This is a genomic window from Lysobacter arseniciresistens ZS79, assembly GCF_000768335.1.
In the GTDB taxonomy this organism is placed as follows: Bacteria; Pseudomonadota; Gammaproteobacteria; order Xanthomonadales; family Xanthomonadaceae; genus Novilysobacter; species Novilysobacter arseniciresistens.
Map to the genome: position 1 here is coordinate 1 of NZ_AVPT01000011.1, position 57,671 is coordinate 57,671.

General features: G+C 70.4%; 47 protein-coding genes and 1 riboswitch (1 of these 48 running past the window's edge). Of the genes, 34 read left to right on the forward strand and 13 right to left on the reverse strand.

The window, feature by feature from the left end; all coding sequences use genetic code 11:
• Positions 1 to 97: 97 nt before the first annotated feature.
• From N799_RS07370 to lpxC, 11 genes are all read left to right on the forward strand, one after another.
• On the forward strand, positions 98 to 1,585 hold the full coding sequence (locus N799_RS07370; RefSeq protein WP_036210190.1) for a UDP-N-acetylmuramoyl-L-alanyl-D-glutamate--2,6-diaminopimelate ligase: 1,488 nt from the start codon (positions 98 to 100) through the stop codon (positions 1,583 to 1,585).
• On the forward strand, positions 1,582 to 2,973 hold the full coding sequence (locus N799_RS07375) for a UDP-N-acetylmuramoyl-tripeptide--D-alanyl-D-alanine ligase (RefSeq protein WP_052101343.1): 1,392 nt from the start codon (positions 1,582 to 1,584) through the stop codon (positions 2,971 to 2,973). Before N799_RS07370 ends, N799_RS07375 begins: the two co-directional genes overlap by 4 nt.
• On the forward strand, positions 2,963 to 4,048 hold the full coding sequence (gene mraY, locus N799_RS07380) for a phospho-N-acetylmuramoyl-pentapeptide-transferase (protein ID WP_036210193.1): 1,086 nt from the start codon (positions 2,963 to 2,965) through the stop codon (positions 4,046 to 4,048). The genes N799_RS07375 and mraY overlap by 11 nt, the downstream gene beginning before the upstream one ends.
• Complete coding sequence (ftsW, locus tag N799_RS07385; RefSeq protein ID WP_036210196.1) at positions 4,048 to 5,385, forward strand: putative lipid II flippase FtsW; 1,338 nt, start codon at positions 4,048 to 4,050, stop codon at positions 5,383 to 5,385. The genes mraY and ftsW overlap by 1 nt, the downstream gene beginning before the upstream one ends.
• Positions 5,382 to 6,488 carry an undecaprenyldiphospho-muramoylpentapeptide beta-N-acetylglucosaminyltransferase gene (gene murG, locus N799_RS07390; protein WP_052101344.1) on the forward strand — a complete coding sequence of 369 codons (1,107 nt, stop codon included), beginning with the start codon at positions 5,382 to 5,384 and terminating at the stop codon, positions 6,486 to 6,488. Before ftsW ends, murG begins: the two co-directional genes overlap by 4 nt.
• Entirely contained in the window at positions 6,485 to 7,951 is a 1,467-nt protein-coding gene (gene murC, locus N799_RS07395) for a UDP-N-acetylmuramate--L-alanine ligase (RefSeq protein ID WP_036210201.1), read from the forward strand. Before murG ends, murC begins: the two co-directional genes overlap by 4 nt.
• On the forward strand, positions 7,948 to 8,937 hold the full coding sequence (locus N799_RS07400; protein WP_036210204.1) for a D-alanine--D-alanine ligase: 990 nt from the start codon (positions 7,948 to 7,950) through the stop codon (positions 8,935 to 8,937). The genes murC and N799_RS07400 overlap by 4 nt, the downstream gene beginning before the upstream one ends.
• On the forward strand, positions 8,934 to 9,668 hold the full coding sequence (locus N799_RS07405) for a cell division protein FtsQ/DivIB (protein WP_036210207.1): 735 nt from the start codon (positions 8,934 to 8,936) through the stop codon (positions 9,666 to 9,668). The genes N799_RS07400 and N799_RS07405 overlap by 4 nt, the downstream gene beginning before the upstream one ends.
• Positions 9,665 to 10,900, forward strand: coding sequence for a cell division protein FtsA (gene ftsA / locus N799_RS07410; RefSeq protein ID WP_036210209.1), 1,236 nt, complete (start codon positions 9,665 to 9,667; stop codon positions 10,898 to 10,900). Before N799_RS07405 ends, ftsA begins: the two co-directional genes overlap by 4 nt.
• A 122-nt stretch (positions 10,901 to 11,022) precedes the next feature.
• On the forward strand, positions 11,023 to 12,237 hold the full coding sequence (ftsZ, locus tag N799_RS07415) for a cell division protein FtsZ (protein ID WP_036210212.1): 1,215 nt from the start codon (positions 11,023 to 11,025) through the stop codon (positions 12,235 to 12,237).
• A gap of 305 nt (positions 12,238 to 12,542) precedes the next feature.
• Positions 12,543 to 13,454: a UDP-3-O-acyl-N-acetylglucosamine deacetylase gene (gene lpxC, locus N799_RS07420; protein WP_036210215.1), complete on the forward strand. Its 912-nt coding sequence runs from the start codon at positions 12,543 to 12,545 to the stop codon at positions 13,452 to 13,454.
• Between the two features lie 223 nt (positions 13,455 to 13,677).
• On the opposite strand, the gene N799_RS07425 is transcribed toward lpxC, so the two are convergent.
• Positions 13,678 to 14,124 (reverse strand): DciA family protein, encoded by a 447-nt coding sequence (locus N799_RS07425; protein WP_036210218.1) that lies wholly within the window; start codon positions 14,122 to 14,124, stop codon positions 13,678 to 13,680.
• A 7-nt stretch (positions 14,125 to 14,131) separates the two neighbouring features.
• On the opposite strand from N799_RS07425, the gene N799_RS07430 reads away from it, so the two are divergent.
• The 3 genes from N799_RS07430 to N799_RS07440 all read left to right on the forward strand — a co-directional run bounded on the left by N799_RS07430 (position 14,132) and on the right by N799_RS07440 (position 19,017).
• Positions 14,132 to 15,040, forward strand: a complete 909-nt coding sequence (locus tag N799_RS07430) for a M23 family metallopeptidase (protein WP_036210221.1) — start codon at positions 14,132 to 14,134, stop codon at positions 15,038 to 15,040.
• Positions 15,041 to 15,225: 185 nt separating this feature from the next.
• Positions 15,226 to 17,970, forward strand: coding sequence for a preprotein translocase subunit SecA (gene secA, locus N799_RS07435; protein WP_036210224.1), 2,745 nt, complete (start codon positions 15,226 to 15,228; stop codon positions 17,968 to 17,970).
• Between the two features lie 48 nt (positions 17,971 to 18,018).
• Entirely contained in the window at positions 18,019 to 19,017 is a 999-nt protein-coding gene (locus N799_RS07440) for a Nudix family hydrolase (protein ID WP_081974799.1), read from the forward strand.
• A gap of 224 nt (positions 19,018 to 19,241) precedes the next feature.
• Here the strand turns inward: N799_RS07440 and coaE are convergent, their stop codons facing one another.
• The 5 genes from coaE to N799_RS07465 form a co-directional block, all read right to left on the reverse strand.
• The gene (gene coaE / locus N799_RS07445) at positions 19,242 to 19,871 is read right to left on the reverse strand and encodes a dephospho-CoA kinase (RefSeq protein ID WP_036210227.1); all 630 of its coding nucleotides are present in this window, start codon (positions 19,869 to 19,871) and stop codon (positions 19,242 to 19,244) included.
• A gap of 236 nt (positions 19,872 to 20,107) precedes the next feature.
• The gene (locus tag N799_RS07450; protein ID WP_036210230.1) at positions 20,108 to 20,971 is read right to left on the reverse strand and encodes a prepilin peptidase; all 864 of its coding nucleotides are present in this window, start codon (positions 20,969 to 20,971) and stop codon (positions 20,108 to 20,110) included.
• 9 nt (positions 20,972 to 20,980) lie between these two features.
• Complete coding sequence (locus N799_RS07455; protein ID WP_036210233.1) at positions 20,981 to 22,240, reverse strand: type II secretion system F family protein; 1,260 nt, start codon at positions 22,238 to 22,240, stop codon at positions 20,981 to 20,983.
• Positions 22,241 to 22,430: 190 nt separating this feature from the next.
• Positions 22,431 to 24,161, reverse strand: a complete 1,731-nt coding sequence (gene pilB / locus N799_RS07460) for a type IV-A pilus assembly ATPase PilB (RefSeq protein WP_036210235.1) — start codon at positions 24,159 to 24,161, stop codon at positions 22,431 to 22,433.
• Between the two features lie 108 nt (positions 24,162 to 24,269).
• Entirely contained in the window at positions 24,270 to 24,686 is a 417-nt protein-coding gene (locus N799_RS07465; protein ID WP_036210238.1) for a pilin, read from the reverse strand.
• A gap of 360 nt (positions 24,687 to 25,046) precedes the next feature.
• Here N799_RS07465 and N799_RS07470 point away from each other — a divergent pair, with 360 nt between their 5' ends.
• Complete coding sequence (locus N799_RS07470) at positions 25,047 to 25,328, forward strand: CopG family ribbon-helix-helix protein (protein ID WP_036210241.1); 282 nt, start codon at positions 25,047 to 25,049, stop codon at positions 25,326 to 25,328.
• Positions 25,316 to 25,606 carry a type II toxin-antitoxin system RelE/ParE family toxin gene (locus N799_RS07475; RefSeq protein ID WP_036210244.1) on the forward strand — a complete coding sequence of 97 codons (291 nt, stop codon included), beginning with the start codon at positions 25,316 to 25,318 and terminating at the stop codon, positions 25,604 to 25,606. The genes N799_RS07470 and N799_RS07475 overlap by 13 nt, the downstream gene beginning before the upstream one ends.
• Before the next feature lie 24 nt (positions 25,607 to 25,630).
• Here the strand turns inward: N799_RS07475 and N799_RS07480 are convergent, their stop codons facing one another.
• Both N799_RS07480 and N799_RS07485 read right to left on the reverse strand, forming a co-directional pair.
• Positions 25,631 to 26,461: an ATP-binding protein gene (locus N799_RS07480; protein ID WP_203225039.1), complete on the reverse strand. Its 831-nt coding sequence runs from the start codon at positions 26,459 to 26,461 to the stop codon at positions 25,631 to 25,633.
• Between the two features lie 143 nt (positions 26,462 to 26,604).
• Positions 26,605 to 28,008 (reverse strand): sigma-54-dependent transcriptional regulator, encoded by a 1,404-nt coding sequence (locus N799_RS07485; RefSeq protein ID WP_036210388.1) that lies wholly within the window; start codon positions 28,006 to 28,008, stop codon positions 26,605 to 26,607.
• 168 nt (positions 28,009 to 28,176) lie between these two features.
• Between N799_RS07485 and N799_RS07490 the strand changes: the two genes are divergently transcribed.
• The 4 genes from N799_RS07490 to N799_RS14375 are packed head-to-tail and all read left to right on the forward strand — an operon-like array spanning position 28,177 to position 34,136.
• Positions 28,177 to 31,020, forward strand: a complete 2,844-nt coding sequence (locus tag N799_RS07490) for a type VI secretion system Vgr family protein (protein WP_036210249.1) — start codon at positions 28,177 to 28,179, stop codon at positions 31,018 to 31,020.
• The gene (locus tag N799_RS07495; protein WP_036210252.1) at positions 31,013 to 31,891 is read left to right on the forward strand and encodes a DUF4123 domain-containing protein; all 879 of its coding nucleotides are present in this window, start codon (positions 31,013 to 31,015) and stop codon (positions 31,889 to 31,891) included. Before N799_RS07490 ends, N799_RS07495 begins: the two co-directional genes overlap by 8 nt.
• Positions 31,888 to 32,403 (forward strand): DUF3304 domain-containing protein, encoded by a 516-nt coding sequence (locus N799_RS14370; RefSeq protein ID WP_052101346.1) that lies wholly within the window; start codon positions 31,888 to 31,890, stop codon positions 32,401 to 32,403. Before N799_RS07495 ends, N799_RS14370 begins: the two co-directional genes overlap by 4 nt.
• A complete protein-coding gene (locus N799_RS14375; protein WP_052101347.1) occupies positions 32,400 to 34,136 on the forward strand; it encodes a phospholipase effector Tle1 domain-containing protein in 1,737 nt (578 codons plus the stop codon). Before N799_RS14370 ends, N799_RS14375 begins: the two co-directional genes overlap by 4 nt.
• Positions 34,137 to 34,191: 55 nt before the next feature.
• Here N799_RS14375 and N799_RS07510 read toward each other — a convergent pair whose 3' ends face one another.
• Positions 34,192 to 35,799, reverse strand: coding sequence for a sensor histidine kinase (locus N799_RS07510; RefSeq protein WP_036210256.1), 1,608 nt, complete (start codon positions 35,797 to 35,799; stop codon positions 34,192 to 34,194).
• A 190-nt stretch (positions 35,800 to 35,989) separates the two neighbouring features.
• Between N799_RS07510 and sucC the strand changes: the two genes are divergently transcribed.
• From sucC to N799_RS07525, 3 genes are all read left to right on the forward strand, one after another.
• On the forward strand, positions 35,990 to 37,156 hold the full coding sequence (sucC, locus tag N799_RS07515) for an ADP-forming succinate--CoA ligase subunit beta (RefSeq protein ID WP_036210259.1): 1,167 nt from the start codon (positions 35,990 to 35,992) through the stop codon (positions 37,154 to 37,156).
• Positions 37,157 to 37,168: 12 nt separating this feature from the next.
• Positions 37,169 to 38,044 (forward strand): succinate--CoA ligase subunit alpha, encoded by an 876-nt coding sequence (gene sucD / locus N799_RS07520; RefSeq protein WP_036210262.1) that lies wholly within the window; start codon positions 37,169 to 37,171, stop codon positions 38,042 to 38,044.
• A 128-nt stretch (positions 38,045 to 38,172) separates the two neighbouring features.
• Positions 38,173 to 39,807, forward strand: coding sequence for an NAD+ synthase (locus N799_RS07525; protein ID WP_036210265.1), 1,635 nt, complete (start codon positions 38,173 to 38,175; stop codon positions 39,805 to 39,807).
• A gap of 52 nt (positions 39,808 to 39,859) precedes the next feature.
• Here N799_RS07525 and N799_RS07530 read toward each other — a convergent pair whose 3' ends face one another.
• Positions 39,860 to 40,732: an outer membrane protein assembly factor BamD gene (locus N799_RS07530; RefSeq protein ID WP_036210268.1), complete on the reverse strand. Its 873-nt coding sequence runs from the start codon at positions 40,730 to 40,732 to the stop codon at positions 39,860 to 39,862.
• Positions 40,733 to 40,813: 81 nt separating this feature from the next.
• On the opposite strand from N799_RS07530, the gene rluD reads away from it, so the two are divergent.
• Positions 40,814 to 41,788: a 23S rRNA pseudouridine(1911/1915/1917) synthase RluD gene (gene rluD, locus N799_RS07535; protein WP_036210272.1), complete on the forward strand. Its 975-nt coding sequence runs from the start codon at positions 40,814 to 40,816 to the stop codon at positions 41,786 to 41,788.
• A 3-nt stretch (positions 41,789 to 41,791) separates the two neighbouring features.
• Complete coding sequence (pgeF, locus tag N799_RS07540; RefSeq protein ID WP_036210275.1) at positions 41,792 to 42,553, forward strand: peptidoglycan editing factor PgeF; 762 nt, start codon at positions 41,792 to 41,794, stop codon at positions 42,551 to 42,553.
• Between the two features lie 6 nt (positions 42,554 to 42,559).
• Here pgeF and otsA read toward each other — a convergent pair whose 3' ends face one another.
• From otsA to otsB, 3 genes are read right to left on the reverse strand one after another with little or no spacing between them, the layout of a single operon-like run.
• Positions 42,560 to 43,942 carry an alpha,alpha-trehalose-phosphate synthase (UDP-forming) gene (gene otsA / locus N799_RS07545; RefSeq protein ID WP_036210394.1) on the reverse strand — a complete coding sequence of 461 codons (1,383 nt, stop codon included), beginning with the start codon at positions 43,940 to 43,942 and terminating at the stop codon, positions 42,560 to 42,562.
• On the reverse strand, positions 43,939 to 45,720 hold the full coding sequence (locus N799_RS07550) for a glycoside hydrolase family 15 protein (protein ID WP_036210278.1): 1,782 nt from the start codon (positions 45,718 to 45,720) through the stop codon (positions 43,939 to 43,941). Before N799_RS07550 ends, otsA begins: the two co-directional genes overlap by 4 nt.
• Positions 45,717 to 46,484, reverse strand: a complete 768-nt coding sequence (gene otsB, locus N799_RS07555) for a trehalose-phosphatase (RefSeq protein ID WP_036210281.1) — start codon at positions 46,482 to 46,484, stop codon at positions 45,717 to 45,719. Before otsB ends, N799_RS07550 begins: the two co-directional genes overlap by 4 nt.
• A 134-nt stretch (positions 46,485 to 46,618) precedes the next feature.
• On the opposite strand from otsB, the gene clpB reads away from it, so the two are divergent.
• The 9 genes from clpB to cobU form a co-directional block, all read left to right on the forward strand.
• Positions 46,619 to 49,204: an ATP-dependent chaperone ClpB gene (clpB, locus tag N799_RS07560; protein WP_036210284.1), complete on the forward strand. Its 2,586-nt coding sequence runs from the start codon at positions 46,619 to 46,621 to the stop codon at positions 49,202 to 49,204.
• Between the two features lie 71 nt (positions 49,205 to 49,275).
• Positions 49,276 to 49,516: riboswitch (cobalamin riboswitch) on the forward strand.
• A 115-nt stretch (positions 49,517 to 49,631) separates the two neighbouring features.
• The gene (gene btuB, locus N799_RS07565) at positions 49,632 to 51,503 is read left to right on the forward strand and encodes a TonB-dependent vitamin B12 receptor (protein ID WP_036210287.1); all 1,872 of its coding nucleotides are present in this window, start codon (positions 49,632 to 49,634) and stop codon (positions 51,501 to 51,503) included.
• Positions 51,504 to 51,592: 89 nt separating this feature from the next.
• Positions 51,593 to 52,198 (forward strand): hypothetical protein, encoded by a 606-nt coding sequence (locus N799_RS07570; RefSeq protein ID WP_036210293.1) that lies wholly within the window; start codon positions 51,593 to 51,595, stop codon positions 52,196 to 52,198.
• 19 nt (positions 52,199 to 52,217) lie between these two features.
• Entirely contained in the window at positions 52,218 to 52,847 is a 630-nt protein-coding gene (cobO, locus tag N799_RS07575; RefSeq protein WP_036210296.1) for a cob(I)yrinic acid a,c-diamide adenosyltransferase, read from the forward strand.
• Entirely contained in the window at positions 52,844 to 54,157 is a 1,314-nt protein-coding gene (locus N799_RS07580; RefSeq protein ID WP_036210298.1) for a cobyrinic acid a,c-diamide synthase CobB, read from the forward strand. The genes cobO and N799_RS07580 overlap by 4 nt, the downstream gene beginning before the upstream one ends.
• 85 nt (positions 54,158 to 54,242) lie before the next feature.
• Positions 54,243 to 55,139, forward strand: a complete 897-nt coding sequence (gene cbiB, locus N799_RS07585) for an adenosylcobinamide-phosphate synthase CbiB (protein WP_052101349.1) — start codon at positions 54,243 to 54,245, stop codon at positions 55,137 to 55,139.
• Positions 55,132 to 56,115, forward strand: coding sequence for a threonine-phosphate decarboxylase CobD (cobD, locus tag N799_RS07590; protein WP_036210304.1), 984 nt, complete (start codon positions 55,132 to 55,134; stop codon positions 56,113 to 56,115). The genes cbiB and cobD overlap by 8 nt, the downstream gene beginning before the upstream one ends.
• Positions 56,112 to 57,608 carry a cobyric acid synthase gene (locus tag N799_RS07595; protein WP_036210307.1) on the forward strand — a complete coding sequence of 499 codons (1,497 nt, stop codon included), beginning with the start codon at positions 56,112 to 56,114 and terminating at the stop codon, positions 57,606 to 57,608. The genes cobD and N799_RS07595 overlap by 4 nt, the downstream gene beginning before the upstream one ends.
• On the forward strand, positions 57,596 to 57,671 hold the start of the coding sequence (gene cobU, locus N799_RS07600; RefSeq protein ID WP_036210309.1) for a bifunctional adenosylcobinamide kinase/adenosylcobinamide-phosphate guanylyltransferase. It continues 449 nt past the right edge of the window; the window shows 76 of its 525 coding nt (coding positions 1-76); its start codon is at positions 57,596 to 57,598; its stop codon lies off the right edge, out of view. The genes N799_RS07595 and cobU overlap by 13 nt, the downstream gene beginning before the upstream one ends.

The following is a 57,671-nucleotide window of genomic DNA, read 5'->3' on the forward strand; positions in this document are numbered from 1 at the left end:
CGCCGGTGCTGCCGGCCGCGGCCACCGCCGCCGCCGCCGCCGCGTCGGCGACCCTGCCGGCGGCGCTGCCCGAGCCGGTCACCGTCGGGGGTGCGCGATGAATCGCCGCATGCCGCTGGCCGAACTGCTGCCGGACGTCGCCGGCATCCCGGCCGACCTGGTCATCACCGGGCTGGTGCAGGACAGCCGCGCGCTGAAGCCGGGCGACGCCTTCGTCGCGATCGGCGGCTTCGGTACCCACGGGCTGAAGTTCGTCGAGCAGGCGCGTGCCGCCGGCGCGGTGGCGATCCTGTTCGAGCCGCCCGACAGCGAGGACATCCCGGCGCCGGCCGACGCGATCGCGGTGCCGCGCCTGCGCGCGCGCCTGGGCGAGCTGGCCGACCGCTTCCACGGCCGCGTCAGCGCCGGCATGCGGGTGGTCGGCGTCACCGGCACCAACGGCAAGACCTCGACCGTGCAGCTGATCGGCGAAGCGTGGCGGCTGCAGGGCGTCACCGGCGCGACCATCGGCACGCTCGGCGCCGGGCTGGCCGGCCAGGTCGTACCGACCGGCTTCACTACGCCACTGGTGCTGCAATTGCACGACCTGATCGACGCGCTGCACGGGCAGGGCGCCGACGCGCTGGCGATGGAAGTCAGCTCGCACGCGCTCGACCAGGGCCGCGTCGATGGCGTGCATTTCGACGTCGCGGTGTTCACCAACCTCAGCCGCGACCACCTCGATTACCACGGCGACATGGCCGGCTACGGTGCGGCCAAGGCGCGGCTGTTCGCGTGGCCGGGGCTGCAGGCGGCGGTGATCAACCTCGACGACGCCCACGGCCGCGCACTGCACGCCGCGCTGCCGGAGGGCGTGCGCGCGATCGGCGTCAGCTCGCGCGGCGCCGCCGGCGCGGTGCTGGTGGCCGAGTCGCTGCGCTTCGACAACGGCGGCATCGGCTTCGAACTGGTCGCCGGCGACGAACGCCACCCCGTCACCTCGCCGCTGCTGGGGCGCTTCAACGTCGACAACCTGCTGGCCGTGGCCGGTGCGCTGCACGCGCTCGGCGGGACGGCGGGCGACATCGCCGCGCTGCTGTCGCAACTGCAGCCGGTGCATGGCCGGATGAACCGCCTCGGCGGCGACACCGACAGCCGCGGGCGCCGTCGGCCGCTGGTGGTCGTCGACTACGCCCACACCCCCGACGCGCTGGAGCAGGCGCTGGTGTCGCTGCGCGCGCACGCCGCGGCGCAGCTGATCTGCGTGTTCGGCTGCGGCGGCGAGCGTGACCGCGGCAAGCGTCCGCAGATGGCCTCGATCGCGCAGACCCATGCCGACGTGGTCATCGTCACCGACGACAACCCGCGCGGCGAGGACGGCGACGCGATCGTGGCCGAGATCGTCGCCGGCTTCATCGACGCGAGCGAAGTGACGGTGGAGCGCGACCGCGGCGCCGCGATCCGCCGCGCGATCGGCATCGCCGGCCCGGACGACATCGTCCTCGTCGCCGGCAAGGGCCACGAGCCCTACCAGGAGATCAACGGCGTGCGCCATCCGTTCGACGACACCGGGGTCGCCCGCGCGGCACTGGAGGCACGCCCGTGAGGCCGCTGCAGCTGTCCGACCTCGCCCGCATGACCGGAGGCCGCCTGCATGGCGGGGACCGCCAGGTCGACGCGCTCACCACCGACACCCGCACCCTGCCGGCGACCGGCGCGCTGCTGTTCGTCGCGCTGAAGGGCGACAACTTCGACGGCCACGACCACGTTGATGCCGCGGCGGCCGGCGGAGTCGCCGCGCTGCTGGTGTCGCGGCCGGTGGAAACCGCGCTGCCGCGGGTGCAGGTGGCCGATACCCAGCGCGCGCTGGCCGACCTCGCCCGCGCGCTGCAGCGCACGCGCGCGACCCGCATCGCCGCGATCACCGGCAGCAACGGCAAGACCAGCGTCAAGACCCTGCTGCTGTCGATCCTGCAGGCGACCGACGATGCCGTGTACGGCAACCCCGGCAACCGCAACAACGAGATCGGCCTGCCGCTGGCGGTGATCGACGCACCCGACGACGCGCGGTTCGCCGTGTACGAGATGGGCGCCGGCCAGCCCGGCGACATCGCCTACCTCGCCGCCATCGCGCGGCCGGACGTGGCGCTGGTCAACAACGTCGCGCCGGCGCACCTGGAGCGCATGGGCAGCCTGCTCGGCGTGGCCGACACCAAGGCCGCGATCTACGAGGCGCTGCCGCCGCAGGGCGTGGCGGTGATCAACGCCGACGACGCGTTCGCTCCGTACTTCGCCGAGCGCGCGCACGGCCGGCGGCTGGTCCGGTTCGGGCTGGAGGCCAGCAGCGACGTCACCGCGCGCGACATCGCCGCGACCGCGACCGGTTCGCGCTTCGTGCTGGCGACGCCGGCCGGCGAGGCCACGGTCGAGCTCGCCATGCCCGGCCGCCACAACGTACGCAACGCGCTGGCCGCGGCGTCGATGGCGCTTGGCCTGGGGGTCGGCATCGAGGCGATCGGCCGCGGCCTGAACGCCGCGCGGGGCGTCGCCGGGCGGCTGGCCACGCACACGCTGCGCAACGGCGCGGTGCTGGTCGACGACAGTTACAACGCCAACCCCGGCTCGCTGGCCGCCGCCATCGACACCCTGGCCGAGGCGCCGGGGGAGGGCTGGCTGGTGCTCGGCGACATGCGCGAGCTGGGTGCCGACGCCGAGGCCATGCACGCCGAGGCCGGCCGCCGGGCGAAGGCCGCCGGCATCGCCCGGCTGTTCGCGCTCGGCCCGCTCAGCGCCGCCGCCGCGGAAGCGTTCGGCGACGGCGGCGAGGTATTCGACAGCCACGCCGCGGTGGTCGACGCGCTGCGCGCGCGGCTGGGGGCGGACGTCCGGGTGCTGGTGAAGGGTTCGCGCGGCAGCGCGATGGACAGGGTGGTCGCGGCGCTGCTGGCCGGCGACGCGGGCACGGACACGAAAGGGGGCAACGATGCTGCTTGAGCTGGCGCGCTGGCTGGAACAACTGCAGAGCAGCTTCGCGCTGTTCGGCTACCTCACCTTCCGCGGCATCCTCAGCGCGTTGACCGCACTGGCGCTGTCGCTGTGGTGGGGCCCGGCGGTGATCCGCAAGCTGGCCAGCTACAAGGGCGGCCAGCCGATCCGCACCGACGGCCCGCAGAGTCACTTCTCCAAGGCCGGCACGCCGACCATGGGCGGCGCGCTGATCCTGTTCACCGTGCTCGCCTCGGTGCTGTTGTGGGGCGACCTGCGCAACAAGTACGTGTGGCTGGTGCTGGCGGTGATGGTCGCGTTCGGCGCGATCGGCTGGTGGGACGACTGGATCAAGATCGTCCGCCGCGACCCCAACGGCATGAAGTCGCGCACCAAGTACGCGCTGCAGTCGCTGTTCGGGCTGGCCGCCGGCGTGTTCCTGTACATGAGCGCCGAGGTGCCGGCCGAGACCACGTTCTACATCCCGTTCTTCAAGGCGGTGGCGCTGCCGCTGGTGGCCTTCAGCTTCGTCGCGATCGCCTACTTCTGGATCGTCGGCTTCTCCAACGCGGTCAACCTGACCGACGGCCTCGACGGCCTGGCGATCATGCCGACCGTGCTGGTGGCCTGCGCGCTGGGCGTGTTCGCCTACGCATCGGGCAACGCGGTGTTCTCCGAGTACCTGCAGATCCCGCAGGTGCCGGGTGCCGGCGAGCTGGTGATCATCTGCGCGGCGATCGCCGGTGCCGGCCTCGGCTTCCTGTGGTTCAACACCTACCCGGCGATGGTGTTCATGGGCGACATCGGCGCGCTGGCGCTGGGCGCGGTGCTCGGCACGATGGCGGTGATCGTCCGGCAGGAGCTGGTGCTGGTGATCATGGGCGGCATCTTCGTGATCGAGACGCTGTCGGTGATGATCCAGGTGGCGTCGTTCAAGCTCACCGGCAAGCGCGTGTTCCGGATGGCGCCGATCCACCACCACTTCGAGCTCAAGGGCTGGCCGGAGCCGCGCGTGATCGTGCGCTTCTGGATCATCTCGGTGGTGCTGGTGCTGGTCGGCCTGGCGACATTGAAGGTGCGCTGATGACCGAATCCGCGCGCCAGGCCACCCGTCTCGACGCGATCAGCGGTCACTACGACCGCTGGCTGCTCGGCGTCGTGTGCGCGCTGGCGTGCCTGGGCGTGGTGATGGTCGGCTCCAGTTCGATCTCGATCGCGCTGGACTACGGCGTCGGGCCGTTCCACTACCTGGTCCGCCACGTCGCCTTCCTCGCGGTCGGCGTCGGCCTGGCCGCGTGGCTGATGCGCACCGAGCTCAAGACCGTCGAGCATTACAACCACTGGCTACTGCTGGCCTGCGTGGCGCTGCTGCTGGCGGTGTTCATCCCGGGACTCGGCACCGAGGTCAACGGCGCGCGGCGCTGGATCAACCTCGGGGTGTCGAGCTTCCAGGCGGTCGAGGCGGTCAAGCTGCTCTACATCATCTGGCTGGCCAGCTACCTCAAGCGCTACAGCGAGGAGGTCACCGCCACCTGGAAGGCGATGCTCAAGCCGCTTGGCGTGGCCCTGCTGCTGGTGGTGCTGCTGGTGCTGCAGCCGGACTTCGGTTCGCTGTCGCTGATCCTGGCGATCACCGGCGGCATGCTGGTGCTCGGCGGAGTCAACATGCCGCGGATGTTCGGGCCGGTGCTGGTCGGGCTGCCGCTGCTGGCGGTGGTCGCGATCGCCGAACCCTACCGCGTGCGCCGGCTGACCTCGTTCCTCGACCCGTGGGCGGACCCGTTCAACTCCGGCTACCAGCTGACCAACGCGCTGATGGCGGTCGGCCGCGGCGAGTGGTTCGGGGTCGGCCTCGGCGGCTCGGTGCAGAAGCTGTCCTACCTGCCGGAGGCGCATACCGACTTCATCCTCGCCGTGATCGCGGAGGAGCTCGGCTTCGTCGGCGTCTGCACCGTGATCGCGCTGTACGCGGTGCTGGTCGGGCGGGCGCTGTGGATCGGCCTGAAGTGCGTCGAGATGCGCCGCCACTTCGCCGGCTACTGCGCATTCGGCATCGCGCTGTGGATCGGCCTGCAGAGCTTCGTCTCGATCGGGGTCAACCTCGGCCTGCTGCCGACCAAGGGCCTGACGCTGCCGCTGATCTCCTCGGGCGGTTCCAGCGTGCTGATGACCTGTGCCGCGCTCGGCGTGCTGCTGCGGGTGTCGTACGAACTCGACCGCGCGCAGCGGCAGGTCGCGCGCCTGCGTGGCGAGGCGATGCAGCCGTCGGCCGGCGTGCCGGCGACCGCGCAGCCGCTGCCGGCGGTCGCGCGCGGTGGCAACGCCGCCAAGCCCGCGGCCACCGCGCCGGTGACCGCCGCGCGCGGCACCAGTCGCCTGCGCCAGCGCATCGAGCCCGTGATCGGGAGGACCGGCGCATGAACCGTCCGGTCACCATCCTCGCCGGCGGCACCGGCGGCCACATCTTCCCGGGGCTTGCGGTCGCGCGCGAGCTGCTCGACCGCGGCGTGCCGGTCACCTGGCTCGGTGCCGACGGCGCCATGGAAACCCGGCTGGTCCCGCCGCACGGGATCGAACTCGACACCATCGCGGTGCGGGGCCTGCGCGGCAAGGGCGTGACGACCCTGCTCGGCGCGCCGTTCAAGGTCGCCGGTGCGGTACGCGCGGCGCGTGCGGTGCTGCAGGCGCGCCGGCCGTCGGCGGTGGTCAGCTTCGGCGGCTACGCGGCCGGTCCGGGCGGGCTGGCCGCGCGGCTGGCCGGCATCCCGCTGGTGGTGCACGAGCAGAACCGCGCCGCCGGCATGACCAACCGGGTACTGGCACGCCTCGCCGACGCGGTGCTGACCGGCTTCCCCGGCACGTTCCCGGGCGAGCAGGCGGTCGGCAACCCGGTCCGCGCCGAGATCGCCGCGGTCGCGTCGCCCGAGCACCGCTTCGCCGGCCGGACCGGCGCGCTGCGGGTCCTCGTGCTCGGCGGCAGCCAGGGCGCGCGCGCGCTCAACACCGCGGTGCCGCTGGCGCTGGCCGGGCTACGCGGTCGCGTCGAGGCCTTCGAGGTCCGCCACCAGTGCGGCGAGAAGCAGGCCGACGACGCCCGCCGCGCCTACGCCGACGCCGGCGTCGAGGCATCGGTCGAACCGTTCATCGCCGACATGGCCGCCGCCTACGGCTGGGCCGACGTGGTGGTTTGCCGCGCCGGCGCGCTGACCCTGGCCGAACTGTGCGCGGTCGGCGTCGGCAGCGTGCTCGTGCCGTTCCCGCAGGCGGTCGACGACCACCAGACCCGCAACGCCGAGTTCCTCGTCGAGCGCGGCGCCGCCCACCTGCTGCCGCAGGGTGGCGACCCGGCCGACCTCGGCCGCCGCCTCTCGGCGATGCTGGAGATCCTCGCCCACCGGGCCGAGCTGCTGCAGCTGGCACAGGCCGCACGCGCACTGGCCCGGCCCGACGCCGCCGCGCGCGTGGCCGACATCGTGATCGCCCACGCCCGTCCCCCCCATTCCAACCCGGAGCAGGCTGCATGAGCAGTACCGTTCGCCGCCGCCTGCAACACGGTGGCGACCTCGCCAAGGCGTTCCCCCGCGTGCACTTCATCGGTGTCGGCGGCACCGGCATGAGCGGCATCGCCGAGGTGATGTGCACGCTCGGCTACCAGGTGTCCGGCTCGGACAAGGCCGACAACGCCGTCACCCGCCGGCTGGCGAAGCTCGGCATCACCGTCCACCGCGAACACGCCGCCGCGAATGTCCTTGGCACCGACTGCGTGGTGGTGTCCAGCGCGATCAAGCCCGACAACCCGGAGCTGCTGGAGGCGCGCGCGCAACGGATTCCGATCGTCCCGCGCGCGGAGATGCTCGCCGAGCTGATGCGTTTCCGACGCGGTATCGCGGTCGCCGGCACCCATGGCAAGACCACCACCACCTCGCTCACCGCCAGCGTGCTGGCCGAGGGCGGGATCGACCCGACCTTCGTGATCGGCGGCCAGCTGCTCGCCGCCGGCGCCAACGCGCGCCTCGGCGGCGGCGACTGGCTGGTGGCCGAGGCCGACGAGAGCGACGGCAGCTTCCTGCGCCTCAACCCGCAGATCGCGATCGTCACCAACATCGACGCCGACCACCTCGAGAACTACGAGGGCGACTTCGCCAAGGTGCAGGCGGCGTTCCTGGAGTTCATGCACCGGCTGCCGTTCTACGGGCTGGCGGTGCTGTGCATCGACGATCCGGAAGTGGCCGCGCTGGCCGAGCGCACGCCGCGCCACGTGATGACCTACGGCTTCTCCGGGGCGGCCGACGTGCGCGCCGAGGACGTGGTCCAGCAGGGTGCGCGGATGCGCTTCGTGCTGTGCCTGCCCGACGGCGCGCGCTGCCCGGTGACGCTGGCGATGCCGGGCCGCCACAACGTGCAGAACGCACTGGCGGCGGCGTCGGTGGCGTGGCAACTGGGCGTCGAATCGACCGCGATCGCGCGCGCGCTTGAAGGCTTCGCCGGTGTCGGCCGCCGTTTCAACCTGCTGTCGCAGACGCCGCTCGCGCCGAAGGAAGGGCGCGCTGGCGGGCTGGTCACGGTGGTCGACGACTACGGCCACCACCCGAAGGAGCTGGAGGCGGTGTTCGCCGCCGCGCGTGGCGGCTGGCCCGACCGGCGGCTGGTGGTCGCGTTCCAGCCGCATCGCTACAGCCGCACGCGCGACCTGTTCGACGACTTCGCCGCGGTGCTGTCGAGCGCCGACATGGTGGTGCTGACCGAGGTCTACGCCGCCGGCGAGGCGCCGGTCGCAGGTGCCGACGCGCGTGCGCTGGCCCGCGCCATCCGCACCCGTGGGCGGGTCGAACCGGTCGTGGTCGGCAGCGCCCGCGAACTGCCGTCCGTGCTGGGCGACGTACTCGAGGATGGCGACCTGCTGCTGATGATGGGCGCCGGCGACATCGGCCAGGCCGCGCAGTACATCGCCACGCATGGCTTCACCGCCGATGGGGAGGCCGCATGAGCGCCACGTTCGCCGCGCCGCGCTTCACCGACCCGGCCGTGTTCGGCCGCGTCGCCGTGCTGATGGGCGGCACCAGCTCCGAGCGCGAGGTCTCGCTCGACTCCGGCCGCAACGTGCTGGAGGCGCTGCAGTCGCGCGGCGTCGACGCGTTCGCGGTCGATGGGATCCCGGCGCTGGTCGATGCGATCCGCGCCGGCACGGTCGACCGCGTGTTCAACATCCTCCACGGCAACAAGGGCGGTGGCGAGGACGGCGTGCTGCAGGGCCTGTGCGAGGCGCTGGGCGTGCCGGTCACCGGCTCCGGCGTGCTCGGCTCGTCGCTGAGCATGGACAAGATCCGCACCAAGCAGGTGTGGCTGTCGCTCGGCCTGCCGACGCCGCGCTACGTCCGCCTCGCCAAGGGCGCGGACGTGCACGACGCCGCGCGCGGGATCGGTCTGCCGCTGATCATCAAGCCGTCCTGCGAGGGCTCCAGCGTCGGCGTCTCGCGCGTGCACGACGAAGCCGGCCTCGACGAGGCGGTCGCACTGGCCGCGCGCTACCCCGGCGAGATGCTGATGGAGCAACTGGTGGTTGGCGACGAGCTGACCGTCGCGGTCCTCGCCGACGGCGCCGGCCACCGCGCGCTGCCGTCGATCCGGATCGTGCCGAAGGGCGAGTGGTACGACTACAACGCCAAGTACGTCGCCGAGGACACCCAGTACCTCTGCCCGGGCCTGGACGGCGCGGCCGAGGACGAGATCCGCCGGATCGCGCTGGCCGCGTTCGAGGCCGCCGGCTGCAGCGGCTGGGGCCGGGTCGACGTGATGCGCGACCGCGCGACGGGCGACTTCTTCCTGCTGGAGGTCAACACCGCGCCGGGCATGACCAGCCACTCGCTGGTGCCCAAGGCCGCGCGCGAGGTCGGGATCGGCTTCGAGGAACTGTGCTGGCGCGTGCTGGAGGCCGGCATGGACCGCCCGGGCGATGGAGGTGCGCGGGCGTGAGCGTGCTGCTGCGGCTGCTCGGCTGGACCCTCGCGGTGGCGCTGATCGCGCTGCCGGTGGTCGCCGTGCTCAACGGCTGGGTCGGGCAGGACCGCTGGCCGCTGACGACGCTGCGCGCGACGGGCCAGTTCGACCGGGTCGACGAGGCGCGGCTGCGCGAGGCGCTGCTGCCGTACGCGCGGCAGGGCTTCTTCGCGGTCGATCTCGATGCCGCCCGGGCCGCGGTTGCGCAGCTGCCGTGGGTCGAGCGCGCCGAGGTCCGCAAGCGCTGGCCCGACGTGCTGGAGGTGCAGGTGGTCGAGCACGTGCCGTTCGCGCGCTGGGGTGAGGACCGGTTGCTGTCCGACCACGGCCGGCTGTTCCCGGCCGGCGATGTCGAGGTGCCGGCGGGCTTGCCGCAACTGGCCGGCCCGGACGGCCGCGTGCGCGACGTGGTCGAGTTCTACAACCAGTCGCGGCTGCTGCTGGCGCCGCTGGGACTGGACATCCGCTCGGTCCTGCTGGACCCGCGCGGCAGCTGGAGCATGCAGCTCGACAGCGGCGCGCAGGTGGTGGTGGGCCGAAGCGAGGCGCGCGCGCGGATCGCCCGGTTCTCGCGGCTGATGCCGCAACTGCTGGCGCAGCAGGCGCAGCGGCTGGTGCGCGCCGACCTCCGTTACACCAATGGTTTCGCCTTGAGCTGGGCGCCCGTCCCGAAGGCACCACCGACAGGCATGCAGGGAAATACATGAACCGCAAGGGCGACAAATCGTTGATCGTGGGCCTCGACATCGGCACCTCCAAAGTGGTGGCGCTGGTGGGCGAATACTCGCCGGGCAACCCGATCGAGGTGATCGGCATCGGCAGCCACGAGTCGCGCGGCCTGCGCCGCGGCGTGGTGGTCGACATCGAGTCGACCGTGCAGTCGATCCAGCGCGCGATCGAGGAAGCCGAGCTGATGGCCGGCTGCGAAATCCGCTCTGTCTACGCGTCGATTTCCGGCAGCCACATCCAGTGCCGCAACTCGCAGGGCATCGCGCCGATCCGCGACGGCGAGGTCTCGTTCGCTGACCTCGACCGCGTGCTGGAGGCGGCCAAGGCGGTGGCGATCCCGGCCGACCAGAAGATCCTGCACGCGATCCCGCGCGACTACGTGCTCGACGACTCGCAGGAAGGCATCCGCAACCCGGTCGGCATGACCGGCGTGCGGCTGGAGGTGCATGCGCACCTCGTGGTCTGCGCGCAGTCGGCCGCGGCCAACGTCAGCAAGTGCGTGCAGCGCTGCGGGCTGCAGGTGGACGACCTGATCCTCGGCGTGCTGGCCTCGGCCAACGCGGTGCTGACCAGCGACGAGCGCGAGCTGGGCGTGGTGCTGGTCGACATCGGCGCCGGCACCACCGACATCGCGGTGTTCGTCGGCGGGGCGATCGCGCATTCGGCCAGCCTCGGCATCGCCGGCGACAAGGTCACCGAGGACATCGCCCACATGCTGCGCACGCCCACCCCCGAGGCCGAGCAGATCAAGGTCCGCTACGCCTGCGCACTGGCGCAGATGGCGACCGCCGAGGAGTCGATCCAGGTGCCGAGCGTCGGTGACCGCCCGCCGCGGCGGATGCCGCGCGCCTCGCTCGCGCAGGCGGTGCAGGCGCGCTACGAGGAGATCTTCGAGATGGTCCAGGCCGAGCTGCGCCGCAGCGGTTTCGAGCAGCACGTACGCGCTGGCATGGTCCTGACCGGCGGCGCCGCGAAGATGGAAGGCGTGGTCGAGCTGGCCGAGGAGATGCTGCAGATGCCCGTGCGCGTCGGCATCCCGCAGCACGTGACCGGCCTGGGCGAAGTGGTCGGCAACCCGGTGCACGCCACCGGCGTCGGCCTGCTGCTGATGGGCAGCCAGATCGAGAACCCGCGCCGCCCGGTGATCAGCACCGGCCGCGCCGGGAACCTGCTCGGCAGGTTCAAGAACTGGTTCCGGGGGGAGTTCTGATGATCCCGGGCAACCACGCGGGGCGTCGACGATGTCCCGGCGACGACAGGGGTGGCAACGCGGCACGCAATACAGAAGCACCGGCAGCGACAACACATAACTAGACAGACGAGGACACGGACATGGCGCACTTTGAACTGGTAGAGAACATGGCCCCGAACGCGACCATCAAGGTGGTCGGCGTCGGCGGTGGCGGCGGCAACGCGGTCGCCCACATGGTCAGCAACAACGTGGATGGCGTGGAGTTCATCACCGCCAACACCGATTCGCAGGCGATCAAGAACTGCGGCGCCAAGCTGCAGTTGCAGCTCGGCAGCAACGTGACGAAGGGCCTGGGCGCGGGCGCGAACCCCGAGGTCGGCCGGCAGGCGGCGCTGGAGGACCGCGAACGCCTGATGGACGCGATGCAGGGCGCCGACATGGTGTTCATCACCGCCGGCATGGGCGGCGGCACCGGCACCGGCGCGGCGCCGGTGGTGGCGCAACTGGCCAAGGAGATGGGCATCCTGACCGTCGCCGTGGTCACCAAGCCGTTCCCGTTCGAGGGCCGCCGCCGCATGCAGGTCGCGCTGAAGGGCATCGAGGAGCTGAGCCACCACTGCGACTCGCTGATCACGATCCCGAACGAGAAGCTCATCACCGTGCTCGGTCGCAACGCGACCATGATCCAGGCCTTCCGCGCGGCCAACGACGTGCTGCTTGGCGCCGTGCAGGGCATCGCCGACCTGATCGTCCGCCCGGGCCTGATCAACGTCGACTTCGCCGACGTGCGCACCGTCATGTCCGAGATGGGCCTGGCAATGATGGGCAGCGGTTCGGCCCGCGGCGACGACCGCGCCCAGGCCGCGGCCGAGGCGGCGGTGCAGAACCCGCTGCTGGACGACGTCAACCTGTCCGGCGCCAACGGCATCCTGGTCAACATCACCGCCGGCCCGGACTTCACCATGGCCGAGTTCGACGAGGTCGGCCGTACCATCGAGGCGTTTGCTTCGGAAGATGCGACCGTGGTGCTGGGCACCGTGCTCGACCCGGACATGCAGGACGAGGTCAAGGTCACCGTGGTCGCCACCGGCCTCAACCGCGCCGTCGCCCGCCAGGGCCGGCCGAACGAGCAGGCCAGCCGCGCGCCCATCCAGCTGGTGCGCAACGCCACCACCGGCCAGCCGGAGTTCCCGATCGACGACGCCGTCGCCCCGGCCGCGGCCCCCAGTTTCACCAGCGGCCTGCGCAACAGCGGCCGGCAGGAAGCGGCGGCGGCCCCGGCTCCGGCCGCGGCCGACTTCGGCAGCGACAGCTACCTGGACATCCCGGCGTTCCTGCGCCGCCAGGCCGACTGACCCGCACGCCGTGTCCGTTTGACGGCATGCCGGCCCGGCGTGCCGCTTCCGCCCCGGGTCCCGGCCCGGGGCGGTTTGGGCCGGTCGCCCCGCTTCGACGGCAGGGCGGCCGGTCACTTTGCCGCGGCGCCACCTGTGACGACGCACCGGGTTTCACACCCGTTTTCCGTTCAGATTCAGCTGCCTGCGTGTTAATCTTGCGCGGTTTTCCGGATTGGTAATATTCCGGACATCTCCGCCTGACCGAGCCGTCCAGCGCGTCCGGCCGCGGCGTGCCCCCAGGCCACAGGAACTCCGCACCGCCCATGCTGCGCCAGCGCACCCTCAAGAACGTCATCCGCGCCACCGGCGTGGGCCTGCACAGCGGCGAAAAAGTGTTCCTCACCCTGCGCCCGGCGCCGGTGGACACCGGTATCGTGTTCCGCCGGGTCGACCTGGACCCCGTGCTCGAGCTGCCCGCCCGCGCCGACCTGGTCACAGAGACCGTGCTGTGCACCGGCCTCAGCCGCGACGGCGACAAGGTCATGACGGTCGAGCACCTGCTGTCGGCGCTGGCCGGGCTGGGCATCGACAACTGCTACATCGAGCTGTCCGCGGCCGAGGTGCCGATCATGGACGGCTCGGCCGGCCCGTTCGTGTTCCTGCTGCAGTCCGCCGGCGTCGCCGAGCAGGACGCGCCCAAGAAGTTCATCCGCATCACCCGCCCGGTCGAGGTGCGCGACGGCGACAAGGTCGCACGCTTCGAGCCCTACGACGGCTTCCGGCTCGGCTTCACCGTCGTGTTCAACCACCCGGCGATCCCGGCCGCGCAGTCGCGCGCGGAGGTCGAGTTCTCGACCGTCAACTACATCAAGGAAGTCAGTCGCGCCCGCACCTTCGGCTTCATGCGCGACCTGGAGTACATGCGCGAGCGCAACCTCGGTCTCGGCGGCTCGATGGACAACGCGATCGTGCTCGACGAGTTCCGCGTCCTCAACGAGGACGGCCTGCGTTACGCCGACGAGTTCGTTCGCCACAAGATCCTCGATGCGGTGGGCGACCTCTACCTCGCCGGCCACGCCATCCTCGGCGCCTACGAGGGCTACAAGTCCGGCCACGCGCTCAACAACCAGCTGGTGCGGGCGCTGATGGCCGAGCAGTCGGCGTGGGAAATCGCCACCTTCACCGACGAGCGTAGCCCGGTGCCGGCGTCGTACCAGCCCGTCGCGGCCCTCTGAGCCGCCTCACGGCAGCCCTGCGGGCCCACCGGCGGCCCGTATCCCCCGCTTGGTGCCCCCCGTCACGGATGTGAACACCCCGTGACGTGTTAACGCTGTTTTTGCGAAACTGTTCCGATTTTTTAACAAAATCGGCCATCGGCGGGCTTAGCATGCCCCGTCGGTGATCACTTGCTCTTCACGGCAGGAAGCGTGCCAAAGGGTCCGCAGCTGCCACAAGCGGTCACTCGGCGTCGCCGGCCCCGGGCTTTTCGGGGCGCAGCGACGCCAGCGCGGCCTGCAGGGCTTCCCTTGCGGCCGGCGACATGGTCACGGTGTTCCGCGGTGCTGCAGGGGGCGGTGCCACGGGAGCGAGGCTCGTCCTGATGACGAACTCCACCGCGTCCAACCCGAGGGACCGGGCGGCATCGAGCAGTTCCGGAGCGAGCAGGCGCAGTTTCGCCCGCCACACCGGGGCATCGACCACAAACACGAGCCTGCCGCGCTCGTAGTTCGCAAGCCGCGCATGCGCGGCGAGCGGGGGCGGCAGGAAGGGGCGTAACCGACGGTCCAGCCCGTCAAGCCAGAGGGCTCGACGGATCGGGTCGCCAGCGGGCTCCGCCAGCAGCGCATCAAGCGCGGCGACGGGGGCCGAGGGACGGCGCGGTGGGTTGGGTCGGGAATCAGACATCGGACATATGACCTATAACGACATCGTAAACAAATCGCGTGGCCTGCTGGCCTCGATGACCGGGCAGTTCGTCCGGTCCGTGGCCCGCCGGCCCGGCCCGGCCGCGGCGCTGCTGCTCGGCGGCGGCCTGATGATCGGCGCCGGTGGCGGCATCGCCGGCAACCTCGCCCTGCGGGCCGAGGTGGAGCAGCAGCAGGTCCGCATCGAATCGATCCAGGACGAGGCCCAGCGGGAGGTCAACGCGCTCGCCGCACGGCTTGGCGAGCTGCAGGCCGAGGCCAACCGGCTCAATGCCCTGGGCGAGCGGCTGACCCGCATCGGCCAGCTGCAGGACGGCGAGTTCGACTTCGACCGCCCGGTCGCGATCGGTGGCGACGGCGCCGTGGAGGACATGCCCAAGGCCGAGCTCGACACCGGCATGGCCCAGCTCGACGCGCAGTTCAAGGCGTCCGGCGAGCAGCTCTCGGTGCTGGAGTCGCTGCTGTTCAACCGCCAGCTCGAGATGAACTCGGTGCCGTCGCGCGAGCCGATCAACAGCTACATCACCTCCAACTTCGGTGGTCGCGCCGACCCGATCCGCGGTGGTCGCCAGTTCCACAAGGGCATCGACTTCGAGGCCGACGTGGGCGACCCGGTCAAGGCCGTCGCCGATGGCGTGGTGAGCTTCGCCGGCACCCGCTCGGGCTACGGCCACACCGTCGAGATCGACCACGGCAACGGCTACGTGACCCGCTACGCGCACAACTCGCGGCTGACCCAGAAGGTCGGCGCACTGGTCCGGGCCGGGCAGGAGATCGCCAAGGCCGGCTCCAGCGGCCGCTCGACCGGTGCCCACGTGCACTTCGAGGTCTGGCAGGACGGCCGGGTGGTCAACCCCAAGCAGTTCCTGCAGCAACGCTCGCCGCTGCGCGGCTGAGCCACGACGGCACGAAAGGCCCGCGGCGACGCGGGCCTTTTCCGTTCCGGCGCCCCGCCAGCCCCTTGATACGCGCCTCCGGCCCCCCCACGCTAGAATGAACGTTTCGCCACGACGGGGCGCCTCGCGCCCCGTTGCCGTTTCAGCGGCATTCCCGGCGATGAAATTCTGACTTCGGACAACCCATGCTCAACAACCTGCTTACCCGCGTCTTCGGCAGCCGCAACGACCGCCTGCTGCGCCAGCTGCAACGCTCGGTCTCCCGGATCAACGCGCTCGAGCCGGACCTCCAGAAGCTCAGCGACGCCGAGTTGCAGGCGAAGACGCCGGAGTTCCAGCAGCGCCTGAAGGACGGCGAGTCGATCGACAAGTTGTTGCCGGAGGCGTTCGCGGTCTGCCGCGAGGCCAGCCGCCGGGTGCTGGGCATGCGCCACTACGACGTCCAGCTGATCGGCGGCATGGTGCTGCACCTGGGCAAGATCGCCGAGATGCGCACCGGCGAGGGCAAGACCCTGGTCGCGACCCTTCCGGTCTACCTCAACGCGTTGACCGGCGACGGCGTCCACGTCGTCACCGTCAACGATTACCTGGCCCGGCGCGACTCGGCCTGGATGGGCAAGCTCTACAACTGGCTGGGCCTGTCGGTCGGCGTGGTCTACCCGGGCATGCCGCACGGCGACAAGGCCGCGGCCTACAACGCCGACATCACCTACGGCACCAACAACGAGTTCGGCTTCGACTACCTGCGCGACAACATGGCGCTGTCGAAGGGCGACCGCTTCCAGCGCGGCCTGAACTACGCGATCGTCGACGAGGTCGACTCGATCCTGATCGACGAGGCGCGCACCCCGCTGATCATCTCCGGCCCGGCCGACGAGTCGCCGGAGCTGTATATCAAGGTCAACCGGATCGTGCCGAAGCTGTCGCGGCAGGAGGTCGAGGACGGCATCGGCGACTACTGGGTCGACGAGAAGGGCAAGCAGGTGCACCTGTCCGAGGCCGGCCAGGAGCACGCCGAGGCGCTGCTGCGCGAAGCCGGCATCCTCAATGCCGACGACGAGGAGGACGGCCTCTACAGCCCGCAGAACCTCAGCGTCGTGCACCACCTCAACGCCGCCATGCGCGCCCACGCGATCTACCAGCGCGACGTCGACTACATCGTCCGCGACGGCGAGGTGGTGATCGTCGACGAGTTCACCGGCCGCACCCTGGCCGGGCGTCGCTGGTCCGACGGCCTGCACCAGGCGGTCGAGGCGAAGGAGGGCGTGCCGGTCCAGCGCGAGAACCAGACGCTGGCGAGCATCACCTTCCAGAACCTGTTCCGCATGTACAACAAGCTGTCGGGCATGACCGGCACCGCGGACACCGAGGCCTACGAGTTCCAGAGCATCTACGGGCTGGAGGTCATCGTCATCCCGACCAACAAGCCGGTGCAGCGCAAGGACCACCCGGACGCGGTGTTCCTCAACCGCGCCGGCAAGTACCGCGCGGTGCTGGCCGAGATCAAGGAAGCCAACGCCAACGGCCAGCCGGTGCTGGTCGGCACCACCTCGATCGAGGTGTCGGAGATGCTCAGCAACCAGCTGCGCGAGGCCGGCATCCACCACGAGGTGCTCAACGCCAAGCAGCACGAGCGCGAGGCGGTCATCGTCGCCCAGGCCGGCCGCCCGGGCGCAATCACCATCGCCACCAACATGGCCGGCCGCGGCACCGACATCGTGCTCGGCGGCTCCTGGGAGAACGAGGTCGAGCAGCTGGAGGCCGAGACCGGCGCGCCGGTCGACGACGCCACCCGCGAGCGCCTGAAGGCGGAATGGCGCGAGCGCCACGAGGCGGTCAAGGCGTCCGGCGGCCTGCACATCGTCGGCACCGAGCGCCATGAGTCCCGCCGTATCGACAACCAGCTGCGCGGCCGCGCCGGTCGCCAGGGCGACCCGGGCTCCTCGCGCTTCTACCTGTCGCTGGAAGACAACCTGATGCGCATCTTCGCCGCCGACTGGGTGCAGAAGGTGATGGCGCGGATGGGCCTGAAGGAAGACGACATCATCGAGTCGCCGCTGGTGTCCAAGCAGATCGCCAACGCGCAGCGCAAGGTCGAGGCCCACAACTTCGACATCCGCAAGAACCTGCTGGAGTTCGACGACGTCAACAACGACCAGCGCAAGGTGATCTATGGCCAGCGCGACGAGCTGCTGGACGCCGACGACGTCAGGGACAACATCGACGGCATCCGTGCCGACGTGGTGGCCGATGCGGTCGCCCGCTTCGTGCCGCCGGGCTCGGTCGACGAGCAGTGGGACCTGCCGGGGCTGGAGGCCGCGCTGCTGGAGGAGTTCAACCTGCAGCTCGACCTGCAGGGGCTGGTGGCCGGCCGCTCGGAGATCGACGACGAGGGCATCGCCGAACACGTCGAGGCCGAGGTGGCCCGCCACGTCGAGGCGCGCGAGCAGCAGCTCGGCGCCGAGACCATGCGGATGCTCGAGAAGCACATCATGCTCAACGTGCTCGACCAGAACTGGAAGGAGCACCTGGCGCGGATGGACTACCTGCGGCAGGGCATCCACCTGCGCGGCTACGCCCAGAAGCAGCCCAAGCAGGAGTACAAGAAGGAGGCCTTCGAGCTGTTCAGCGACATGCTGGAGAAGGTCAAGCGCGAGGTCGTGACCCTGCTGGCGCGCGTGCGCATCCGCAGCGAGGAGGAGATCGCCGCGCTGGAGGCGCAGGAGCGCGCCCAGGCCGAGGCGCGTGCCCGGCAGATGCAGTTCCAGCACGCCGACGCCGGTGGCCTCGCTGCCGACGAGGAAGCGCAGCAGGCGCAGGCGGCCGGGCAGGGCGGGGCCAACCAGGCCTTCGCCAACGTCGGTCGCAACGATCCGTGCCCCTGCGGCAGCGGCAAGAAGTACAAGCACTGCCATGGGCAGCTGGCCTGACAGGACTGTCCATGGCCGGCCGGTGCCGGTCGCCGGGCGTGGTCGTTGATGCCTGACGACCCTGCGCCATCGGCGGTGGTCGATGCGGCGGCCGGGACAGCGCCCGCGCCGGCACCGATCGAGGTCGTCGCCGGCGTCATCCACGACGCGCGCGGCCGGATACTGCTGACCCGACGCACCGCCGGTCGCGACCTGGCGGGGCTGTGGGAGTTCCCCGGTGGCAAGCGCGAGCCCGGCGAGTCGGCCGAGGCCGCGCTGGTGCGCGAGCTGCACGAGGAACTCGGCATCGAGGCCGAGGTCGGCGAGCCCGTCATCACCGTTCCCCAGACCTATCCGCACAAGCGCCTGCGACTCGACGTGCGACACCTGCGCGACTGGCGCGGCACCGCCCGCGGACGCGAGGGGCAGGCGCTGGCCTGGGTCCCGCCGCACAAGCTCGCCAGCTACGCGATGCCGCCGGCGGACCGCCCGGTGGTGGCCGCGCTCGGCGATCCATCGGACTACCTGGTCACGCCCGCGCCGGTCGATGGGCCGCGGTGGCTGGAAACGCTGGAACGGGCGTTGGCCGGCGGCGTCCGGCGGGTCCAGTTGCGTGGCGCGGATGCCGGCAGCGCGTACTGGCCGCGGCTGGTGGAGCAGGCGGTGCAGCTGTGCCGCAAGGCCGGCGCGGAGGTGCTGGTCAACGGCGACGTCGGGCTTGCCCGTCGACTCGGCATCGGCCTGCATCTGCCGGCCGCAGCCCTGCGCGAAGCGGGGGGTGCGCGTCCCGTATCGGCCGACGTGCCGCTGGCCGCCTCCTGCCACGACCTCGACGAGTTGAAGGCCGCCGAGGCGCTCGGCTGCGATTTCGCCGTGGTCGGCAATCTCCGCGAAACACCCAGCCACCCGGGCCGCGCCGGCATCGGCTGGGCCGGCTTCGCACGGCTGCGCGAGCACGTCGCCATCCCGCTCTACGCGATCGGTGGACTGGTCCCGGCCGACCTGGCCGAAGCCCGCATGCACGGTGCACAAGGCATTGCCGCGATCCGGGGGCTGTGGCCGTCGTAGTCTTCTGGCTGCGCCCCGCCGGCGTCCTCATGCAACGCACTCCCGCACCACGAGCGGTAGGAGCGACGTAAGTCGCGACCCACTGGCGATCGTCCATGCGACGTTCAACGCGCACGCCAATCAGGCGACCGCGCAAACACGGACCGCGCGTGGCGTGGCAGAACCGCAACGACGCGTTGAACGTCAACCACCGAATGGTCAGCGGGTCGCGACTTACGTCGCTCCTACATCGCGGCCCCCGCCATTCCGGCTGCCAGCGCCCGGTACAACCCGTCCAGTGCCGCGACATGGGCGTCCAGAGCGTCCAGCGGGCCATCGTTGACGATCACGTCGTCGGCGATCGCCAGCCGCTGCTCCCGGCTCGCCTGCACCGCGATCATCGACTCGGCCAGCGCGGCGTTGACCTGGTCGCGGCGCATTACGCGCTCGCGCTGCACCTCGACCGGCACATCGACCACCAGCACCCGGTCCAGCCACGGGTATGCCGCGCGGCCACCGCCCTCGGCCAGCAGCGGGATCGCCGCGAACGCGTAGGCGCCGGCGGCGGACTCGCACTGATCCCGCAGCATCCGCCGGACCCGCGGATGGATGATCGCCTCCAGCTGCAGTCGGGCCGCGTGGTCGGCGAAGACATGCCGGCGCATCGCCGCCCGGTCCAGCGAGCCGTCGGCGGCCAACACGTCGCGTCCGAACGCGGCCACCACTTCCGCCAGCCCCTCGGACCCGACCGCGACCGCCTCGCGCGCCGCCACGTCGGCGTCCGCCACGGCAACGCCCAGCGCCTCGAAACGCCGCGTGACCTCGCTCTTGCCCGACGCGACCCCGCCGGTTACGCCGATGATGAACTCGCTCATGCGGCGCAGGATGCCATGAGTCGGCCCGGCGCCCGCGGACTCCGCGTCCTGTAGGAGCGACGTAAGTCGCGACCCACTGGCCTCACGCCAGTGCTGTGTGGAACGCGAATGTGCCGATCGAGCGACCGGAGCCGCGCGTTGATCGAAGGGAAAATGTCCGGTCCGTGGGTCGCGACTTACGTCGCTCCTACAAACCCCGAGCGCCCGACCCGTTCCTGCGCCGTGCGGAGTGCGCCTCAGCCCAGCCCCGCGTAGCGCATGTACCCGTCCACCATCGCGTCGCCCCAGAAGAAGGCGATCCAGCCGGCGACGGCCAGGTACGGGCCGAACGGGATCGGCGTGGCGCGGTCGCGGCCCTTGGCGGCCAGCCAGATCGACCCGAGGATCGCGCCGACCAGCGACGACAGCAGGATGGTCGGCAGGATCCCGTTGAGCCCGGTCCAGGCACCGATGGCCGCCAGCAGCTTGAAGTCGCCGTGGCCCATGCCTTCCTTGCCGGTGAGCTGCTTGAACACCCACCACACCACCCACAGGCTCAGGTAGCCCACCACCGCGCCGATCAGTGCCGGCTTGGCCGGCATGTACAGGTTGTCGACCGCCGCGATCAGGCCCAGCCACATCAAGGGCAGGGTCAGCTGGTCGGGCAGCAGCTGGGTGCGCAGGTCGATGCCGGACAGCGCGATCAGGAACCCGGTGAACACCATCGCCCCGAAGCCCTGCCAGCCGAAGCCGAAGCGCCACACGCAGGCGACCATCAGCACCATCGTCAGCAGTTCGACCAACGGGTACTGCGCCGAGATCGGTGCCTTGCAGTTGCGGCACTTGCCGCGCAGCGCCAGCCAGCTGAACACCGGGATGTTCTCGTACCACGACAGCTGGTGCTTGCAGTGCGGGCAATGCGAGCGCTCAACCACGATGCCGGGGGGCGGCGGGTCGTAGGTGTCGGGCTCCTCGAGGACCTCGTGGGCGTCGCGCTTCCACTGCCATTCCAGCCGCCGCGGCAGGCGCAGGATGACGACGTTGAGGAAGCTGCCGAGCAGCAGGCCGAAACCGGCTGCCAGCGGGAAGCCGATCTCGGGGTTGTGGTCGAGGAATGCCATCGGAGGAGCTTAGCCGACCACCGCACCGAGCTTGAAGATCGGCAGATACATGGCGATGACCATGCCGCCGACGATCACGCCGAGGAACACCATGATCAGCGGTTCCAGCAGGCTCGACAGCGCGTCGACCGCATTGTTGACCTCCTGCTCGTAGAACTCGGCGACCTTGAACAGCATGGTGTCCAGCGCACCGGCTTCTTCACCAATGGCGGTCATCTGAACCACCATGTGCGGGAACATGTTGGTCTGCTTCATCGCCATGTTGACGGGATAGCCAACGGCGACGTCGTCGCGGACACGATGGACAGCCTTTTCGTAGACGGTGTTACCGGTGGCGCCGGCGACGGTATCCAGCGCCTCGACGAGGGGGACGCCGGCCTTGAAGGTCACCGCCAGCGTTCGGGAGAACCGCGCGATCGATGAGTTGTGCATGATCTGGCCGATCACCGGAAGCTTCAGCACCATGCGATCAACAAAGTGTTGGAACGCCGTCGAACGCTTGAATGCCATGATGATTACAACGGCGGCGCCCGCGAGGGTCAGGGCGATCAGCCACCACCAGGCCACCATGAAGTCGCTCAGCGCGATTACCAACTTGGTGAAGGCAGGTAGATCGGCACCGAAGCTTGAGAAAACATCCTCAAAGGTTGGGACTACGAAAATCAACAAGATGGCACTGACGAGCAAAGCCACCGCCATCACCATGGCAGGATAAAACATCGCCTTCTTGATCTTACCTTTGAGCGCTTCGAGATTCTCCTTGTAGGTGGCGACCGTATCCAAAACCGTTTCCAGCACGCCTGCGGTTTCACCGGCCCTTACCAGATTGCGGTAAAGCTCGTCGAACTGGACCGGATGCTTGCTGATGGCTTCGCTCAGCGAAGAACCGCTCTCCACATCGGTGCGGATGCTGTTGACCATCTTCTGCATCCGAATGTTCTTGTTGCCGCTCGAGATGATCTCCAGCGCGCCAACAATCGGGACGCCAGCCTTCATCATCGTGGCAATCTGGCGGCTGAAGATGGCGATGTCGAGTGGTGTGATGGGCTTGCCAGCACTCCCGAACAGCGGCTTCGGCTTGGGCTTCACCACCTTCGGCGTGATGCCCTGCCGGCGCAGCTCGGCGCGCAGGAAGTTGGCGTTCTTCGCCACCTGCTCGCCCTTCATCACGACACCGCGCTTGTCGGTGCCCTCCCAGACATACATCGACAGGGCCTCGGCGCGACGCACGGGGGTGCTCGGCTTGGCGGCGGATCGGGTCGCGGACATGGTTGGCCCCCAGTAACGCTTGGCAGTTGCAGCAATGCGATGCGCCGCAGCGCATCCTCCCCATTCAGTTCACGGCTCCCCGCCGCGACCGGTCGGCACCTCCGGCGTCCGGCCGGGTATGCCGTTTGCCAGCATATCCTGACCTTCCGCGTCGGGATAGCAACCGCGGTCACAAGTGCAGCGAGGTGCGTTAGTCCTTGGTCACCCGGTTGATCTCGGCCAGGCTGGTGATGCCGTTGCGCACCTTCATCAACGCCGACTGCCGCAGGTCACGGATCCCCGCCGCCTGCGCTGCGTCCGCGATCTGCATCGCGTTGCCACCGGCGAGCACGATCTCCTGGATCTCGTCGCTCATCGGCATCACCTGGTAGATGCCGGTGCGGCCCTTGTAGCCTTCGGTACAGTCCGGGCAGCCGACCGGCTCGTAGATCCTGAAGTTCGGGCTGGATATCTCCTCGGCGGTGAAGCCCTCGGCCAGCAGGGCGTGCTCGGGCAGGTGCACTTCCTTCTTGCAGTCGTGCAGGCGCCGCGCCAGGCGCTGGGCCACCACCAGGGTCACCGACGAGGTGATGTTGAACGGCGCCACGCCCATGTTCATGAGGCGCGCGATGGTCTGCGGCGCGTCGTTGGTGTGCAGGGTGGACAGCACCATGTGGCCGGTCTGGGCGGCCTTGATGCCGATCTCGGCGGTCTCGAGGTCGCGGATCTCGCCGACCATGATCACGTCCGGGTCCTGGCGCAGGAAGCTGCGCAGCGCGGCGGCGAAGGTCATGCCGCGCTTGGTGTTCATCTGCACCTGGTTGATGCCGGGCACGCGGATTTCGACCGGGTCCTCGACGGTGGAGATGTTGCGGGTCTCGTCGTTGAGGATATTGAGCGCGGTATACAGCGAGACGGTTTTACCGGAGCCGGTCGGGCCGGTGACCAGCACCATCCCGTAGGGCTTGGCGATTGCGGCGAGGTACAGGTCGCGCTGGTCGTCCTCGTAGCCGAGCTTGTCGATGCCGAGCTTGGCCGCGCTGCTGTCGAGGATACGGAGCACGATCTTCTCGCCGAACAGCGTCGGCAGGGTGCTCACGCGGAAGTCGATCTGCTTGGTCTTGCTGAGGTTGAGCTTGATGCGGCCATCCTGCGGTACGCGTTTCTCGGCGATGTCCAGCTGCGCCATCACCTTCAGGCGCGCGGCGATGCGCTGCTGCAGCTTCACCGGAACCTTGGCCGCCTGCTTGAGCAGGCCGTCGATGCGCAGGCGCACCCGGTACTCGGTCTCGTAGGGCTCGAAATGGATATCCGAGGCGCCGCGGCGGATCGCGTCGACCAGCACCTTGTTGATGAACTTGACGACCGGGGTGTCGTCGGTCTTGGCATCGACGCCGGCATCGCCGCCGGCCACGTCGTCGTCGCTGCCGACCTCCAGCGTATCCAGTCCCTCGTCGTCCCCGCCCATGGCGTCGCTGAGCGCATCGGCCGACTCCAGCCAGCGGTCGATATGGCGGCGGATGCTGTCCTCGTCGACGAGGATCGCTTCGACCGTCAGGTTGGTCTGGAACTTGATCTCGTCCAGCGCCTGGGTGTTGGTGGGCTCGGAGATGCCGACGAACAGCCGATTGCCGCGCTTGAACAGCGGCAGGACGCAGTGCTTGCGGAGCAGTTCCTCGTTGACCAGCTTGACCGGAGTTTGTGCCGGGTCGATTGCCGACGGATCCAGCAGCGGCACGCCGAACTCGATCGAGTTGGCGGCGGCCACCTGGGGCGGCGCCACCAGCCGGTTGTCGAGCAGATAGTTGGTCAGCGGCTTGCGCTCGGCCGTCGCTGCCGCCATGGCCTGCCGCGCCGCCGCCTCGTCGAGGGCGCCGTCCATGACGAGCCGGCGGGCGATGCCCGTGATACCTACCAGATTGACACTAGCAACAGTGCTCATATCGGTCACATGTCGACTCCACGTACACAGTAACGTGCCAAGGAGACAAGAGGCCAAACAAAAAAACCCCGGCCAATTCGACCGGGGTCTCTAGCGTATCCACTTAAATTAGATGCAAGCCTTCGGCTTCACTTCCGCCGGGGCCGAGGTGGCGCAAGCGAAGGCGCCCGTGGCCGGGGTGAAGGTCAGCGTTACGGTCGCGCCAGCGACCTTATTGTTTACGCCCGTCGCCGCCATCGTCGCGGTGATGACGCACGGAGAGGCGGCATTGGTGGCAACGGTGGCCACGTACTTGCCACTGGTGACGGAGTTCGGCGGCACGACACACGAGACCGTGGGGTCGTTGTTCTGCGCGAATGCTTCGGCGACCGGAGTCTTGAGGCCGCTGGCCAGCGTGAAGGCTTCGGAAAGCTGAGCGCGCGCGGTGTAGTCGTTGTAGGCCGGAATCGCAATCGCGGCCAGGATGGCGATGATCGCGACGACGATCATCAGTTCGATCAGGGTAAAGCCTTGCTGCTTCTTCATGTTGTTTCCCCTAGGAGTGGTGGTACTTCACGTGCCGTCCGAACCGGCGTTCCGGTCCTCGGGCTGCCGTGCTCAGTGGCACGTGCCAATTAGACTACGCACCAAGCGTGCCAACTTCGATTCTTGAGCGTTCATGTCGCGTTCTGGAGATGCGGTCACGGTTGCCATGCGGCGCCGTCTACCAGGGTGACGCAAAAGGTCCAATTGGCTGCGGTGGCTGTGACGCGAATGGTCACGTTGGTGGATACGGCGGGGTGCTGATGGTGTTCTGCCGGTTTTCCGGCAGCATCGGGCGAAGCGGGTTCCTCCGGGTCTTGGTGGTGTAAAGTTGTACCAGGTAACACCTTTGAACCTCGTCCCATGGCCATTGCAACCACCAGCCTGAAGATCGACCCCGAGTTGAAGCAGCGGGTACAACGCCTGGCGCAGGCGCGTCATCGTTCCGCGCATTGGCTGATGCGTGAGGCCGTGGCGCAGTACGTCGAGCGGGAGGAGAAGCGCGAAGCGTTCCGGCAGGCCGGCCTTGCCGCGTGGGCGGCCTATCAGGAGACGGGTTTTCACGTCACGGCGGGGGAGGCGGATGCCTGGATGGCGGCGCTGGAGGCAGGCACGGATGCGGATGCCCCGGAATGCCACGGCTGATCTGGACGCCGGAGGCGCTGCAGGACCTGTCCCGGCTGCATGGCTTCCTGCTGGCGAAGAAAGAGGATGTCGCGCGGCGCGCGATCCGCGCGATCCGGAGTGGCGTCGCGGTGCTGGAGCGGCACCCCGCCGCTGGCAGGCCCGCCGCCGATCTGGAGCCGGAGTTCCGCGAGTGGCTGGTCGAGTCCGGTGCGGGCGGCTATGTGGTGCTGTATCGCTTCGATGGGGCCGATGCGGTCATTCTGGCGGTACGACACGCCCGGGAAGCCGGTTATTGAGTCCGGTGGTGATGGCTGCTTGTGTCAACCCATTTCGCGGCGCATGAACTGATCGAACAGCGGCACGGTGAAGGCAACCAGCCCATGCTCGGGTGCGAAGATCATCCCCTTCTTGATCAGGCTGTCGCGCGTCGGGCCGACGCCGCTGGCGGTTCGGCCCATCGCCGAGGCTACGTCGGACGAGCGATGAGGCCCTTCGCCGAGGCCCGCCATGTTGTGCATGTAGTCCCGCTCCAGCGGGGTAAGGCGGTCGAAGCGGACACGGAAGAATGAGCGGTCGAGCTTCTGGATGGACTGTTCGGTCGCGGTCCTGGCGTCCTGGCGGGTGATGTTGTCGCCCGACGCGGCGTTCCAGGCGTTGTATCCCCACTCCTGCAGGAAGTAGGGGTAGCCGCGGGTCTGCTCGTAGATTTCCGCAAGGGCGTCGTCGTCGATTCGGGCGCCTTCGTCCTCTACCGGCTCACGGATCGCCTTGTTCGCGTCTTCTGTGCCCAGGCGATCCAGGCGTGGGAAGTCGAACAGCCGCTCCGCGTAGCTCTTGGCGTCACCGGCCTGGCCGGCAAGCTGGGGCAGGCCCGCGCCAAACAGCAGCAGCGGGAGGGCTTCCTGGTCGACGGCATGGATGCCGCGGATCAACGCCGCCAGGTCCCGTTTGGATACGTATTGCAGTTCGTCGATGAGGATCGCGACCGGCTGGCTGGCGGCTTTTGCAGCTTGGCCGATGGCAATAAGCATGTCCTTGAGGTCGCCTTCGAGGTCCCCGCTGTCGGCATGACCGAGTTCCGGATCGACCCCCAGGGTGAGATCAACGCCCCCGGCGCTGAGGGTGACATTGCCGATGAAGCTGCGCAGCACCCGCAACCGGGATCTCTATGCGAATGTTCGAGACTATATCCGTTTCTTCATAGATACGGGTATAGACCGTTAGAGATTCGAGCAAAGCCGTTGCCGTCAAGCGCGAGCGGGAGGCGGGGTACTGAGGCCGCTCCCCGCGCCTCTCAGTCGATCCCCAGCTTCTTCAGCTTGTACCGCAGCGCGCGGAAGGTGATGCCCAGGGCGGCGGCGGTGCGGGTCTTGTTGTAGCGGTTTTCCTGCAGGGCGTGCTGGATGGCGGCGCGCTCGATCTCCTCGATGTACGAGGGCAGGGCGCTGGTGGCGGTGTCGCGCGGGTCGACGGTGCGCGGGTCGATGCCGTTGGCGGCGGCGGCGCTCTGCGGGGTCTGTGGCGGCGCGGGTTGTGCCGGGGCGACGGCGAGGCGCGGCAGCGACAGGTCGTCGGCACCGAGGGTGTCGCCGTCGGCCAGGGCGAGGGCGCGCTCGAGGATGTTCTCCAGTTCGCGCACGTTGCCGGGGAAGGCGTACTGCTGCAGCGCCTCGAGGGCGTCGTCGCCGAGCGTCGGCGCGGGCCGGTCGAGGCTCGCCGACAGCCGGTCGAGGATCTTCCGGCACAGCCCCGGCAGGTCCTCGCGGCGCTCGCGCAGCGGCGGCACGCGCAGCTCGATGACGTTGATGCGGTAGTACAGGTCCTGGCGGAAGCGGCCGTCGGCCACCATCGGCGCCAGGTCCTTGTGCGTCGCCGACAGGATGCGGACGTCGACGGTGACCTCGGCGTTGGCGCCGACCGGGCGGATCGACTTTTCCTGGATGGCGCGCAGAAGCTTGACCTGCATCGCCAGCGGCAGCTCGGCCACCTCGTCGAGGAACAGGGTGCCGCCGTCGGCGCTCTGGAACAGGCCGGGCTTGTCGGCGTGGGCGCCGGTGAAGCTGCCCTTCTTGTGGCCGAAGAACTCGCTCTCCATCAGCTCCGACGGGATCGCGCCGCAGTTGACCGGCACGAACGGCCCGGCGGCGCGGCCGCCTTCGGCGTGGATGGTGCGGGCCACCAGCTCCTTGCCGACGCCGGACTCGCCGGCGATGTACACCGGTGCCTGGCTGCGGGCGACCTTGCCGATGGTCTGGCGCAGCGTGGTCATCGCCGGCGACTGGCCGTACAGACGCGAGGCGACGGCGTCGGCGGCGGGCGGTTGCGGCTCGTTGAGCTCCAGCGCGTGGCGGACCAGGTCGCGCAGCACGGCCAGTTCCACCGGCTTGGAGACGAAGTCGAACGCCCCGGCCTTCAGCGCCTCCACCGCGTCCTCGACGTTGCCGAAGGCGGTGATCATCGCGACCGGGGTATTGGGGAACTTCTGGGTGATCTCGGCAATGAGGTCGATGCCCGAACCGTCCGGCAGGCGCATGTCGGTCAGGCACAGGTCGTAGCGGTTGCGCGCAAGCTGGTTGCGCGCGTCGGCCAGACTGGATGCGGTGTCGCAACGCAGGCCCATGCGGCCGAGCGTCATGACGAGCAGCTCGCGAATATCGCGCTCGTCGTCGATCACCAGTGCGCTGCGGGTTTCTGACATCCGATCCTCCATCCGTCACGATAGCTTAACAAGCCGATGCGGCAAAACCCCGGTGGCGCCGCACGTTTCGGGCGATTCCGCGGCTTCGCCCACCCCGCCGGGCCGGGGTCAACGTGCCGTTAACGGCCGGGTTCGGGTAAGCTTTAGGGCGTCTATGGAGAGACGTATATGAACAGCGGAGCTTCTGTTCCCGCCGCGGCGCTCGCCGCCCTGTCCCGCCTCGACGGCGCGGACCGCCTGTATTCGCTTGATTTCGAACGTCCGCCGGGCGCCTTCGGTGGCGGCCTGGTGGTCGACCGCTGGCACGGCTGGGAGGCGCTGTCGGAAGGGTTCGAGTGGTTGGTCGACCTGCTGTCGGTCGACGCCCGCCTGCCGCTGGACGGGCTGGTCGGCCAGAGGGCGACGTTGTGGACGCGCGCCGCCGACGGCTCGCGCATCCCGCGCAGCGGGCTGGTCCGCGAGGCCGCCTGCATCGGTTCCGACGGCGGGCTGGCCCGCTACCGCGTGAGCCTGGTGCCGTGGACCTGGCTGCTGACGCAGGGCCGCCACAGCCGGGTGTACCAGGACCGCGGCGTGGTCGGGATCATCGAGTCGGTGTTCGACGCCTATGCACCGTATGCGGCGTGGCAGGTCGGCGACGAGGTCGGGCCGTTCCTCGACGGCGCGCGCCCGCGCAGCTACTGCGTCCAGTACCGCGAGACCGATTTCGACTTTGTCAGCCGGCTGCTGGCCGAGGAAGGCCTGGCGTGGCGGATCGAGGAGGCCGAGGAAGCCGCCGGCGGGCACCGGCTGGTGCTGTTTGCCGGCAGCGGTGACGGCCCGCAGGACGCGACGGCCGAGGCCGGTGGGGGCGTGCGCTTCCACCGCAGCGACGCGACCGAAGCGACCGACAGCATCCAGGCGCTGGGCCGCCCGGTCGGGATCGGCGCGACCGCGCTGACCCTGCTGAGCCACGACTACAAGGGTGGTGCGCTGGGCGCCAGCATCCCGCTTGGCAACGCCGCCGACACCGCCGCCGCGCTGGAGGTGTACGACCCCGCCGGTGCCTACGCCTTCGCCGACCACGCCGAGGCCGCGCGCTACGCCGGCCTGATGGCCGACGCCGAGGCCGCGCGCCGCGATGGCTGGCTGGGTCGATCCACCGTGCGCAGCTTCCGGGCCGGTCGCTGGCTGGCGGTGCGAGCCGGAGTGACCGAACTGGGCGGCGGCACGCCCGACGAACTGCTGCTGGTGGCCGTGCAGCAGGCCGGCATCAACAACCTGCCCGACGCCGTGCGCGACGTGTTGCCGCTGATGCCGGAGGCGTCGATGGCGCTGCCGGGCACGTTGTCGCGCGCCGCGTGGTCGGCGGTGTGGGCGCGCGCCGAAGCGGTCGGCTACGGCAACGCCTTCACCGCGGTGCCGCGCGCGCTGGACTGGCGCCCGGTGCTGGTCGACGACACCGGCCTGCGGATGAACCCGCGCCCGACCGCGCCGGGCTACCAGACCGCGGTGGTGGTCGGCGAAGGCGGCGAACTGCACAGCGACGCGCTGGGCCGCGTGCGTGTGCGCTTCCACTTCCAGCGCGATGCCGGCGGCGCCGCCGCGTCGGACAGCTGCTGGCTGCGCGTGAGCCAGCGCTACGCCGGCCCCGGCGTCGGCAGCCAGTTCCTGCCGCGCATCGGACAGGAGGTGCTGGTCGGCTTCCTCGACGGCGACATCGACCGGCCGATCGTGCTGGCCAGCCTCTACAACGGCCAGGGCGAGGCCGGCATCGCCCCGACCCCGGGCGGCGAGGGCGGCGACGACGACACCGCCCGCCTGTACGCCGACGCCCGCGACCACCGCCCCAGCGCGCAGGGCAACCTGGCCGGCGGCCACGCCCCGGCGTGGCACGGCATGAGCGGCGACGCCGACGGCCACCGCAATCCGGCGGCGCTGTCGGGATTCAAGAGCAAGGAGTTCTTCGGCCCCGGCCACAACCGGCTGGTGTTCGACGACAGCGACGGCCAGCTGCGCCTGCAACTGGCGACCACCCACGCCGCCAGCGAGCTCAACCTGGGCCACCTGGTCCACCAGGCCGACAACTTCCGCGGCAGCTTCCGTGGCGAGGGGTTCGAGCTGCGCACCGACCAGTGGGGCGCCGTGCGCGGCCAGCGCGGCCTGTGGGTCAGCGCCTACGGCAACGGCCCCGACGCCCCGGCCGGCGAGCACGTCGCCGCCACCGCCCTGCTCAAGCAGGCGACCCAACTGGGCCAGAGCTTCAGCGACATCGCCGGCACCCACCTGACCGTCAAGCTGGCCGCCCACCAGGGCGCAGCCAAGGCGAACCAGTCGACGCTGATCGGCGACCAGTCACCACTGGCCGCCTTGCACGCAAGCGCCGCGACCACCGTCGATGGCGCCAGCTACCCGGAGGCCGAAGCCGATGCCCCGCAGCGCAGCACCGCTGCCGGCGCCGACCGCGTCCCGCACAGCGGCGACGCCCTGCTGGGACTGTCGGCCCCGGCCGGCATCGGCCTGGTAGCCGGCCAGAGCCTGCACTGGAGCACCGGCGAGACCCTGACCGTCGCCAGCGGCGCCGACAGCAACCTCGCGATCGCCGGCGACCTGCGCATCCACGCCGGCCAGGCGATCGGCTGGCTGGCCGGCGCGGTGGAAGGCGGGGTCACCGCCGCCCACGCCCTGGCGCTGGTCACCGCCGAAGGCGAACTGCGGCTGGAAGCGCAGAACGACGTGCTGAAACTGCAGTCCAAGGACCCGCTGAAGGTCATCAGCGCCAACGGCGAAGTCGAACTGGCCGCCGGCAAGACCGTGCACCTGGCCACCGAAGGCGGCGCGAGCATCACCATCGAAGGCGGGAACATCAGCGTCGCGTGCCCGGGGAACATCACCGTGCATGCGGGGAAGAAGTCGTTTGTGGGTGGGGCGGAAGAGGAATACCCGCTGCCCGAGTTCCCGGGTTCGGTGTGTGTGGAGTGCATGCTCAAGGCGCAGGTGCAGGGCGCGCCGCTGGCGGCGAAGAATGGCTGAGTTCGATCTGCCGGAGCGGACGACTGTGGGCGGTGCCAAAACCTGGTTCCAGGAGCAACGGGCGGCCAAACGCGGTGTGTTTGCCTTGGTCGATGGCGACCAGGGAAGCGTTGGGCAGTGGCAGCCGGTGCAACGGATGCCGAGGACCGCGCAAGTCAATCTCTTCGCGGCTCGCACAACCAATGCCGATGCATTGGCGGTGGCGCCGAGGCTGTTTGCACTGGCTGACGACAGCGAGAACGAACGGTTGCTGCAGGTCGTTGATGGGCAGAGTGCCGAGCTTCCCCGGTGCCTGCTGATCGCCACGTTGCTGTCGCTCTCCGAGCTTGTGGCGCGCCTGCAACGACGCATTGATGTCATTGCCGACGGCGACGACATGATGCTTCGTTTCTGGGACAGTCGGATCTTCCTGTCCCTGCATCAATCGTTGCCAGTCGAGGTGCGCGACAGACTCATGGCGTTTGGTGACGAGGCGCTGGTATCCAACCGGCGGGGGGGATGGGCTTGGCTGCAGTTGAAGTGTCCCGCCCATGACCCCCTGCAGGACGGCCCCTGCCGCCTTTCGCGAGAAGACATGAAGGTGCTTGGCGCATCGGCCCGAGCGGACGCCATGCTGGGGATGCTGCGGCAGCAGACCCCCGAGGTGCTGGCGGCGGTGGCGGACGAGGAACGGCATCCGCTGGCAGTCGCGCAGTTGGCGGAATGCCTGCAGCGCGGACTTCAATCGCCGCGTGACCAGGCCTTGGCACTGAGCCTGGCGATCGAGCACGGCCCAGACTGGTGGGCACGTGAGGAGTGGGTGGAGTGCGTCGAGCACGCACGGTCCAGCAGCTTGTTGAAAGCCTATTTGCACCGGATGGAGGCAGCATGAAACTTCGTACAGCACATCTCGCCCGCTCGCTTCTTCTGCTGAGCCTGCTGACGCCGGCACTGGCCGGCTGCAAGGAAGACCCGGTGATGCTCGGCGTCGTTGGCTACAACTACACCGACCGCTATATCGACCGGTTCTCGGTGGATGGGGCGGGTGGGGGCAATGTCAACAAGAGTCACGGCGATTCGGGTGGGGGGAGCACGGTCTGCTGCGCCGTCTACGACCCCAACTATCCGCTGCCGGTCGAGATGCGGGTGGAGTGGATGTTCGGCTACCAGCGCGGTCCCGACGGCAGGATCGTTGTGCCGGACGAACACCACGAAGCCATCGCGGTGCTGGACGGGCCGGTGCCGGAGGACCCGGCCTATCTGGAAGTGCACTTCATGCCCGACGGCAGCGTGCAGTTGCGGATGACGGCGGATCACTCGCCGCCGATGCTGCAGATCGACCGCAGCGATGCACCGCAGTCGGCGCTGGGTGGGCAGCCCGCATTGCCGGAGTCCGTGCGATGAACGTGATCTACCCGCAAGCTCCGACCGAGCGGGCCTCGCCTGACCGGATGCTGGGCACCCCGGCCTCGGCCCGGTTCGCGGCCATGGCCGATCGGCTGCCCGACGCGGACGCGGCGGTCGCCGACTGTCAGGAGGATCTGTGGCTGACAATCTTCTTCGACGGCACCGGCAACAATGAGAAGATCGATGCTCCGACGTTCGAGCACAGCAACGTGGCGCGGCTGCATCGCGCGCGAAAAGATGACTCAGAAAGTGCTGGCAGATACAGCTTCTACGTCCCAGGAATCGGCACCCCGTTTCGCGAGGTCGGCGATGAGGGTGGCACTGTGGATGCCGCACTGGCGCTGGGCAGCGGCGAGGAGCGGCTCAAGTGGGCAATGAAGGAGGTCGAGCGGCGGATCAAGGCCGCCGAGGCCCGCGCCCGCAACCCGGTCAACAAGATCCGCTCGATCAACATCGCCCTGTTCGGCTTTTCGCGCGGTGCGGCGCTCGCGCGTGCGTTCGCCCTGCGGATCAACGACAAATGCGGACGGCCCGCTGGGCGCGGCGGGCGCTGGCAGGGCAAGTACCCGACCCGGTTGTACTTCATGGGCCTGTTCGACACGGTGGCCTCGGTCGGCGCAAATGCCATGTTGCGCAAGTACAGCCGCGAGGCCGCGACCGTCTCGGCGGTCTCTCCGTTGCTCGGCGCATTGGCCGTGCAGGTGGCCGGCAACGCGGATGGTCATATGGGCTGGGCCGGCAATCTGCGCATTCCGGCGATGGTGGAGCAGTGCGTGCACTACTGCGCCGCGCACGAGATCCGCAACTCCTTTCCACTCGACACCGTGCTGGAGGAGGGGAAGTACCCGGCCAACTGCGTCGAGGCGGTATACCCGGGCGTGCATTCCAATGTCGGCGGTGGCTATCGCCCCGGCGAGGGCGGGCGCAACCGCAACCGCTTCGCGATGCTCAGTCTGGTGCCGCTGAAGGCGATGTATGACGCTGCGATAAAAGCGGGCGTGCCCTTAGTGGATATCCACACCGCCGAGTCGCGAATCAAGGATGACTTCCTGCCGCCGGAGCCTGCAGACGTTGCGGCCCGAGCCGAGTTCAGCGACCGCTACAACCACTACATGGCCACCGTCGGCTGGGGCGGCAAACCGATCGGCCGGCTGGTCACCGATCACATGAAGATGTACTTCCGCTGGCGGATCGTCCACGTCGGCCGCAAGCTCAACGCGGCCAAGCGGGGTGATGTCAACTGGGAGAACAAACGCCTGCAGGCCTACGACGATGCCTTGGCGGTCGAGCGCCAGGCCAAGCAGGCCGAACTTGACCGGCTTGAACATGCACGAAGTGCCGCGTGGGGAACCCGCCGCTATGAAGCGCTGCACTGGGACGTGATCATGCAGGGGGCTCGCGTCAACACCATGCCGGCGGATGCCGGAACCCTGATCGCCGCGCTGGACAAGTACGACCAGCTGTTCCTGGACGACAGCGACGCGGTACTCAAGGCCGACCCTGGCACGCTGCGGCCATTCCATCGGGCGCTGCGCGAGGCCTGGAAGCAACCGGCATTGACCGACCCGAGGATCCTGGCGTTCTTCGACGAGTACGTCACCGATTCGCTGGCCGGTTTCGATACCGACCGCACGCGTGCGATCGACCCTCGCCGGCTGTACCAGGGTGGCGACGATACGATTGATTACGCGGCGCTGGCCCAGCCCTCGCCGGAGATGGCGGTGGCCTGACCCTGAATCGTCTGGGGCCGGGCAAACCCGGCCGCCAGCAGCCTTTCGGCTGCCCTCAGCATGACGCCTGGAGGGGCCCCCCGCCCCGCACCGCCACCCCCGACAACTTCACCCGGAAGCAGCTCCCGCCGCCCGGTAGCGCCACGAAATCCAGCGACGCCTGGTTCGCCCGGCACAGTTCACGGGCGATGTAGAGCCCCAGGCCGGTGCCGTGGCCGGAGGTGGTGAAGAACGGGCGGAACAGTTGCAGCGCGACGCCATCGGCGATGCCGGGGCCGCGGTCGATCACGTCGATCAGCGGCTGCTTCAGCGGGTCCAGCTGCACGTGCAGGGTCACCCGGGCGGGTTCGCCGGGCATGCGGCCGTAGGTCAGGGCGTTGTGCACCAGAACGGTCAGCACCTGGTGCAACTGGCGCGGGTCGACCAGTGCGGCGATCTGCGGCCGGTCGGCGGTGGTGCGCAGGGTGTCGTTCTCGAGCGGGTGGCCGGCGCGGTAGTCGTCGACGAAGTGGCGGACGAAGCCGGTCAGCTCGACGTACTCGGGCTTGGCCGTCTCGCGCCGGGCGAGGCCGAGTACGTTCTCGACAATGCCGTTCATGCGCACGCCCTGCTGGCGGATGATCTCCAGCAGGCGGCGGTCGGCGGTGGCGATGTCGTCGGATTCCTCCAGCAGCTGCACGGCGTAGTTGATCGCGGCCAGCGGGTTGCGGATCTCGTGCGCGAGGCTGGCCGAGAACCGCCCCAGCGTCGCCAGGGTCATCGATTCGGCGCGGCGCGAAACCAGCGAAGTGTCGTCGAGGAACACCAGGGTCTGGTCGCTGCCGGCCAGCAGGCGGGTGAAGCGTGGGACGATCTCGGGCTGGTCGACGGCGACCTGCAGCGGGGTCTCGTCGGACCGGCCGTCCTGCCGCCACGCCGCCAGGCGCCGCGCCAGCTCGGGCAGGGCGACGCCGAGGTCGCGGTGGCCCTCGCCGGCATCGCCCAGCAGCAGGGTCGCGGCCTCGTTGGCCAGCCGCACGCGGTTGTGGCCGTCGACCAGCAGCACGCCGGTGCGCAGGCGGCGGATGATCAGTTCGTTGACTTCGGTGAGGTGGGCGGTCTCGACCCCGCGCTGCTCGGCCAGGTCGTAGCTGGCGCGCATCTGGCGGCCGAGGATGCTGGTCAGGGTGGCCAGCGCGAGGTAGCCGACCGCGAACATCAGCGGCTCGGCGACCATCCGGTCGGTGTCGTCGACCAGGTCGCTCCAGACGTATTCACCGATGATCCCGAGCACCGCGACCACCGCCGCGCCCAGGCCCAGCCGTGCAGGCAGCAGCAGCGCCGCGGCGCCGACGTTGAACATCAGCATCAACGCGATGCCGGTACCGGCGGCCGGGACCGCGTGGATCGCCAGCAGGCCGAACAGCAGGTCGGTGCCGATGCCGGCCAGTGTCGCGGTGCGCAGGTCGCCGCGGCGCCCGAACGCGAACAGCAGCACCGCCATCACCAGGTACGACAGCGCGACGGTCGGCGCCAGCAGTTCGTGGCGCGGCGGGCCGAGCACGTCGGCGACCGGGCTGAACAGCACCAGCACCAGCATCATCGCCTCCAGCAGGCGATACAGGGTGTAGAAGTGCAGTTCGCGGCGCAGCGCGCTGTCGGCGTCGCCGGTGTCTGTCGCCATGGCTTGCGGCAAGCGTGATTCCCCGTTGCAGACCCCGTCGCGAGTATAGGCACAGCATGGCCGGAGGGCCGGGTTTTGCCGGACGTTTTGCCCGACCCCGCCCGATCGGCGACAATGGCCGGCCCCCTCGCGCCCGCGCCGCCTGCCGGTCGCCTCCGCGTGGGACATCTTCAACTCCCCTCGGTGACGCATGAACTTTCACGAATACCAGGCAAAGAAGCTCTTTGCCGACTACGGCATCGCGGTGCCGGCCGGGCGCATCGCCCGCACCCCCGAAGAGGCCGTCGAGGCCGCCAAGACCATCCCGGGCGACCTGTGGGTGGTCAAGGCGCAGATCCATGCCGGTGGCCGCGGCAAGGCCGGTGGCGTCAAGCTGGCGAAGAACTTCGACGAGGTGAAGCAGTACGCCGCGGCGATGCTCGGCACCAGGATGGCGACCTACCAGACCGCCGGCGTCGAGCTTCCGATCGACACCGTGCTGGTCTCCGAAGGCACCGACATCGACAAGGAGCTGTACCTGTCGGTGCTGGTCGACCGCGGCACCCAGTCGGTCACCTTCATCGCCTCCGCCGAGGGCGGCATGGACATCGAGCAGGTCGCCGCCGAGAAGCCCGAGGCGATCAAGACCATCAACGTCAACTACGTCGAGGGCCTGCGGCCGTACCAGTGCCGCGCGCTGGGCTTCGACCTGGGCCTCAACGCCAAGCAGGCCAACCAGCTGGCGAAGATCATGCTGGGCCTGTTCAAGCTGTTCCACGAGAAGGACCTGGCGCTGGTCGAGCTGAACCCGCTGGCGATCCTCACCAACGGCAACCTGGCCGTGCTCGACGGCAAGGTCGACTCCGACGACAACGCCGCGTTCCGCCACCCGGACCTGGTCGCCATGCGCGACATCCGCCAGGAGGACGAGACCGAGGTCAAGGCCAGCCAGCACGACCTCAACTACGTGACCATGGACGGCAACATCGGCTGCATGGTCAACGGCGCCGGCCTGGCGATGGCGACCATGGACGTGATCAAGCTGGAAGGCGGCGAGCCGGCCAACTTCCTCGACGTCGGCGGCGGCGCCACCAAGGAGCGCGTGACCGAGGCGTTCAAGCTGATCCTGTCGAGCGACAAGGTGAAGGCGATCTTCGTCAACATCTTCGGCGGCATCGTCCGCTGCGACATGATCGCCGAGGGCATCATCGCCGCGGTCAAGGAAGTCGACGTCAAGGTGCCGGTGATCGTGCGCCTGGAAGGCACCAACGTCGAAGCCGGCAAGGAACTGCTGAAGAATTCCGGCCTGGCGATCACGCCGGCCGACGACATCAACGATGGTGCCCGCAAGGCGGTCGCCGCCGTCGCGGGCAAGTGAGGCGGGACTGACATGAGCGTATTGATCGACAAGAACACCAAGGTGATCGTGCAGGGCTTCACCGGCACGCAGGGCACCTTCCACGCCGAGCAGATGCTCGACTACGGCACCAAGGTCGTGGGCGGCGTGACCCCGGGCAAGGGCGGCACCGAGCACCTCGGCCTGCCGGTCTTCAACACCGTGCAGGACGCGGTCGACGCGACTGGCGCCGATGCATCGGTGATCTACGTGCCGCCGCCGTTCGCGGCCGACGCGATCCTGGAAGCGGCCGACGCTGGCATCAAGGTCATCGTCTGCATCACCGAAGGCATCCCGGTGCTGGACATGCTGCGGGTCAAGAACGTGCTGCGCGAGTACGACGACGTCGTGCTGGTCGGCCCGAACTGCCCCGGCGTGATCACCCCGGGCGAGTGCAAGATCGGCATCATGCCGGGACACATCCACATGCCGGGCAAGGTCGGCATCGTGTCGCGCTCGGGCACGCTGACCTATGAAGCGGTCAAGCAGACCACCGACGCCGGTCTCGGCCAGTCGACCTGCATCGGCATCGGCGGCGACCCGATCAACGGCACTAACTTCATCGACGCGCTGAAGCTGTTCCAGGACGATCCGCAGACCGAGGGCATCATCATGGTCGGCGAGATCGGCGGCAGCGCCGAGGAAGAGGCGGCCGAGTTCATCAGCCAGTACGTGACCAAGCCGGTGGTCGGCTTCATCGCCGGCGCGTCGGCCCCGAAGGGCAAGCGCATGGGCCACGCCGGCGCGATCGCGTCGGGCGGCTCGGGCACGGCCGAGGGCAAGTTCGCCGCGATGGAAGCGGCCGGTGTCACCACGGTGAAGTCGCCGGGCGACCTCGGCGCGGCGATCGCCAAGCGCCTGGCGAAGTAACCGCCGGCGCGATGCAGTGGAAAAGGCCACCTCCGGGTGGCCTTTTTCGTTGCCGGCGGCCTTCACGGCGGCGGCCGTACCGTGGGCGTTCCGGGATAATGCCCGTTCGCAACCGACACGACGCCGCCATGAGCCAGCCCCTCCGCATCGCCCTCGCGCAGTTCGACTTCCCGGTCGGGGCGGTGTTCGACAACGCCGACCGGATCATCGAGTTCATCGCCGAGGCCCGCGACGACTACGGCGCCGACCTGGTGCTGTTCCCCGAACTGGCGCTCAGCGGCTACCCGCCGGAAGACCTGCTGCTGCGGCCGGGCTTCCTGCACGACTGCCACCGGGCGATGGAGCGCGTCGCCGCGGCCGCGACCGGCATCACCGCGATCGTCGGTTGGCCGGAGTCGCACGGCCCGGTGGTCTACAACGCCGCCAGCATCCTGCGCGACGGCCGCATCGAGCACACCTACCGCAAGCGCGAGCTGCCCAACTACGCCGTGTTCGACGAGCGCCGCTACTTCGTGGTCGACCCGGACGGCGGCGATTGCGTGTTCGAGCTCAACGGGGTGCGCTGCGGGCTGCTGGTGTGCGAGGACATGTGGTTCGCCGAGCCGCTGCACACCACGGTGCAGGCCGGCGCCGAGCTGATCCTGTCGATCAACGCCTCGCCGTTCGAGCGGGACAAGCACGCGCGCCGCGACGCGCTGCTGGAGGACGCGACCCGCCAGTACGGCGTCGCCATCGCCTACGTCAACTGCGTGGGCGGGCAGGATGCGGTGGTGTTCGACGGTGGCTCGCTGGTGGCCGAGGCCGACGGCACCGTGCGCCCGGCCGCGGCGGCGTTCACCGAGCAGATGCTGGTGGTCGACTACGACCCGGAAACGCGCGGCTTCCGCTCGGTCGAGTGGATGGAGGACGGCGACGAGAGCCGCGATGCGCTGGCCTGGCGCGCGGTGGTGCGCGGCACCCGCGACTACTGCCGCAAGAACGGTTTCAGGAAGGCGTGGCTGGGGCTGTCGGGCGGGCTGGACTCGGCGGTGGTGCTGGCGATCGCGGTCGACGCGCTCGGCGCCGAGAACGTCACCGCGGTGCGGATGCCGTCGCGCTACACCGCCGGCCTGTCGAACGACCTCGCCGCCGAGCAATGCGCCGAGCAGGGCGTGCGGCTGCTGACGCTGCCGATCGAGAAGCCGTTCCAGGGGTATCTCGACACGCTGGCGGAGCTGTTCGAAGGCCAGCCGGTCGACACCACCGAGGAGAACCTGCAGTCGCGCGTGCGCGGGGCGATGCTGATGGCGTTGACCAACAAGTTCCACGGGCTGCTGCTGACCACAGGCAACAAGAGCGAGTACGCGGTCGGCTACGCGACGATCTACGGCGACATGGCCGGCGGCTACGCGCCGCTGAAGGACCTGTACAAGACCGAGGTCTACGAACTGGCGCGCTGGCGCAACACGGTGGGCGACCCGGTGATCCCGGTCGGGGTGATCGAGCGGCCGCCGTCGGCCGAACTGCGCGCCGACCAGAAGGACCAGGATTCGCTGCCGCCGTACGACGTGCTCGACGCGATCCTGACCCGCTACGTGGACCTCGAACAGTCGCGCGAGGAGATCACCGCCGCCGGCTTCGGCGCCGAGACGGTCGACCGGGTGCTGCACCTGGTCCGGATCAGCGAGTGGAAGCGTCACCAGGCCGCGCCGGGGCCGAAGGTGTCGCGGCGGGCGTTCGGCCGCGAGCGGCGGTATCCGATCAGCAACGGGTACCGGGGCTAGACGGAAAACGCCGCCCGGAGGCGGCGTTTTTCGTATCCCGGCGGCGTCGAAGTCACTCGTCGTTGTCCAGCGCCGACTTCTCGCCGGCGAACGGGTTGAGCTTGCGCCAGTCGCTCGGGTAGTCCGGCCAGTCGCCACGCAGGTAGGGGTGGTCGGGTTCGTTCTCGGCCAGCACGCGGCGGGCGTCGTTGGCGAGCGTCTCGTTGCCCAGCCCGGTGTAGGCGGCGGCGAGGGCGGCCACGGCATCGTTGCGGTAGCTGCTCTGCGGGTAGGTTTCCAGCAGGTAGGTGGCGCGCTCGGCGGCGGCGACGTAGGCGGTGCGGCGCAGGTAGTACAGGGCGACGTCCAGCTCGTGGCGGGCGAACAGGTCGCGCAGCTCGGCCATGCGGCGCTCGGCGTCGGCGGCGTAGCGGCTGTTGGGGTAGCGGGTGGTCACGATCTGGAAGTCGTTGAACGCCTGCATCGGGGTGGCGAGGTCGCGGCGGCTGGCGTCCAGCGACCAGACCTTCTGCAGGAACACGGTGTCGCGGCTGGAGTTCACCAGCCCGCGCAGGTAGTACATGTACGACGCCAGCCGGTGGGTCGGGTAGGTGCGCAGGAAGCGGTCGATGCTGCTGATCGCGTCCTCGTGCTTGCCGGCCTTGTACTGGGCGTAGGCGGTCTCGACCAGCGCCTGCTCGGTGTACGGGCCGTACGGGTACTGCGCGACCAGCCGCTTGAAGGTGGTCTCGGCGCTGGCCCAGTTGCCGCGCGTCATCGAGGTGTGGGCCGTCTCGTACAGCTGCTCGACCGGCACGCCCTCGCTGGCTTCCTCGTCCTTGAACATCTTGCCGAAGCGGGCGCAGCCGCTGGCGAACACCACCAGGGCCAGCAGCAGGACGACGGTCCGCAGGGAGGGGCGCGGCAGGGCGGTGCGATCGGTCATGTGGGCAGTCAACGGGCGCCGGGGGCACGAAGCGCCGATAATAGCAGTCCCGCGTGCAGCGCCCTTAACCCAGGCATTCCGATGACCGAACCCGCCATCGCCCTCCAGGCCGTGGTCCCCGACAGTGCCGCGGGGCGCCGTTTCGACGCGGTGCTGGCCGAGCTGTTCCCCGACTATTCGCGCTCGCGGCTGGCCGGCTGGATCAAGGCCGGCCAGGTGCTGCTGGACGGCCGCGAAGCCCGCCCGCGCGACCCGGTCCACGGCGGCGAGCAGGTCACCGTCAGTGCCGTCCTCGAGGTCCAGACCCGCTCGGAGCCGCAGGACATCGCGCTGGACGTGCTGTTCGAGGACGAGCACGTGATCGTGATCGACAAGCCGGCCGGGCTGGTGGTCCACCCCGGCGCCGGCAATCCCGACGGCACCCTGGTCAACGCGCTGCTGAACAAGGACCCGGCGCTGAACGCGCTGCCACGTGCCGGCATCGTCCACCGGCTCGACAAGGACACCTCGGGGGTCATGGTGGTGGCGCGTACGCTGGTCGCCCACACCGCGCTGGTCGAGCAGCTGTCGGCGCGCGACGTGCACCGGCAGTACCTGGCCGTGGTGTCAGGCGCGCTGGTGTCCGGCGGCACCGCCAACGCGCCGATCGACCGCCACCCGCGCGACCGGATCCGGATGGCGGTGCGCGAGGACGGCCGCGAGGCGGTCACCCACTATCGCCTGCGCGAGCGCTTCCGTGCCCACACCCTGCTGGAGTGCCGGCTCGAGACCGGCCGCACCCACCAGATCCGCGTCCACATGGCGCACCTCAAGCACCCGATCATCGGCGACCCGCTTTACGGCGGCTCGCTGAAGCTCCCGCGCGGGGCAACCGACACGCTGGTCGCGCAGTTGCGTGGCTTCCGCCGCCAGGCGCTGCACGCGGAGACGCTGGAGTTCAGCCACCCGGTGACCGGCGAACCCGTCCGCACCAGCGCGCCGATGCCGGCCGACATGAAGGCGCTGGTGGCGGCGCTGCAGGACGACAGCCGCGCCGCGGCCGAGCGGGGACGCTGAGCGATGCACCCGGCGCTGCTTGCAGCCGACTGGCCGGCGCCACCGGGTATCCGCGGCTTCACCACCCTGCGGCATGGGGCCGGCATGTCGCAGGCGCCGTTCGACCGTTTCAACATGGGCCTGCGCTGCGGCGACGACCCGGCGGCGGTGCAACGCAACCGGGCGGAACTGGCTGAAATCGCCCGCCTGCCGGCCACGCCGGCGTGGCTGCGGCAGGTGCACGGGACCGCGGTACTGCGGGTCGACGGCGACCCGGACGCGCCACCCGGCGACGAACCCGAGGCCGACGCCGCGGTCACCTCCGTACCCGGCGCGGTGCTGGCGATCCTCACCGCCGACTGCCTGCCGGTGCTGCTGTGCGCCGACGACGGCGGCGAGGTCGGCGCCGCCCACGCCGGCTGGCGCGGGCTGGCCGCGGGCGTGCTGGAGGCGACCGTCGCCGCGATGGCGACCCCGCCGGGACGGCTGATGGCATGGCTGGGTCCCGCCGCCGGGCCGGCCAGTTACGAGATCGGCACCGAGGTCTACGACGCCTTCGTCGCGCGCGACTGGGCCGCCGGCAGCGCGTTCACCAGCACCCGGCCGAACCACTGGCGGGTCGACCTCTACGCCCTCGCGCGGTGCCGGCTGGAGCAGGCCGGGCTGCCGCCGGCGCGGATCTTCGGTGGTGGCCTCGACACCATCGGCGACCCGGCGCGGTTCTATTCGCACCGCCGCGACCAGCGCACCGGGCGGATGGCGACGCTGGCGTGGATCGAGCCGTAGACGGCCTCACGCCGCCCGCAGCGTCTGCAGGTAGCCGCGGCGCCAGTCGGTGATGTCGTGGTCGCGCAGGCGGGTCATCATCGCCTGCCAGCGCTCGCGGCGCTCCTCCAGCGGCATCCCGACCGCGCGGGCGATCGCGGCGGCCACGCCGTCGAGGTCGTAGGGGTTCACCAGCAGCGCCGCGTCGAGCTCGCGCGCGGCGCCGGCGAAGGCCGACAGCACCAGCACGCCGGGGTCGTCCGGGTCCTGCGCGGCGACGTATTCCTTGGCGACCAGGTTCATGCCGTCGCGCAGTGGCGTCACCAGCCCGACCCGCGCCAGCCGGTAGAAGCCCGTCAGCGATGCGTGCGGGAAGTTGCGGTTGACGTAGCGCATCGGCGTCCAGTCCGGCTCGGCGTGGCCGCCGTTGATGTGGCCGGCCAGCTGCTCCAGCTCGCTGCGCAGGGTCTGGTACTCGATCACGCCGCCGCGCGAGACCGGCGCGATCTGCAGGAAGGTCACCTGGCCGAGCTGGTCGGGGTAGCGCTGCAGGTAGCGCTCGAACGCGCGGAAGCGCTCGGGCAGGCCCTTGGAGTAGTCGAGCCGGTCGACGCCGATCGCCAGCGCGCGCCCGGACAGGCTGCGCGCCAGCCGCTTGAAGCTCGACTTGCCGACCGCCGCGGCCGCCTGCCGCGCGATGCCGTCGGTGTCGATGCTGATCGGGAAAGCCCCGGCCCGCAGCCGCCGGCCCGTCGCGGTCTCCAGCACGCCGTGCTCGATCACCCGGCCGCGGCCGAACAGCCGTACGTAGTCCTGGAAGCGCTCCAGGTCGCGGCTGGTCTGGAAGCCCACCAGGTCATGCGCGGACAGGCCCTCGAACAACCGCCCGTGGTGCGGCAGCGCCGCGAGGATGTCGGACGAGGGCATCGGCACGTGCAGGAAGAAGCCGAGCCGGCAGCGCACCCCGCGCTCGCGCAGCAGCGAGGCCAGCGGGATCAGGTGGTAGTCGTGGATCCACACCACGTCGTCGTCGCGCAGCAGCGGCGCGAGCCGGTCGGCGAACAGCGCGTTGACCCGGCGGTAGGCGTCCCAGGTCTCGCGGCTGTAGTCGACCAGGTCCATGCGGAAATGCAGCAGCGGCCACAGCGTGCGGTTGGCGAAGCCGTTGTAGTAGTCGTCGTGGTCCTCGCGCGAGAGGTCCATCGTGACGTAGTCGATGTTGCCGGCGCGGGTTTCGTGCAGCTGGCCGGAGGTGCCATCGGCGATGTCGCCGCTCCAGCCGAACCACAGTCCGCCCCGGTCCTGGAAAGAGCTGTCTTCCAGCGCCGCCTGCAGCGCCACCGCCAGCCCGCCGGAACCGGCGCGGCCGGGCAGGGCGACGCGGTTGGACACCACCACCAGCCGGCTCACGTCGCCTCCTGCCACGGGCGGCTCAGGCGCGTCGCGGCGATGATCAGGCCGACGTGCGAATAGGTCTGCGGGAAGTTGCCCCAGGCCTCGCCGTCCTCGAACGCGAGGTCCTCCGACAGCAGCCCGAGCGGGTTGCGCCGCTCCAGCATCCGTTCGAACAGCGTGCGTGCCTCCTCGATGCGGCCGATCGCGGCGAGCGCGTCGATGTACCAGAACGTGCAGATGGTGAAGCTGGTCTCCGGCATGCCGAAATCGTCGGGCGCGACGTAGCGGAACAGGCCGTCGCCGCGGCGCAGGTCGCGGCCGATCGCCTCGACCGTGCCGATGAACCGCGGGTCGTCGGCGGCGACGAAGCCGAGGTCGGCCAGCAAGAGCAGCGAGGCGTCCAGCCGGTGTCCGCCGAACACGTCGACGAAGTGGCCGCGCGCGGCGTCCCAGCTCTGCTCGATGATCCGCGCGTGCATCGCGTCGGCGCGCCGGCGCCAGACCTGCACCCGCGCCGGCAGCCGCAGGTGCGCCGCGATCCGCGCCAGCCGGTCGCAGGCGGCCCAGCACATCACCGCCGAATAGGTGTGCACCTCGGTGCGGCCGCGGAACTCCCACAGGCCGGCGTCGGGCTGGTCGTACACGGCGAACGCGCGCTCGCCGATCGACTCCAGCCGCTGGAACATCGCCTCGTCGCCGGGGTGGTCCAGCCGCTGGTCGAAGAACAGCTGGGTCGAGGCCAGCACCACGCTGCCGTAGACGTCGTGCTGCTTCTGCAGCCAGGCGAGGTTGCCGCGCCGCACCGGGCCCATGCCGCGGTAGCCGGCCAGCGTCCCGACCTCGTCCTCGGCCAGCTCGCGCTCGTAGCCGATGCCGTACAGCGGCTGCAGGTCTTCTTCGTCGGTGCTGGCGATGTTGAACACGTAGCCGAGGTAGCCCTCCATGGTCCGGGTCGCGCCGAGCCGGTTGAGCGCGCGCACCACGAACGCGGCGTCGCGCAGCCAGCAGTAGCGGTAGTCCCAGTTGCGCACGGTGTGCGGCGCCTCCGGGATCGAGGTGGTCATCGCGGCGACGATCGCGCCGGTCTCCTCGTACTGGCACAGTTTCAGCGTGATCGCGCTGCGGATCACCGCCTCCTGCCACTCCAGCGGGATCGACAGCGAGCGCACCCAGTCGCGCCAGTAGCCGACGGTGCGTTGCTGGGCGGCGCGGACGAAGTCGGCGACCGGCCGGGTCAGGGTTTCGTCGGGGCCGAGCACGAGGTGCAGCTCGCGGTCGAGCAGGAACGGCAGGCCTTCGCGCACCACCCGCACCGGCGCGTCGGTGGTCAGCCGCAGGGTGAAGCCGGGGAGCAGGTAGCGGATATGGTTGCTGCCCCAGGTAGTCTCCGGCTGGCGCGCGCCGTAGTCCGCCAGCGGCCGCAGGCGGATGCGGATGCGCGGGCTGCCGGCCAGCGGCCGCACCTTGCGCAGCAGCATCACCGGCCGGTAGAAGCGCTCGTACTGGTGCCAGCGTGGAGCGAAGTCGATCACCTCGACCGCACCGCCGTGGCGGTCGCGCAGCACCGTGCGCAGTACCGCGGTATTGGTCAGGTAGGCCTGCTCGGACGAGACCTGGTCGTCGAGTTCGATCGCGTAATCGCCGCCGGGGTGGGCGCTCGGCTGCAGCAGCGCGCAGAAGGCGGGGTCGCCGTCGAACGCCGGGATGCAGCCCCAGACGATGCGGGCGTCGCGGTCGACCAGCGCGGCAATGCTGCCGTTGCCGACCAGACCGAGGTCGAGGTGGCCGCTCATGCGGTGGCGCTCCGGCCGGCCGGCGTGGGGGCGGCGGCGAGCCAGCGCAGCACCGCGGCAGGGTCGGCGAGGCGGTGGCGGGCCAGGCTTGGTCTGCGGTCGCCGACCAGCACCGCGATTCCGCCGCGCTGCTCGACGACCTCGAAGCCGTGCTCGTCGGTGAGGTCGTCGCCGGTGAATACCGGAACGCGGCCGGCAAACGGCGCCTCGCCCAGCAGCGCGGCGATCGCGTCGCCCTTGTCGGTGCCGACCGGACGCAGTTCGACCACGCCGTCGCCGGCCTGCAGACGGTAGTCGTGCAGCCATGGCAGCGCGGCGTCGGCCAGTTCGCGAAGTGGCTGCTCGGCGGCGGGGTTGCCGCGCCAGTGCAGGGCGAGCGTCGAGGCCTTGTCCTCGACCAGCGCGCCGGGGTACTGCATCGCCAGCAGTTCGGCCTTGCGATGCAGGATCGCCAGCAGCGTCGGTGGGGTGGGCGGGTCGACGTGGTGGTCCGCGTGGCGGCGCTCCAGCCCGTGCAGGCCGGCGGCGGGCAGCCGAAGCGGCGCGAACAGCGCGTCCAGCTGGGCCAGCCGGCGCCCGCTGACCAGCGCCAGCGCGCCGGACAGGTGTTGCTGCAGTGCTGCCAGCACGTCGACCAGGCCCGGGGGTACCCGCACTCCGGTCGGCGTGTCGGCGAATTCCAGCAGGGTGCCGTCGACGTCCAGGAACAACGCCCAGTCATCGCGGATCGCGGGCGGCGGCGGCAGGGTGGCTGGCAGATCCATGACGCGATGGTGAACAGGCGGGTGTAAGGATCGGGTGGACGCCGCCCCGCGCCCGGGCCGAACTTGAAGGCCGCCGGCCCGGTCCGCATCTCGGGGGCATTGCGGCATCGCCGCCCAACATCGAGGAACCCACCATGCGAATGGACAAGCTCACGTCGCGTTTCCAGCAGGCGCTCGCCGACGCGCAGTCGCTTGCGGTCGGGCGCGACCACAGCGTGATCGAACCGGCCCACCTGATGGTAGCGCTGGTCGACCAGTCCGGCGGCAGCACCCGCCCGCTGCTGTCGCAGGCCGGGGTCAACGTGCCGCTGCTGCGCGAACGGCTCGGCGAGGCGCTGGAGAAGCTGCCGAAGGTGACCGGCCAGGCCGGCAACGTCAGCGTCGGCAACGACCTGTCGCGGCTGCTCAACGTCACCGACAAGCTGGCGCAACAGCGCAACGATGCCTTCATCGCGTCGGAGCTGTTCGTGCTCGCGGCGCTGGACGACGACGGCGCGCTCGGCCGCGCGCTGAAGGGCGCGGGTGCCGACAAATCGCGGATCGAGGCGGCGATCGACAAGGTTCGCGGTGGCGAGAGCGTGCAGTCGGAGAACGCCGAGGACCAGCGCCAGGCGCTGGAGAAGTACACCATCGACCTGACCGCGCGCGCCGAGTCCGGCAAGCTCGACCCGGTGATCGGCCGCGACGAGGAGATCCGCCGTACGATCCAGGTACTGCAGCGCCGGACCAAGAACAACCCGGTGCTGATCGGCGAACCCGGCGTCGGCAAGACCGCGATCGCCGAGGGGCTGGCCCAGCGCCTGATCAACAACGAGGTGCCCGAGGGCCTGCGCGGCAAGCGGCTGCTGTCGCTCGACATGGGCGCGCTGATCGCCGGCGCCAAGTTCCGCGGCGAGTTCGAGGAGCGGCTGAAGGGCGTGCTCAACGACCTCGCCAAGAACGAGGGCCAGATCATCCTGTTCATCGACGAGCTGCACACCATGGTCGGCGCGGGCAAGGCCGAGGGCTCGATGGACGCCGGCAACATGCTCAAGCCGGCGCTCGCCCGCGGCGAGCTGCACTGCATCGGCGCGACCACGCTGGACGAGTATCGCAAGTACGTCGAGAAGGACGCCGCGCTCGAGCGCCGGTTCCAGAAGGTGTTCGTCGGCGAGCCGAGCGTGGAGGACACCATCGCGATCCTGCGCGGGCTCAAGGAGAAGTACGCGGTGCACCACGGCGTGGAGATCACCGACCCGGCGATCGTCGCCGCCGCGACGCTTTCCAACCGTTACATCGCCGATCGCCAGTTGCCCGACAAGGCGATCGACCTGATGGACGAGGCCGCCAGCCGCATCCGCATGGAGATCGATTCCAAGCCGGAGGAGCTGGATCGCAAGGAACGCCGGCTGATCCAGCTCAAGATCCAGCGCGAGGCGCTGCGCAAGGAGAAGGACGCCGAATCGAAGCAGCGGCTGGCCGACCTGGAGGCGGAGATCGACGCGCTCGAGCGCGAGTTCAACGACCTCGAAGAAGTCTGGAAGGCCGAGAAGGCGACCCTGCAGGGCGCGACGAAGATCAAGGAGCAGATCGAGAACGCCAAGCTCGAGCTCGAAGCCGCCCAGCGCCGCCAGGACTACGCGCGCATGAGCGAGATCCAGTACGGCCAACTGCCGCAGCTGGAGCAGCAGCTCAAGGCCGCGCAGGAAGCCGAGACGCAGGGCTTCAGCCTGCTGCAGGACCGCGTCACCGCCGAGGAAATCGCTGAGGTGGTCGCGCGCTGGACCGGCATCCCGGTGTCGAAGATGCTCGAGGGCGAGCGCGAGAAGCTGCTGAAGATGGAGGACGCGCTGCATGCGCGCGTGGTCGGCCAGGACGAGGCGATCAAGGTGGTGTCCGACGCGGTACGCCGCTCGCGTGCGGGCCTGTCCGACCCGGACCGGCCGTCCGGCTCGTTCCTGTTCCTCGGCCCCACCGGCGTCGGCAAGACCGAACTGTGCAAGGCGTTGGCCGAATTCCTGTTCGACAGCAGTGATGCGATGGTGCGCATCGACATGAGCGAGTTCATGGAGAAGCACGCGGTCAGCCGGCTGGTCGGCGCACCGCCGGGCTACGTCGGCTACGAGGAGGGTGGCTACCTGACCGAGGCGGTGCGCCGGCGTCCGTACAGCGTGATCCTGCTCGACGAGGTCGAGAAGGCGCACCCGGACGTGTTCAACATCCTGCTGCAGGTGCTCGACGACGGCCGCCTGACCGATGGCCAGGGCCGCACGGTCGACTTCCGCAACACCGTGATCGTGATGACCAGCAACCTCGGCTCGCAGATGATCCAGGAGATGTCGGACACCGATTCGCCGGAGGGCTACACGCAGATGAAGGCGGCGGTGATGGGCGTGGTGCAGAACCATTTCCGCCCCGAGTTCATCAACCGGCTCGACGACATCGTCGTGTTCCACCCGCTGGCCAAGGCGCAGATCCGCGAGATCGCGAAGATCCAGATGACGGGGCTGGAGAAGCGGCTGGCCGAACGTGGCCTGAAACTGGAACTGTCCGACGCCGCGCTGGCGCTGCTCGGCAATGTGGGTTTCGATCCGGTGTACGGCGCGCGGCCGCTCAAGCGGGCGATCCAGCAGCAGCTGGAGAATCCGCTCGCGCAGCGGATACTGTCGGGCGAGTTCGGCAGCGGCGACGTGATCCGGGTGGATGCCGACGGCGGTTCGCTCGTCTTCCGCAAGGCCTGAGCGTCAGCGGTCGCGGGGCGCGTACCGGCGCGCCCCGCGCGGAATACTCCTCAACCCGCCGGGCGTGCTGCTAGACTTGCCGCGCCTGAGGTGACCGCCGGCCTGGCCGGTGGTTGAAACGGGAATCCGGTGCGCCCCGTCGTCACGCGACGATGCGGCAATTCCGGAGCTGCCCCCGCAACGGTAGGCGAGCCAGGTCCGCACACAGCCACTGTGCCAAGCGCATGGGAAGGCGCGGACCGGGAGCGACGGTCGCGATGACACGACGCTCCACTCGCAAGCCCGGAGACCGGCCACAGGTTTCGATTGGCACGCGGTGGGCGCTGTCATGGGGCCCGTGCGCCTGCACGTTGCGCCATGACCACTCCTTGCCGTTTGCCCAGGCCCAACGACACCGCGCGGGCAGGCGCGGTCCAAGGAGTTCCCCGTGCAGTTTCCCCGGCATTGCCTTGCCGTGGCCGCGCTTGCGGTCGCGTCGTCCCACATATCCCCCTCCCACGCATCCGGCCCGGTCGCCGCGACCGACCTCGACGAGGTCGTGGTCACCGCCAGCCGCACCGCGCTCACCCAGGACCAGACGCTCGCCGCGGTCAGCGTGATCGACCGCGAGCGCATCGAGCGCCTGCGGCCACCCTCCTTGCCGGCGCTGCTGCGCGGCCTGCCGGGCATCTCGCTGGCCAACAACGGCGGGCCGGGCAAGTCGACCTCGCTGTACCTGCGCGGCACCGAATCCGACCACGTGCTGGTGCTGGTCGACGGCGTCAAGGTCGGTTCGGCGACCAGCGGTGGCGCGGCGCTGCAGGACATCCCGGTCGAGCTGGTCGAGCGGGTCGAGATCGTGCGCGGGCCGTTCTCCAGCCTGTACGGCTCGGAGGCGCTCGGCGGCGTGGTGCAGATCTTCACCCGGCGCCCGAGGGGTGCGTTCGCGCCGTACCTGGGCGTCGGCGCCGGCAGCGAGCGGACCCGCAGCCTGTCGGCCGGCGTGGCCGGTCGCGCCGGCGAAGGCTGGTATTCGCTGGGTGCGGCCCATGCCGAGACCGACGGCATCGACGCCTACCGCGGCGACCCGTCGCGTGCCACGCCCGAGCCCTACCTCGACCGGGACCGCGACGGCTACCGCAACAGCTCGGCGACGCTGCAGGGCGGCTACCGCTTCGGCGATCACTGGGACGCCGAGGCCCGCCTGTTCCGCGCGCAGGCACACAACGAGTACGACGGCAGCCAGAACAACGAGGCCGACAACGTCCAGCAGGTCGTCGCCGCGCGCCTGCGCTACACCGCCGACGGCCCGCTGACGCTGGTGCTCAACGCCGGGCGCAGCGCCGACCTCAGCGATGCCTACATGGACGGGGTCTATTCGAGCACCTTCGACACCCGCCGCGAGGTCGCCTCGCTGCAGGCCGACATCGGCATCGGCGGCGGCCTGCTCAGCGCCGGCGTCGACTGGCAGGGCGACGAGGTGGACAGCACCACCGTCTACACCGTCGACCGCCGCCACAACCGCGCGCTGTTCGCGCAGTGGCAACAGGAGATCGGCGACCACGCGCTGCAGGCCAGCCTGCGCCGGGACGACAACAGCCAGTTCGGCGGCCGCACCACCGGCAGCGCGCTGTGGGGCTGGGACTTCGCCGATGCGCTGCGGCTGACCGCCAGCTACGGCACCGCGTTCAAGGCGCCCACCTTCAACGAGCTGTACTTCACCGGCTACGGCAATCCCGACCTGCGGCCGGAGACGTCGGACAGCATCGAGCTGGGACTGCGCGGCGAGCATGGCCGCGGCGGCTGGGCCATCAACGCCTTCCAGACGGAGATCGACGACCTGATCGCCTACGACTCGCGCCTGGTCGACGACACGCATCCCTACGGGCAGCCCAACAACATCGACCGCGCCCGCATCCGCGGGCTGGAACTGGTCGGCCACGCCACCCTGGCCGGGTGGCTGCTGCAGGCCAACGCCTCGTGGCTGGACCCGCGCAACGACAGCCACGGTGCAAGCGAGGGCCACGTCCTGCCGCGCCGCGCACGCCGCACCGCGCGGCTGGAGGCGGACCGCGAGCTGGGCAGGTTCAGCATCGGCGCCACGGTCAACGCCGCAGGCACGCGGTTCGACGACCTCGCCAACCGCAAGCGGATGGCCGGCTACGCCACCGTCGACCTGCGCGTGGGCTACGCGCTGGCGCCGCAATGGCAGCTGCGCCTGGGCACCGACAACGTGTTCGACCGCGACTACGAGACCGCGAAGTTCTATCGCCAGCCCGGTCGCAGCTGGCTGCTGAGCCTGCGTTACAGCGGCGGCTGAGCGCCCGCCGCCATTGCCGGTGCCCCACCGCGGGTGCCGGAGTGACCTTCTGCCGAACCCTGATCCCGCATCCACTTCCGGAGCCTTCCATGATCAACCGCAGTTCGAACCTTCCGTTCTCCTCCCGCCAGGCGCAGACCTGCATCGCCATCGTGCTGGCCGTGCTTCTGGTGGCCACCCGCGGCAACCACATCGCCAGCATCCATTCGCTGCCCGGCGGCTCGTGGGCGGTGTTCTTCCTCGCGGGTGCGCTGCTGCGCCCGCGCTGGGCGTTCTTCGCGCTGTTCGCGCTGGCGGTGTCGGTCGACTTCGCCAGCCTGACGCTGGAGCGCATCGGCGACACCTGCATGACGCCGGGTTACTGGATGCTGCTGCCGGCCTACGCGTTGCTGTGGGGAGGCGGCCGGCTGTATTCGCGGATCCACGTCGAGCGGCCGGGTACCGTGCTGCGGCTGGCGGCGGTGATGGTGGTGGCGTCGGTGCTGGCCTACCAGTTCTCCGGCGGCGGCTACTACCTGCTGTCCGGCGCGCAGCCCGACCCGAGCGTGGCGGAGTACGTGGCACGGGTGCTGCACTACCTGCCGCAGCGGTTGTTCAGCCTGTCGGTCTACGTGGCGGCCGCGGCCGTGATGTACGCGGCATGGCGGCTGGCCGGGCGCGTGGCGGGGCGTTCCGCCCACGTCCGCGGGGCCTGAGCCGGTGGGCGGCATGCGGATGGACAGCCCCGAAACCGCTGACGCGCAGGAGCGGCACCGCGAGCGTGCACAACGCAAGAAGGCGCTGGTCGACCGCCGCATCGCGCGGGCGACCATCGACCGCGGCGTGGTGGTGGTCAACACGGGCAACGGCAAGGGCAAGAGTTCGTCCGGGTTCGGCATGCTCGCCCGCTCGCTCGGACACGGCTTCCACTGCGGGGTGGTGCAGTTCATCAAGGGCCGCAGCACCACCGGGGAGGACCTGTTTTTCCGGACCCTGGGAGACGCCTTCGCCGATCGCCTCCGGTACCACGTGATGGGCGAGGGCTTCACCTGGGAAACCCAGGACCGCGATCGCGACATCGCCAGTGCGCAGGCGGCCTGGGCAGTGGCGGCCGGCATGTTGGCCGATGAAGCCTGCGACTTCGTGCTGCTGGACGAGCTGAACATCGCGCTGGTCAAGGGCTACATCGCGCTCGAGCAGGTGCTGGAGGCGCTGGCGGCACGGCCACCGCGCCAGCACGTGGTGATCACCGGCCGCGGCGCGCCCGCCGCGCTGGTCGAGGCGGCCGACACGGTCTCGGAGATGCGCGTGGTCAAGCACGCCTTCAAGGCGGGGATCAAGGCCCAGAAGGGAATCGAGCTGTGACCGGTCGGAGCGACACCACGGGCACGCGCCACTGCCCGGCGCTGCTGGTGTCGGCGCCCGCGTCGGGGCAGGGCAAGACCAGCGTGACCGCCGCGCTGGCCCGCTGGCACCGCCGCCAGGGCCGTCGGGTGCGGGTGTTCAAGACCGGTCCGGATTTCCTCGACCCGATGGTGCTGGAGCGCGCCAGCGGGGCGCCGGTGCAGCAGCTGGACCTGTGGATGTGCGGCGAGGACGACGTGCGCGCGCGCCTGCATGCCGCCGCCGGCGAGGCCGACCTGATCCTGGTCGAAGGGGTGATGGGGCTGTTCGATGGCGAGCCGTCCAGCGCCGACCTCGCGCAGCGGCTGGGCCTGCCGGCGCTGGCGGTGATCGACGGTTCGGCGATGGCGCAGACCTTCGGCGCGCTCGCCACCGGGCTGGCGCGCTACCGCGACGGACTGGCGCTGTACGGCGTGGCCGCCAACCGGGTCGGCAGCGACTACCACGCCGGCCTGCTCGAGAAGAGCCTGCCCGACGACCTGCAGTGGCTCGGCGCATTGCCCCGCGGGGATGCGATGAAGCTGCCCGAGCGCCACCTCGGGCTGGTCGCCGCCGGTGAGCTGGAGGACATCGACGCCCGGCTGGACGCGCTGGCCGACGCCTGGGGCCGGCACGCCGCCACCGGGCTGCCGCCGCCGGTCGCGTTCGCCCCGGCCGAGCCGCTGCCGGTGCCGCAACTGCTGGCCGGCAAGCGCGTTGCGATCGCGCGCGACGCCGCGTTCTGCTTCATTTATCCGGCCAACATCGCGCTGCTGCGCGCGGCGGGCGCGGAGCTGGCGTGGTTCTCGCCACTGGCCGGCGACGCGCTGCCGGCCTGCGACGCGGTATGGCTGCCCGGCGGCTACCCGGAGCTGCACCTGCAGACGCTGTCGCAACAGTCGTCGCTGCATGCCGCCCTGCGCGCGCACCGCGACGCCGGCAAGCCGCTGCTGGCCGAGTGCGGCGGGCTGCTGTACCTGCTGGATTCGCTGGCCGGGCGCGACGGCGCCGCCTCGCCGATGGCCGGCCTGCTGCGCGGGCACGCCACGCTGCAGGCGCGGCTGGCCGGGCTTGGCATGCAGCAGGTCGAACTGCCCGAGGGCGTGCTGCGCGGCCACACCTTCCACCACGTCCGTGCCGAAATCGAAGCCGAGCCCATCGCGCTGGCGTCCAACCCCAACCGCGGCCCGGGCAACGAAGGGATCTATCGCGACCGCCGGCTGACCGCCAGCTTCGTGCACTTCTACTTCCCGTCCAACCCGGAAGCGGCGCTACGGCTGCTGCTGCCATGAGGACGCGACGGTGAGCCTGGCTTTGGTCGCCGAACTGGCGCTGCTGCGAGCCGGTGCAGCGACGGTCGCGGTGGCGCTGGACGCGATGTTCGGTGAGCCGCGCCGTGGCCATCCGCTGGTCGGCTTCGGCCGGCTGACCGGCTGGATCGAACGCCGGCTGTACCGCGACCACCGGTTGGCCGGGGTGCTGGCCTGGTCGTGCGCGGTGCTGCCGCTGGTGGCGTTGGCCGCGGCGGTGGAGTGGTTTGCGCAGGCCGGGTCGCCGTGGGTCGCGGCGGCGCTGGGCGCGCTGGTGCTGGCGCTGGCGATCGGCCATCGCAGCCTGGGCGAGCACGCCGCGCCGGTCGCCGCCGCGCTGGAGGCCGGAGACCTGGATGCGGCGCGCGGCGCGGTCGCACGCATGGTCAGCCGCGACACCGTGGCGCTGGACGCCACCCAGACCGCCGCGGCGACGACCGAGTCGGTGCTGGAAAACGGCTGCGACGCGGTGTTCGGCGCGCTGTTCTGGTTCGTCCTGCTGGGGCTGCCGGGGGTGGTGCTGTACCGGCTCGCCAACACCCTCGACGCGATGTGGGGGTACCGCGACGCGCGCTACCGCCGCTTCGGCTGGGCGGCGGCACGGATCGACGACGGACTCAACCTGCTGCCGGCGCGGCTGACCGCGCTGGCGTATGCGCTGTGCGGGCACACCCCGGGCGCGCTGCGCTGCTGGTTGGCGCAGGCGCGGCACTGGAAGAGCCCCAACGCCGGCCCGGTGATGGCCGCCGGTGCCGGTGCGATCGGCGTGCGGCTGGGGGGAGCGGCGCCGTATCACGGCCGCTGGCTGACGCGGCCGGAGCTGGGCGCGGGCGGGCCGGCCGGAGCGGTGTCGATCCGGCGCGCGCTGCGGCTGGTGCGCGACGCGTTGCTGGCCTGGCTGCTGGCGCTCTGGGCGGTCGCCATCGCCTTGAACTGGGCCGTGCCCGGGGGGCTGCATGCTTGAGCACGGGGGGCGCCTGCTGCGCGCCGCACGCCAGTACCGGATCGACCCGTCGCAATGGCTGGACCTGTCGACCGGCATCAACCCGGAAGGCTGGCCGGTGCCGCCGATCCCGGCGCGGGCCTGGCAGCGCCTGCCGGAAGACGACGACGGCCTCGCGGACGTCGCGCGCGACTACTACGGCGCGCCGTCGCTGCTGCCGGTGGCCGGCTCGCAGGCGGCGATCCAGATGCTGCCGCGGCTGCGCGCGCCTTCGCGGGTCGCGGTGCTGGCGCCCGGCTACGCCGAGCACGCACACGCCTGGCAGCGCGCCGGCCACGCGGTGGAGCGGCTGCCGGCGGTGGACGTCTTCGCCCGCGCGGTGGAGTTCGACGTCGTCGTGCTGATCCACCCCAACAATCCCGGCGGCGAGCGGTTCGATGTCGCCGTGCTGCTGCAGTTGCACGCCGCGCTCGCCGCGCGCGGGGGCTGGCTGGTGGTCGACGAGGCGTTCATGGACGCCGACCCCGACCACAGCCTGTGCCCGCACAGCGACCGCGAGGGGCTGGTGGTGCTGCGCTCGGTCGGCAAGTTCTTCGGCCTGGCCGGTGCGCGGGTCGGCTTCGCCTGTGCCGCGCCGGCGCTGCTGGACGCGCTGCGCGAGCGGCTCGGGCCGTGGACGCTGACGGGCCCCGCCCGCTTCGTCGTCGGCCGGGCGCTGGCCGACCGCGACTGGCACGCCCGCGCGCGCACCGCGCTGGCCGGCCGCAGCGCCCGGCTTTCCGCGCTGCTGGCGAGCCACGGGCTGGCGCCCGACGGCGGCTGCGCGTTCTTCCACTGGCGCCGCGACGCCCGCGCCGCGCGGCTGCACGACGCGCTGGCCCGGCGCGGCATCCTGGTGCGGCATTTCGATGCGCCGGCCAGCCTGCGCTTCGGCCTGCCGCGCGACGACGGCGACTTCGACCGGCTCGACGCGGCGCTGGCGGCGGTGACGGCATGAGCGCGCGCGTACTGATGGTGCAGGGCTGCACCTCCGATGCCGGCAAGAGCGCGCTGGTCACCGCCCTGTGCCGCTGGGCCCGTCGCCGCGGCCTGTCGGTGGCGCCGTTCAAGCCGCAGAACATGGCCCTGAACGCCGCGGTGACCGTGGATGGCGGCGAGATCGGCCGCGCCCAGGCGGTGCAGGCGCAGGCCTGCGGCCTCGAGCCGCACACCGACTTCAACCCGGTGCTGCTCAAGCCGTCCAGCGACACCGGCGCGCAGGTGATCGTGCACGGCCAGCCGGTCGGCAACATGGACGCGGTGCGCTATCACGGCTACAAGCCGCGGGCCTTCGAGGCGGTGCTGGCCTCGCACGCGCGGCTGGCGGCGCGGCATGACGCGGTGATCGTGGAAGGCGCCGGCAGCCCGGCGGAGATCAACCTGCGCGAGCACGACATCGCCAACATGGGCTACGCCGAGGCGGTCGACTGCCCGGTGCTGCTGGTGGCCGACATCGACCGCGGCGGGGTGTTCGCCCACCTCGTCGGGACCCTGGCGCTGCTGTCGGACAGCGAGCGCGCGCGGGTGGCGGGCTTCGTCATCAACCGCTTCCGCGGCGACATCGCGCTGCTGCAGCCGGGGCTGGACTGGCTGGCCCGGCACACCGGCAAGCCGGTGCTGGGGGTGCTGCCGTTCCTGCAGGGCCTGCACCTGGAGGCCGAGGACGGCCTGCCGGGCGCGGCCGCAAGTGGCGCCGCGGGCGTACCGGCGCGGCTGCAGGTGGTGGTGCCGGCGCTGCCGCGGATCAGCAACCACACCGATCTGGACGCATTGCGCGCGCATCCGCAGGTCGAGCTGCACGTGGTCGGGCCCGGCCGCGCGCCGCCGCCGGCCGACCTGATCGTGCTGCCCGGCTCCAAGGCGGTGCGCGCCGACCTGGCGTGGCTGCGCGCGCAGGGCTGGGAGCCGCTGATCGCCCGCCACCTGCGCCACGGCGGCAAGCTGCTGGGCATCTGCGGCGGGCTGCAGATGCTCGGCCGCGCGGTGCACGATCCGCTCGGCATCGAAGGCCCCGCCGGGTCCAGCGCCGGCCTGGGCTGGCTGGCGCTGGAGACCACGCTCGAAGCCGGCAAGCAGCTGCGCAACGCGCGCGGGCGGCTGCAACTGCCGGGGGCCGACGCGACGGTGCCGGTGCACGGCTACGAGATCCACTGCGGCCGCAGCGAAGGCCCGGCGCTGGACCGCCCGCTGCTGCGGTTCGACGACGGCCGTGACGACGGCGCCCGCTGCGCCGACGGCCAGGTGCTGGGCTGCTACCTGCACGGGCTGTTCGACGCCCCGCCGGCGCTGGACGCGCTGCTGCGCTGGGCCGGACTGCGCGAGGTGCAGCCGCTCGACATCCACGCCCTGCGCGAGGCCTCGATCGAGCGCCTGGCCGACGCGGTCGAGGCGCACCTGGACACCGCCGCGCTGTCGCGGCTGCTCGGCCTGGAGGCGTTGTGCGAAGCCTGATCCTCGGCGGCGCCCGATCGGGCAAGAGCGCGCTGGCCGAGCGCCTGGCCGCCGGATTCGACG

Coding starts and splice junctions, on each gene's coding strand:
- N799_RS07370 (WP_036210190.1), top strand. CDS start 98: ATGAATCGCCGCATGCCGCTGGCCGAACTGCTGCCGGACGTCGCCGGC.
- mraY (WP_036210193.1), top strand. CDS start 2,963: ATGCTGCTTGAGCTGGCGCGCTGGCTGGAACAACTGCAGAGCAGCTTC.
- ftsW (WP_036210196.1), top strand. CDS start 4,048: ATGACCGAATCCGCGCGCCAGGCCACCCGTCTCGACGCGATCAGCGGT.
- murG (WP_052101344.1), top strand. CDS start 5,382: ATGAACCGTCCGGTCACCATCCTCGCCGGCGGCACCGGCGGCCACATC.
- murC (WP_036210201.1), top strand. CDS start 6,485: ATGAGCAGTACCGTTCGCCGCCGCCTGCAACACGGTGGCGACCTCGCC.
- N799_RS07400 (WP_036210204.1), top strand. CDS start 7,948: ATGAGCGCCACGTTCGCCGCGCCGCGCTTCACCGACCCGGCCGTGTTC.
- ftsA (WP_036210209.1), top strand. CDS start 9,665: ATGAACCGCAAGGGCGACAAATCGTTGATCGTGGGCCTCGACATCGGC.
- ftsZ (WP_036210212.1), top strand. CDS start 11,023: ATGGCGCACTTTGAACTGGTAGAGAACATGGCCCCGAACGCGACCATC.
- lpxC (WP_036210215.1), top strand. CDS start 12,543: ATGCTGCGCCAGCGCACCCTCAAGAACGTCATCCGCGCCACCGGCGTG.
- N799_RS07425 (WP_036210218.1), bottom strand. CDS start 14,124: ATGTCTGATTCCCGACCCAACCCACCGCGCCGTCCCTCGGCCCCCGTC.
- N799_RS07430 (WP_036210221.1), top strand. CDS start 14,132: ATGACCTATAACGACATCGTAAACAAATCGCGTGGCCTGCTGGCCTCG.
- secA (WP_036210224.1), top strand. CDS start 15,226: ATGCTCAACAACCTGCTTACCCGCGTCTTCGGCAGCCGCAACGACCGC.
- N799_RS07440 (WP_081974799.1), top strand. CDS start 18,019: ATGCCTGACGACCCTGCGCCATCGGCGGTGGTCGATGCGGCGGCCGGG.
- coaE (WP_036210227.1), bottom strand. CDS start 19,871: ATGAGCGAGTTCATCATCGGCGTAACCGGCGGGGTCGCGTCGGGCAAG.
- N799_RS07450 (WP_036210230.1), bottom strand. CDS start 20,971: ATGGCATTCCTCGACCACAACCCCGAGATCGGCTTCCCGCTGGCAGCC.
- N799_RS07455 (WP_036210233.1), bottom strand. CDS start 22,240: ATGTCCGCGACCCGATCCGCCGCCAAGCCGAGCACCCCCGTGCGTCGC.
- pilB (WP_036210235.1), bottom strand. CDS start 24,161: ATGAGCACTGTTGCTAGTGTCAATCTGGTAGGTATCACGGGCATCGCC.
- N799_RS07465 (WP_036210238.1), bottom strand. CDS start 24,686: ATGAAGAAGCAGCAAGGCTTTACCCTGATCGAACTGATGATCGTCGTC.
- N799_RS07470 (WP_036210241.1), top strand. CDS start 25,047: ATGGCCATTGCAACCACCAGCCTGAAGATCGACCCCGAGTTGAAGCAG.
- N799_RS07475 (WP_036210244.1), top strand. CDS start 25,316: ATGCCACGGCTGATCTGGACGCCGGAGGCGCTGCAGGACCTGTCCCGG.
- N799_RS07485 (WP_036210388.1), bottom strand. CDS start 28,008: ATGTCAGAAACCCGCAGCGCACTGGTGATCGACGACGAGCGCGATATT.
- N799_RS07490 (WP_036210249.1), top strand. CDS start 28,177: ATGAACAGCGGAGCTTCTGTTCCCGCCGCGGCGCTCGCCGCCCTGTCC.
- N799_RS07495 (WP_036210252.1), top strand. CDS start 31,013: ATGGCTGAGTTCGATCTGCCGGAGCGGACGACTGTGGGCGGTGCCAAA.
- N799_RS14370 (WP_052101346.1), top strand. CDS start 31,888: ATGAAACTTCGTACAGCACATCTCGCCCGCTCGCTTCTTCTGCTGAGC.
- N799_RS14375 (WP_052101347.1), top strand. CDS start 32,400: ATGAACGTGATCTACCCGCAAGCTCCGACCGAGCGGGCCTCGCCTGAC.
- N799_RS07510 (WP_036210256.1), bottom strand. CDS start 35,799: ATGGCGACAGACACCGGCGACGCCGACAGCGCGCTGCGCCGCGAACTG.
- sucC (WP_036210259.1), top strand. CDS start 35,990: ATGAACTTTCACGAATACCAGGCAAAGAAGCTCTTTGCCGACTACGGC.
- sucD (WP_036210262.1), top strand. CDS start 37,169: ATGAGCGTATTGATCGACAAGAACACCAAGGTGATCGTGCAGGGCTTC.
- N799_RS07525 (WP_036210265.1), top strand. CDS start 38,173: ATGAGCCAGCCCCTCCGCATCGCCCTCGCGCAGTTCGACTTCCCGGTC.
- N799_RS07530 (WP_036210268.1), bottom strand. CDS start 40,732: ATGACCGATCGCACCGCCCTGCCGCGCCCCTCCCTGCGGACCGTCGTC.
- rluD (WP_036210272.1), top strand. CDS start 40,814: ATGACCGAACCCGCCATCGCCCTCCAGGCCGTGGTCCCCGACAGTGCC.
- pgeF (WP_036210275.1), top strand. CDS start 41,792: ATGCACCCGGCGCTGCTTGCAGCCGACTGGCCGGCGCCACCGGGTATC.
- N799_RS07550 (WP_036210278.1), bottom strand. CDS start 45,720: ATGAGCGGCCACCTCGACCTCGGTCTGGTCGGCAACGGCAGCATTGCC.
- otsB (WP_036210281.1), bottom strand. CDS start 46,484: ATGGATCTGCCAGCCACCCTGCCGCCGCCGCCCGCGATCCGCGATGAC.
- clpB (WP_036210284.1), top strand. CDS start 46,619: ATGCGAATGGACAAGCTCACGTCGCGTTTCCAGCAGGCGCTCGCCGAC.
- N799_RS07570 (WP_036210293.1), top strand. CDS start 51,593: ATGATCAACCGCAGTTCGAACCTTCCGTTCTCCTCCCGCCAGGCGCAG.
- cobO (WP_036210296.1), top strand. CDS start 52,218: ATGGACAGCCCCGAAACCGCTGACGCGCAGGAGCGGCACCGCGAGCGT.
- cbiB (WP_052101349.1), top strand. CDS start 54,243: ATGTTCGGTGAGCCGCGCCGTGGCCATCCGCTGGTCGGCTTCGGCCGG.
- cobD (WP_036210304.1), top strand. CDS start 55,132: ATGCTTGAGCACGGGGGGCGCCTGCTGCGCGCCGCACGCCAGTACCGG.
- N799_RS07595 (WP_036210307.1), top strand. CDS start 56,112: ATGAGCGCGCGCGTACTGATGGTGCAGGGCTGCACCTCCGATGCCGGC.